General features: G+C 55.4%; 52 protein-coding genes (2 of these 52 cut by a window edge). 33 read left to right on the forward strand and 19 right to left on the reverse strand.

The features are described from left to right. Both USG84_RS10225 and USG84_RS10230 read right to left on the reverse strand, forming a co-directional pair. Window positions 1-448, reverse strand: partial view of a fimbrial chaperone gene (locus USG84_RS10225; protein ID WP_253540746.1) — the 5' portion only. It extends 272 nt beyond the left edge of the window; the window shows 448 of its 720 coding nt (coding positions 1-448); it begins with the start codon at window positions 446-448; the stop codon falls past the left edge of the window. A 68-nt stretch (window positions 449-516) separates the two neighbouring features. Further along, the gene (locus USG84_RS10230) at window positions 517-1,101 is read right to left on the reverse strand and encodes a fimbrial protein (RefSeq protein WP_151413537.1); all 585 of its coding nucleotides are present in this window, start codon (window positions 1,099-1,101) and stop codon (window positions 517-519) included. 209 nt (window positions 1,102-1,310) lie between these two features. Here USG84_RS10230 and USG84_RS10235 point away from each other — a divergent pair, with 209 nt between their 5' ends. After that, window positions 1,311-1,493 carry a hypothetical protein gene (locus USG84_RS10235; protein WP_151413511.1) on the forward strand — a complete coding sequence of 61 codons (183 nt, stop codon included), beginning with the start codon at window positions 1,311-1,313 and terminating at the stop codon, window positions 1,491-1,493. 100 nt (window positions 1,494-1,593) lie between these two features. Here USG84_RS10235 and panD read toward each other — a convergent pair whose 3' ends face one another. The 9 genes from panD to thpR all read right to left on the reverse strand — a co-directional run bounded on the left by panD (window position 1,594) and on the right by thpR (window position 8,531). Then, the gene (gene panD / locus USG84_RS10240) at window positions 1,594-1,974 is read right to left on the reverse strand and encodes an aspartate 1-decarboxylase (RefSeq protein WP_006810068.1); all 381 of its coding nucleotides are present in this window, start codon (window positions 1,972-1,974) and stop codon (window positions 1,594-1,596) included. Between the two features lie 32 nt (window positions 1,975-2,006). Continuing rightward, entirely contained in the window at window positions 2,007-2,858 is an 852-nt protein-coding gene (panC, locus tag USG84_RS10245) for a pantoate--beta-alanine ligase (protein WP_061099193.1), read from the reverse strand. An 11-nt stretch (window positions 2,859-2,869) separates the two neighbouring features. After that, window positions 2,870-3,661, reverse strand: coding sequence for a 3-methyl-2-oxobutanoate hydroxymethyltransferase (gene panB / locus USG84_RS10250; RefSeq protein WP_151413512.1), 792 nt, complete (start codon window positions 3,659-3,661; stop codon window positions 2,870-2,872). A gap of 123 nt (window positions 3,662-3,784) precedes the next feature. Further along, window positions 3,785-4,264 carry a 2-amino-4-hydroxy-6-hydroxymethyldihydropteridine diphosphokinase gene (folK, locus tag USG84_RS10255; RefSeq protein ID WP_151413513.1) on the reverse strand — a complete coding sequence of 160 codons (480 nt, stop codon included), beginning with the start codon at window positions 4,262-4,264 and terminating at the stop codon, window positions 3,785-3,787. After that, on the reverse strand, window positions 4,261-5,658 hold the full coding sequence (gene pcnB, locus USG84_RS10260; RefSeq protein ID WP_320727175.1) for a polynucleotide adenylyltransferase PcnB: 1,398 nt from the start codon (window positions 5,656-5,658) through the stop codon (window positions 4,261-4,263). Before pcnB ends, folK begins: the two co-directional genes overlap by 4 nt. Window positions 5,659-5,700: 42 nt before the next feature. Beyond that, window positions 5,701-6,591 (reverse strand): tRNA glutamyl-Q(34) synthetase GluQRS, encoded by an 891-nt coding sequence (gene gluQRS / locus USG84_RS10265; protein WP_253540749.1) that lies wholly within the window; start codon window positions 6,589-6,591, stop codon window positions 5,701-5,703. 59 nt (window positions 6,592-6,650) lie between these two features. After that, the gene (gene dksA / locus USG84_RS10270; protein ID WP_013095632.1) at window positions 6,651-7,106 is read right to left on the reverse strand and encodes an RNA polymerase-binding protein DksA; all 456 of its coding nucleotides are present in this window, start codon (window positions 7,104-7,106) and stop codon (window positions 6,651-6,653) included. Between the two features lie 176 nt (window positions 7,107-7,282). Beyond that, a complete protein-coding gene (sfsA, locus tag USG84_RS10275) occupies window positions 7,283-7,987 on the reverse strand; it encodes a DNA/RNA nuclease SfsA (RefSeq protein ID WP_151413515.1) in 705 nt (234 codons plus the stop codon). Beyond that, the gene (thpR, locus tag USG84_RS10280; protein ID WP_253540752.1) at window positions 7,977-8,531 is read right to left on the reverse strand and encodes an RNA 2',3'-cyclic phosphodiesterase; all 555 of its coding nucleotides are present in this window, start codon (window positions 8,529-8,531) and stop codon (window positions 7,977-7,979) included. Before thpR ends, sfsA begins: the two co-directional genes overlap by 11 nt. Before the next feature lie 73 nt (window positions 8,532-8,604). Between thpR and hrpB the strand changes: the two genes are divergently transcribed. From hrpB to fhuB, 10 genes are all read left to right on the forward strand, one after another. Further along, window positions 8,605-11,034: an ATP-dependent helicase HrpB gene (hrpB, locus tag USG84_RS10285; RefSeq protein WP_253540755.1), complete on the forward strand. Its 2,430-nt coding sequence runs from the start codon at window positions 8,605-8,607 to the stop codon at window positions 11,032-11,034. 158 nt (window positions 11,035-11,192) lie between these two features. After that, window positions 11,193-13,718 carry a bifunctional glycosyl transferase/transpeptidase gene (gene mrcB, locus USG84_RS10290; RefSeq protein WP_061099185.1) on the forward strand — a complete coding sequence of 842 codons (2,526 nt, stop codon included), beginning with the start codon at window positions 11,193-11,195 and terminating at the stop codon, window positions 13,716-13,718. Between the two features lie 298 nt (window positions 13,719-14,016). Continuing rightward, window positions 14,017-14,625 carry a fimbrial protein gene (locus USG84_RS10295; protein WP_151413516.1) on the forward strand — a complete coding sequence of 203 codons (609 nt, stop codon included), beginning with the start codon at window positions 14,017-14,019 and terminating at the stop codon, window positions 14,623-14,625. Between the two features lie 43 nt (window positions 14,626-14,668). Further along, the gene (locus tag USG84_RS10300) at window positions 14,669-15,382 is read left to right on the forward strand and encodes a molecular chaperone (protein WP_151413517.1); all 714 of its coding nucleotides are present in this window, start codon (window positions 14,669-14,671) and stop codon (window positions 15,380-15,382) included. A gap of 19 nt (window positions 15,383-15,401) precedes the next feature. Then, complete coding sequence (locus USG84_RS10305) at window positions 15,402-17,879, forward strand: fimbria/pilus outer membrane usher protein (RefSeq protein ID WP_253540761.1); 2,478 nt, start codon at window positions 15,402-15,404, stop codon at window positions 17,877-17,879. Between the two features lie 12 nt (window positions 17,880-17,891). Beyond that, on the forward strand, window positions 17,892-18,896 hold the full coding sequence (locus USG84_RS10310; protein WP_151413518.1) for a fimbrial protein: 1,005 nt from the start codon (window positions 17,892-17,894) through the stop codon (window positions 18,894-18,896). A gap of 203 nt (window positions 18,897-19,099) precedes the next feature. Continuing rightward, the gene (gene fhuA / locus USG84_RS10315) at window positions 19,100-21,349 is read left to right on the forward strand and encodes a ferrichrome porin FhuA (protein ID WP_151413519.1); all 2,250 of its coding nucleotides are present in this window, start codon (window positions 19,100-19,102) and stop codon (window positions 21,347-21,349) included. 50 nt (window positions 21,350-21,399) lie between these two features. Further along, window positions 21,400-22,197: a Fe3+-hydroxamate ABC transporter ATP-binding protein FhuC gene (fhuC, locus tag USG84_RS10320; protein ID WP_061099180.1), complete on the forward strand. Its 798-nt coding sequence runs from the start codon at window positions 21,400-21,402 to the stop codon at window positions 22,195-22,197. After that, window positions 22,197-23,087: a Fe(3+)-hydroxamate ABC transporter substrate-binding protein FhuD gene (fhuD, locus tag USG84_RS10325; RefSeq protein WP_151413520.1), complete on the forward strand. Its 891-nt coding sequence runs from the start codon at window positions 22,197-22,199 to the stop codon at window positions 23,085-23,087. Before fhuC ends, fhuD begins: the two co-directional genes overlap by 1 nt. Continuing rightward, window positions 23,084-25,066 carry a Fe(3+)-hydroxamate ABC transporter permease FhuB gene (fhuB, locus tag USG84_RS10330; protein ID WP_253540767.1) on the forward strand — a complete coding sequence of 661 codons (1,983 nt, stop codon included), beginning with the start codon at window positions 23,084-23,086 and terminating at the stop codon, window positions 25,064-25,066. Before fhuD ends, fhuB begins: the two co-directional genes overlap by 4 nt. 88 nt (window positions 25,067-25,154) lie before the next feature. Here the strand turns inward: fhuB and hemL are convergent, their stop codons facing one another. After that, window positions 25,155-26,435 (reverse strand): glutamate-1-semialdehyde 2,1-aminomutase, encoded by a 1,281-nt coding sequence (gene hemL / locus USG84_RS10335; RefSeq protein WP_151413521.1) that lies wholly within the window; start codon window positions 26,433-26,435, stop codon window positions 25,155-25,157. A 177-nt stretch (window positions 26,436-26,612) separates the two neighbouring features. Here hemL and clcA point away from each other — a divergent pair, with 177 nt between their 5' ends. Continuing rightward, on the forward strand, window positions 26,613-28,013 hold the full coding sequence (gene clcA, locus USG84_RS10340; RefSeq protein ID WP_061099176.1) for a H(+)/Cl(-) exchange transporter ClcA: 1,401 nt from the start codon (window positions 26,613-26,615) through the stop codon (window positions 28,011-28,013). A 79-nt stretch (window positions 28,014-28,092) separates the two neighbouring features. Then, a complete protein-coding gene (gene erpA / locus USG84_RS10345) occupies window positions 28,093-28,437 on the forward strand; it encodes an iron-sulfur cluster insertion protein ErpA (RefSeq protein WP_008501923.1) in 345 nt (114 codons plus the stop codon). A 93-nt stretch (window positions 28,438-28,530) separates the two neighbouring features. Here erpA and USG84_RS10350 read toward each other — a convergent pair whose 3' ends face one another. The 3 genes from USG84_RS10350 to mtnN are packed head-to-tail and all read right to left on the reverse strand — an operon-like array spanning window position 28,531 to window position 30,667. Further along, window positions 28,531-29,154: a TRIC cation channel family protein gene (locus USG84_RS10350; protein WP_061099175.1), complete on the reverse strand. Its 624-nt coding sequence runs from the start codon at window positions 29,152-29,154 to the stop codon at window positions 28,531-28,533. 21 nt (window positions 29,155-29,175) lie between these two features. Beyond that, window positions 29,176-29,976 (reverse strand): vitamin B12 ABC transporter substrate-binding protein BtuF, encoded by an 801-nt coding sequence (btuF, locus tag USG84_RS10355; RefSeq protein WP_151413522.1) that lies wholly within the window; start codon window positions 29,974-29,976, stop codon window positions 29,176-29,178. Next, window positions 29,969-30,667 carry a 5'-methylthioadenosine/S-adenosylhomocysteine nucleosidase gene (gene mtnN / locus USG84_RS10360; RefSeq protein WP_253540770.1) on the reverse strand — a complete coding sequence of 233 codons (699 nt, stop codon included), beginning with the start codon at window positions 30,665-30,667 and terminating at the stop codon, window positions 29,969-29,971. Before mtnN ends, btuF begins: the two co-directional genes overlap by 8 nt. A gap of 82 nt (window positions 30,668-30,749) precedes the next feature. Here mtnN and dgt point away from each other — a divergent pair, with 82 nt between their 5' ends. The 3 genes from dgt to USG84_RS10375 all read left to right on the forward strand — a co-directional run bounded on the left by dgt (window position 30,750) and on the right by USG84_RS10375 (window position 35,136). After that, window positions 30,750-32,264, forward strand: coding sequence for a dGTPase (gene dgt / locus USG84_RS10365; RefSeq protein ID WP_253540772.1), 1,515 nt, complete (start codon window positions 30,750-30,752; stop codon window positions 32,262-32,264). Window positions 32,265-32,395: 131 nt separating this feature from the next. After that, window positions 32,396-33,832: a serine endoprotease DegP gene (degP, locus tag USG84_RS10370; protein ID WP_151413523.1), complete on the forward strand. Its 1,437-nt coding sequence runs from the start codon at window positions 32,396-32,398 to the stop codon at window positions 33,830-33,832. Between the two features lie 146 nt (window positions 33,833-33,978). Further along, window positions 33,979-35,136 (forward strand): CdaR family transcriptional regulator, encoded by a 1,158-nt coding sequence (locus USG84_RS10375; RefSeq protein WP_151413524.1) that lies wholly within the window; start codon window positions 33,979-33,981, stop codon window positions 35,134-35,136. A 69-nt stretch (window positions 35,137-35,205) separates the two neighbouring features. Here the strand turns inward: USG84_RS10375 and USG84_RS10380 are convergent, their stop codons facing one another. Then, window positions 35,206-35,595: a DUF3461 family protein gene (locus USG84_RS10380; RefSeq protein ID WP_008501916.1), complete on the reverse strand. Its 390-nt coding sequence runs from the start codon at window positions 35,593-35,595 to the stop codon at window positions 35,206-35,208. Window positions 35,596-35,916: 321 nt separating this feature from the next. Between USG84_RS10380 and USG84_RS10385 the strand changes: the two genes are divergently transcribed. Continuing rightward, window positions 35,917-36,549 carry a DNA-binding protein gene (locus tag USG84_RS10385; RefSeq protein WP_041911197.1) on the forward strand — a complete coding sequence of 211 codons (633 nt, stop codon included), beginning with the start codon at window positions 35,917-35,919 and terminating at the stop codon, window positions 36,547-36,549. Here USG84_RS10385 and dapD read toward each other — a convergent pair. From dapD to map, 3 genes are all read right to left on the reverse strand, one after another. Beyond that, window positions 36,546-37,370, reverse strand: coding sequence for a 2,3,4,5-tetrahydropyridine-2,6-dicarboxylate N-succinyltransferase (gene dapD / locus USG84_RS10390; protein WP_253540775.1), 825 nt, complete (start codon window positions 37,368-37,370; stop codon window positions 36,546-36,548). The two genes, USG84_RS10385 and dapD, sit on opposite strands and share 4 nt — an antisense overlap. A gap of 32 nt (window positions 37,371-37,402) precedes the next feature. Continuing rightward, the gene (glnD, locus tag USG84_RS10395) at window positions 37,403-40,078 is read right to left on the reverse strand and encodes a bifunctional uridylyltransferase/uridylyl-removing protein GlnD (RefSeq protein WP_049137805.1); all 2,676 of its coding nucleotides are present in this window, start codon (window positions 40,076-40,078) and stop codon (window positions 37,403-37,405) included. A gap of 62 nt (window positions 40,079-40,140) precedes the next feature. Beyond that, window positions 40,141-40,935 (reverse strand): type I methionyl aminopeptidase, encoded by a 795-nt coding sequence (map, locus tag USG84_RS10400; protein WP_151413525.1) that lies wholly within the window; start codon window positions 40,933-40,935, stop codon window positions 40,141-40,143. Between the two features lie 322 nt (window positions 40,936-41,257). On the opposite strand from map, the gene rpsB reads away from it, so the two are divergent. From rpsB to dnaE, 16 genes are all read left to right on the forward strand, one after another. Continuing rightward, complete coding sequence (gene rpsB, locus USG84_RS10405; protein ID WP_003856207.1) at window positions 41,258-41,983, forward strand: 30S ribosomal protein S2; 726 nt, start codon at window positions 41,258-41,260, stop codon at window positions 41,981-41,983. Between the two features lie 117 nt (window positions 41,984-42,100). Next, the gene (gene tsf, locus USG84_RS10410; protein ID WP_028015579.1) at window positions 42,101-42,952 is read left to right on the forward strand and encodes a translation elongation factor Ts; all 852 of its coding nucleotides are present in this window, start codon (window positions 42,101-42,103) and stop codon (window positions 42,950-42,952) included. A 150-nt stretch (window positions 42,953-43,102) separates the two neighbouring features. Next, entirely contained in the window at window positions 43,103-43,828 is a 726-nt protein-coding gene (gene pyrH / locus USG84_RS10415; protein ID WP_008501910.1) for a UMP kinase, read from the forward strand. Between the two features lie 167 nt (window positions 43,829-43,995). Continuing rightward, window positions 43,996-44,553, forward strand: coding sequence for a ribosome recycling factor (gene frr / locus USG84_RS10420; RefSeq protein WP_151413526.1), 558 nt, complete (start codon window positions 43,996-43,998; stop codon window positions 44,551-44,553). A gap of 94 nt (window positions 44,554-44,647) precedes the next feature. Beyond that, window positions 44,648-45,847 carry a 1-deoxy-D-xylulose-5-phosphate reductoisomerase gene (ispC, locus tag USG84_RS10425; protein ID WP_061099169.1) on the forward strand — a complete coding sequence of 400 codons (1,200 nt, stop codon included), beginning with the start codon at window positions 44,648-44,650 and terminating at the stop codon, window positions 45,845-45,847. Window positions 45,848-46,032: 185 nt separating this feature from the next. Continuing rightward, on the forward strand, window positions 46,033-46,791 hold the full coding sequence (gene ispU / locus USG84_RS10430) for a (2E,6E)-farnesyl-diphosphate-specific ditrans,polycis-undecaprenyl-diphosphate synthase (protein WP_028015581.1): 759 nt from the start codon (window positions 46,033-46,035) through the stop codon (window positions 46,789-46,791). Window positions 46,792-46,803: 12 nt separating this feature from the next. Next, window positions 46,804-47,661, forward strand: a complete 858-nt coding sequence (gene cdsA / locus USG84_RS10435) for a phosphatidate cytidylyltransferase (RefSeq protein WP_061099168.1) — start codon at window positions 46,804-46,806, stop codon at window positions 47,659-47,661. A gap of 11 nt (window positions 47,662-47,672) precedes the next feature. Then, window positions 47,673-49,025: a sigma E protease regulator RseP gene (rseP, locus tag USG84_RS10440; protein WP_253540778.1), complete on the forward strand. Its 1,353-nt coding sequence runs from the start codon at window positions 47,673-47,675 to the stop codon at window positions 49,023-49,025. A gap of 31 nt (window positions 49,026-49,056) precedes the next feature. Beyond that, the gene (bamA, locus tag USG84_RS10445; RefSeq protein WP_262803428.1) at window positions 49,057-51,489 is read left to right on the forward strand and encodes an outer membrane protein assembly factor BamA; all 2,433 of its coding nucleotides are present in this window, start codon (window positions 49,057-49,059) and stop codon (window positions 51,487-51,489) included. Window positions 51,490-51,611: 122 nt separating this feature from the next. Next, window positions 51,612-52,106, forward strand: coding sequence for a molecular chaperone Skp (gene skp, locus USG84_RS10450; protein WP_014882635.1), 495 nt, complete (start codon window positions 51,612-51,614; stop codon window positions 52,104-52,106). A gap of 3 nt (window positions 52,107-52,109) precedes the next feature. After that, the gene (lpxD, locus tag USG84_RS10455; protein ID WP_041911190.1) at window positions 52,110-53,135 is read left to right on the forward strand and encodes a UDP-3-O-(3-hydroxymyristoyl)glucosamine N-acyltransferase; all 1,026 of its coding nucleotides are present in this window, start codon (window positions 52,110-52,112) and stop codon (window positions 53,133-53,135) included. A 102-nt stretch (window positions 53,136-53,237) separates the two neighbouring features. Next, window positions 53,238-53,693 (forward strand): 3-hydroxyacyl-ACP dehydratase FabZ, encoded by a 456-nt coding sequence (gene fabZ / locus USG84_RS10460; protein WP_010426706.1) that lies wholly within the window; start codon window positions 53,238-53,240, stop codon window positions 53,691-53,693. A 3-nt stretch (window positions 53,694-53,696) separates the two neighbouring features. Beyond that, complete coding sequence (gene lpxA / locus USG84_RS10465) at window positions 53,697-54,485, forward strand: acyl-ACP--UDP-N-acetylglucosamine O-acyltransferase (RefSeq protein WP_023310462.1); 789 nt, start codon at window positions 53,697-53,699, stop codon at window positions 54,483-54,485. Further along, on the forward strand, window positions 54,485-55,633 hold the full coding sequence (gene lpxB / locus USG84_RS10470) for a lipid-A-disaccharide synthase (protein ID WP_253540784.1): 1,149 nt from the start codon (window positions 54,485-54,487) through the stop codon (window positions 55,631-55,633). The genes lpxA and lpxB overlap by 1 nt, the downstream gene beginning before the upstream one ends. Further along, window positions 55,630-56,226, forward strand: coding sequence for a ribonuclease HII (rnhB, locus tag USG84_RS10475; RefSeq protein ID WP_061099164.1), 597 nt, complete (start codon window positions 55,630-55,632; stop codon window positions 56,224-56,226). Before lpxB ends, rnhB begins: the two co-directional genes overlap by 4 nt. Window positions 56,227-56,264: 38 nt before the next feature. Continuing rightward, window positions 56,265-57,671 carry the start of a DNA polymerase III subunit alpha gene (gene dnaE / locus USG84_RS10480; protein ID WP_061099163.1) on the forward strand. Its footprint extends 2,076 nt past the window's final position, so 1,407 of the gene's 3,483 nt are visible here — the first part of the coding sequence; it begins with the start codon at window positions 56,265-56,267; its stop codon lies beyond the right edge, outside the window.

Raw genomic sequence — 57,671 nt, forward strand, 5'->3', positions numbered from 1 at the left:
CGGTCAGACCTTTAGGACGGAAGAACATTTTTATGCGGGTACGGAATGCCAGCTGCAATAAGTTTTGCGCATCACCGCCTTTCGCTTTTGGTGGAATTTCAAGCACGTTGAACCAGTAAAGGGATTCTCTGTCTTTCGGCATAGGTTGGCCCAGCCAGGTAATACGAACCGTCTGGCCTTTTGCCGCGTCAACGCGTGAAACAGGTGGTGTTACAATAAAAGGAAGTTTTAATTCTTGCGGGTTAACTTCGTCACGGCCATCATCAAGCCAGGTCTGTACCAGCAGGGGTTTGTTACCCCTGTTTTCCATTTTTACCGTCACATCTTTTGCGGTCTCAGGGTAAATAACCCGAGTGCCAGAAATAACGATATCCGCTAACGCGGAATAAGAAAAACAGCAAGTGGTGCTCAATAACAGAGCAGCAAGAGTTTTTTTAAACGGGCGCATAATATTCATCCTTAAACAAAAAATGCGCCCACCTCATCCGTGAGCGCATGTATTAATTAATCAATTGATTATTTGTAGCTCATGGTGAAGGTAACGTTGCTGCTGACCTTACCAGAAGAAACATCATTGGTGCCTTTTACCCAGTCGGCGCTTGGAACGTAAGCAACGCGGTAAGCCAGGGTACCTTCGCCAGCAGTCAGAGTAGCTTCCTGAGTGTCGTTACCTGGCTGGCCGATCAGAACGCGATCGGAGCTTGCAGAAGTGTTGTTATAGAGCGCCAGGCTAACGTTGTCAGCGTGACCCGCTACAGTTGGGTCAGCTTTCAGAGTACCGTTGGTCAGTTCAGCGAACTGCTGAGAGGAGAAGGTCGCCGTCGCTTTGGTCAGGGTATCCGGGCACTCGCTCAGGTGAAGTTCGAACTCTTTAGATCCAACACCTTTGTCAACTGTGGTGCCTTCAACATCAGATACTTTTACAACTGGCAGGGTAACGGTAACGTTGTTTGCTTCTACGCCATTATTGGTAGTAACAACGCAGGTGGTATCCGTTACTGCGCCATCAAAGGTGATCAGGCCAACATCCGCAGCCATTACTGATACAGAACCCATTGCCATTACAGCTACAGCAGTAGCCAGAATAGTTTTCTTAAACATATCTATAACATCCATTTATTCGTTATTAGAAAAAAGCTTAATTTTTCGCGCTTAGAGATAAAGCGAGGTGAATATAATATTGTTTTTAGGCAAAATATATTAAGAAGTGCTTGAATGATTTTGTAGTTTAACTGAAGTTATTTTTGATTATGTTGAGGATAATTAGTCTTGCGGAAAATCTCTTTAATATCAGCTGGTAATTTCGTGCGATGTTCGATTTGTCTGAAGGAAGTGTGGTTTTGTTAGTAAATATTACGCAAGAAATAATTGTGAGTGAAGCGATATTTGCTCATGAATTTTTATGCGTATTTTATTTTGATGTATTTGGTGAGGATATGATTCACGTTGGAAAAAAGCAAGGTAAGGGGGTATTTAATACGGGAAGCGAATGATTAATAGAGGTATGTTTCTGAATGTAAGTTAAATTAATGTGGGAGGGGTATAATTCATGTGAATTGTTGGGCTGAATAAATTATCCAGCCCAATAGAGATTCAGGCTACCTGAACCGGAATCGCCTTCGCAGTGCGTTTCATGTCGTTGTCGCCTTCAAAATAGGCTACTTTTGGCTGCCAGCGACGCGCTTCTTCGTCAGACATCATCACGAAGCTGGCGATGATCACGATATCACCCACGTCCGCACAGTGCGCCGCCGCGCCGTTAACGGAGATGATTTTGGACCCGCGCTCGGCGGCGATGGCGTAGGTAGAGAAGCGTTTGCCGTTGTTCACGTTCCAGATATCAATCGCTTCGTTTTCAAGAATACCCGCCGCGTCGAGGAAGTCCTGGTCAATGGCGCAGGAGCCTTCATAGTGCAGGTCGGCCTGGGTGACTTTCACTCGGTGAAGCTTACCTTGCAGCATTTTGCGAATCATTACGTTTACCTTTAATTATCCAGGGTGAAGAACTACGCCAGCTCAACCACTTTATTGTCGATAAGGCGTGCCTGGCCGAGCCATGCCGCCACCAGAATCACCGCGCGTTTGCTGGTCTGCGTCAGTTCAAGCAGGGTATCAGCGTCGCGGATTTGAATATCGTCAGCGCGGAAGCCTTTGTCGTTCAGCGCCTGCTCTGCAAGGGAGACGATCTCTTCTGCCGCCAGCTCTTTCGCCAGCAGCTGTTCCGCCATGGCGTTCATGACCTTGCTTAAGCCCGGCGCGATCTTGCGCTGGTCAGCGGTCAGGTAGCCGTTGCGGGAGCTGAGCGCCAGACCGTCTTTCGCACGCACAATCGGTACGCCGACGATCTCAATATCGTAACCCATGTCAGCAACCATCTTGCGAATCAACGCCAGCTGCTGGAAATCTTTCTCACCGAAGCAGGCAACGTCCGGCTGCACCAGGTTAAACAGCTTGCTGACGATGGTGGAGACGCCGCGGAAGTGGCCCGGACGGCTTGCTCCTTCCAGCATGGTAGAAATGCCGGGGACATCAACGTACGTCGCTTCGTCGGTGCCCTGCGGGTAGATATCCGCCGGGGCCGGTGAGAAGACGATGTCTGCGTGGCGCTTTTTAAGCTTCTCGCAATCTTCCTGCAGGGTGCGCGGATAGCGTGCCAGGTCATCGGCGCGGTCAAACTGCATTGGGTTAACGAAGATACTGACCACCACGATATCTGCGCGGGCTTTTGCTTCGTCCACCAGCTTCATATGGCCGTCATGCAGGTTACCCATGGTCGGGACCAGTGCGATACGTTTACCTTCCTGACGCGCGCGACGAATATGCTGGCGAAGCAGCGGCAGGGTTTCAATGATTAGCACAACGAGACTCCTTAATGGAAACTGTGTTCTTCACCCGGGTAAACACCGGATTCAACGTCGGCAATATACTGCCTGACCGCAGCGCGCATGTCGCCCGCTTCAGTGAGGAAATTTTTGGCAAATTTCGGGATATGCCCGCCGGTAATACCAAAGGCGTCGTGCATCACCAGAATCTGACCGTCAGTGACATTGCCGGCGCCAATACCAATCACCGGAATGGAGATCGCGTCGGTGATGCGTTTCGCCAGCTCAACCGGCACGCACTCCAGTACCAGCAGCTGTGCGCCGGCGGCTTCCAGCGCCAGGGCATCCTCAAACAGCGTCTGCGCTGCGTCGCCGCGGCCCTGCACCTTATACCCGCCAAAGATGTTGACGGACTGCGGGGTCAGGCCCAAATGACCGCACACCGGCACGGCGCGCTCGGTGAGCATTTTCACCGTCTCCACCAGCCAGGCGCCGCCTTCAATTTTGACCATGTTAGCGCCAGCGCGCATCACCGCCGCCGCGTTTTCAAATGCCTGCTCTGGCGTGGCATAGGCCATAAACGGCAGGTCGGAAAGCAGAAGGCACGTCGGCGCACCGCGGCGTACCGCACGGGTGTGATATGCAATATCTTCAACCGTGACCGGCAGGGTGGAATCATGTCCTTGTACCGTCATCCCTAACGAATCTCCGACCAGCATGACGTTGATACCCTCTTCAGCAAACAGTTTTGCGAAGCTGTAGTCATACGCGGTGATGGTGGCGAAGCGTTTTTTTTCCTGTTTGCATTTCTGCAGTAAGGAGATGGTGGTTGGTTTCATACTGTTTCCTGATAGCCCAAAAGCGAATCTTTGCGCATTCTAACAGTAACATTCGAGGGAACAATGATTTTAGGCAACCGATTAACCACAATTATTCTGAGGTCAACCGGTGAGGGAAGAGGCTCACCAGCGAGCAGGTCTTTCCGCGCTGAGGTTGTCCAGAACGGCCTTGAGCGGGATGCCTTCCGGGAAAGTAAGATCGGGTGCCACTTCAAAGAGCGGCCAGAGCATAAAACCACGGTTTTTCATGTCGTAATGCGGTACGGTGAGGCGTTCAGTGTTAATCACCTCATGGCCGAACAGCATAATATCAAGATCAAGCGTGCGCGGCCCCCAGCGTTCGGCTTTGCGTACGCGCCCCTGCTGCAGTTCGATGCGCTGAGTGTTGTCCAGCAGCGTGTCGGCATCGAGGGACGTTTCCAGCACCACGGCGGCGTTCAGATAATCAGGCTGATCCTGCGGGCCGAGCGGCGGCGTGCGGTAAAACGAGGATACCGCCACGATCCGGCTTTGCGGGATCTCGCCCAGCGCCTGTACGGCAGCGTTAACCTGCTCCAGCGGAGAGGCTAAATTGCTGCCGATGGCGATATACGCGAGTGTCATGCCGTACCTTCACGACGCGGCGCGCGTTTGCGCGGACGACGATGACGGCGACGCGGGGCTGGCTCTTCATCCAGCCCGGTCAGCATATCTTTTTGCTCCGGCGGGGCGGAAACCTGGAATTCAGCCCACCACTGCGCCAGGCGCTGCAGCTCCTGATTGCGTTCAGTTTCCGCACGCAGCGACAGCAGGTCGAAGGCGGCGCGGAACTTTGGATGCTCCATCAGCTTCCAGGCACGCTTCCCCTGGCGGCGGGACATGCGCAGCTGAAGCTGCCAGATGTCACGCACCAGCGTGGTAATACGTTTCGGGATTGCCAGCGTGCGGCACCCTTCGTCCAGTACGTCGTTCGCGGCCAGCGCGAAGGCATCGTAATAGGCGAGGCCGCTCTCCTGGGTGATTCTCTGAGCCGTTTCCAGCAGGGGATACCAGAACATTGCCGCAAACAGGAACGCCGGGTTCACGCGCATATCGTTATGGATGCGGTTGTCGGTATTTTTCAGCACCTGCGCAATCATGCGCTCCATTGGGCTGTCACCATTTTCGGTGAAGTACCGGGTAATGGTCGGGAACAGCGGCTGGAACAGATTGTATTCGCGCAGCAGATTGTAGGTTTCAAACCCGTAGCCGGCCTGCAAAAGCTTCAGCGCCTCTTCAAACAGGCGGGCAGGCGGCACGTCGTTAATCAGCGTCGCCAGACGCGGGATCGGCTCTGCGGTTTCCGGGCTGATGCGCATGTTCAGCTTGGCGGCAAAACGAACGGCGCGCAGCATGCGCACCGGATCTTCACGATAGCGCGTTTCCGGCGTGCCGATCAGGCGGATCAGACCCTCTTTCAGGTCCTGCATGCCGCCGACGTAATCGCGCACGGTGAAATCCGCCACGCTGTAATAAAGACTGTTGATGGTGAAGTCGCGGCGTTGGGCATCTTCTTCGATAGAGCCGAAGATATTGTCGCGCAGCAACATGCCGTTCTGGCCGCGCTGTGACGTGGTGCGATCGGATGCGCCCGCTTCGTGGTGGCCGCGGAAGGTCGCCACTTCGATGATTTCCGGCCCAAACATCACGTGAGCCAGACGGAAACGGCGGCCAACGAGACGGCAGTTACGGAATAATTTACGCACCTGCTCGGGCGTGGCGCTGGTCGTCACGTCGAAATCTTTCGGTTTTTTGCCCAGCAGTAAATCACGCACCCCACCGCCAACGAGATAGGCCTCGTAGCCCGCTTTATTCAGACGATAGAGCACCTTGAGGGCATTTTCACTGATATCTTTGCGGGAAATATTGTGCTGCTCACGCGGAATAACCGACATGTGTGGCTGTGCAATAGCGTCGTTCGCCATGCTCTCTTCGCGGCTTAGCACTTTACGGCAAAAATTAGCGACTCGGGTAAAAATGGTACACCTCGTAGTGTGTTTTGTTATGAAAAAAGCGGCTAATCATAGCTCAGCGCAACGCATTTGAGAATGCTGGATTTTTGGCACTGCCGCGAGCGTCCAGTTGGCAACGGCCATTTTCAGCAGTTCGTCAACGCGCAGATCCTGCCATTCGTTGGTTACATTCTGGTTGAGAAATCGCAGCGCGTCGATCAAAACAGGACGCGGATCGCCGTCTGGCAGGGCCGGGGCGTGGTTCTGCTTGGAGAGCTTAACGCCCTGCGCATTGACCGCCAGCGGCAGATGAATGTAATCCGGCGCCGTCCAGCCAAACTGATGATAAAGCGAGATTTGCCGTACGGTCGGCTCGACCAGGTCCGCCCCGCGCACAATTTCCGTGACGCCCTGGAAACGATCGTCGACGACCACCGCCAGGTTATACGCAAACAGACCATCACGACGATGAATAATAAAATCTTCACATGCCAGACGTTCTTCCGCCCTAATCTCACCGGAGAGCCGATCGTGGAAGCGGGTGACGGGCGCACGCTGTAGCAAGCGTACGGCGGCATTTTCCGGGGGAAGATTCAGCGTGCGGCAGTGACCGTCATAAACCCCTCCCACGCCCTGAATACGCGCGCGGGTACAGGTGCAGTTATAAGAGAGCCCCTGAGCGCTGAGCCAGGCCAGGCGTTCCCGATAGGCTTCATGACGCTGTGACTGCCACAGAACGTCGCCGTCCCAGTGAAGGCCGTAATGTTCCAGCTGACGCAGAATGGTGTCTGCAGCACCGGGAACTTCACGCGGAGGGTCAATATCTTCGATGCGGACGAGCCATTTGCCCTGACTGGCGCGAGCCTGCAGGTAGCTGCCGAGCGCGGCAATTAATGAGCCGAAGTGTAATTCACCGGAAGGAGATGGCGCGAAGCGCCCAATATAGTGTGATTCAGACATATCAACAGTAACAAGGCGGGAGAGACTCCCGCCTTTGGAGTGTATAAACAGCGCTGGCGTTAGCCGGCCATCTGTTTTTCGCGGATTTCTGCCAGCGTTTTACAGTCGATGCACAGATCGGCGGTTGGACGCGCTTCCAGGCGACGAATACCGATTTCAACACCGCAGGATTCGCAGTAGCCAAAATCTTCGTCTTCGACTTTTTTCAGCGTTTTCTCGATCTTTTTGATCAGTTTGCGTTCGCGGTCACGGTTACGCAGTTCGAGGCTGAACTCTTCTTCCTGAGCGGCACGGTCTACCGGATCCGGGAAGTTAGCAGCTTCATCCTGCATATGCGAAACGGTGCGATCCACTTCATCCCTGAGTTGATTACGCCATGCTTCAAGAATACGCTTGAAGTGCGACAGCTGGGCTTCGTTCATATACTCTTCGCCCGGCTTCTCTTGATACGGCTCCACCCCAGCGATGGCGAGAATACTCAGGGACGATGTTTTACGGTTTTGCCCTTCTTGCATGTTGCTTCTCCTTAACACGCACTATCGATCCCCGTGTTGGGGGAAAAATCAGGTCGCTATAAATAGCAGATGCTTTTCCGTATGGCAATTATCTAAACGTAACACTTGACAAGCCTGTGAGGAAAAGCGTATTTGCGCACGCGGCCAGAACACTTATTCATCAATCGTCTAATCCCTTATAAGACAATGGGAAGAGACGATCTCAGAGTCATATTATCGGCAGAAAGTTCCGCTTTATAAGCTAAAACCTCTACCCCCTGCTTTTGTGCCTCATTCAACAGTTGTGCGTATTTAGGATCGATATGGCGGGCAGGGGAAAACCGTTCAATCGCTGTATGCAACACCGCAAACAGCAATACGGCGCGTTTGCCCGCCGCCGCAACACTCATTAGCTCTCGCAGATGCTTCTGCCCGCGTAGCGTTACCGCATCCGGAAAGAAGCCATTTTCCTGTTCCGCTAACGTCACTGATTTTACTTCAATATAGCACTCAGGCCGGTCTTCCGCCTGTAACATGAAGTCAATTCTGCTGCCTTCATCGCCATATTTCACTTCTGTTTTATGCGTACCGTAACCCACCAGTTCGGGAATGGTGCCATTAGTCAGCGCTTCCTTAACCAGCTGATTTGCACGCAGGGTATTAACACAAATAAACGCCCCGTTTTGCGTTTCGGTTATTTCCCAGGTATGGGGATATTTGCGTTTAGTATTTTCTGAAGTGGAATACCAGACCGTGTCACCCGGCGCGGCGCATCCGGTCATGGCGCCGGTGTTGGGGCAGTGCAGGGTAAGCTCTTCGCCTTCTGGCGTCACCACGTCCGCGAGGAAGCGTTTGTAGCGTTGGATCAGCGTGGCGGACTGGAGTGCAGGACTAAACTTCATCAGAATTCCTTGTGGTGTCGCCCAGCGTCCAGCGCTGTAGCGGCTTGTAGCGGGTGCGTCCCTGTGCAAAGACGGATTCATAAAGCGTGAATTCATTAACCGGAAAAGCCCAGCGAAAGCCCGGCGGCGGAATGGCAGCGGCCTGACCGGCATTGCGCAGCAGCGTGATGTGCGGATGAAACGGCTGCGGGCTCTGGTAACAGCCGCTGCGCGCTGCCTGCGCGCGCAGCATATTGGCGAGCTGTAACAACCCGCGCGGCGGCTGGCGCGTGCCCAGCCAGACCACGCGCGAACGCAGCCACTGACCCGCGTCGTCGAGATGCAGCGTGAACGGTGGCTGAGAAATTCGCCCGGCCATGGCGGCTAACGCCCGCTGTTTTTCGGCGCTCACGTCACCCAAAAAGGCCAGCGTCAGGTGCAGGTTAGCCGCCGCAACGGGCCGGCCCGCTTCCGGCGGAAAATGTTCCGCGCGCCAGCGAACGATTTGCCGCTGTAGGGTGGTGGGCAATTCAATGGCAAAAAACAGCCGTTTCGACTCAGACATACGGGGGACTCGGTAATGATATGCGCCGATGCTACAATGTACGCCGACTAATGTTAACCCTCTGGAGCTGTTAGTGTCCTCATTGCCGGTCGCCGTCGTCCTTCCTGAGCTTCTCGCTGCCTTACAACATGCCCCGCAGGTTTTGCTTAACGCGCCTACGGGGGCGGGTAAATCTACCTGGCTGCCGTTGCAGATCCTCAAAGAGGGGAAGATTGCCGGAAAAATCATCCTGCTGGAGCCGCGCAGGCTGGCCGCGCGCAACGTAGCGCAGCGCCTGGCGGAACTGCTGAATGAAAAACCGGGCGAAACGGTAGGCTACCGGATGCGCGCCGAAACCTGCGTCGGCCCGTCCACGCGTCTTGAGGTGGTCACCGAGGGCATTCTCACCCGCATGCTGCAAAACGATCCGGAGCTGAACGGCGTCGGGCTGGTGATCCTGGATGAATTCCACGAGCGCAGCCTGCAGGCCGATCTGGCCCTCGCGCTGTTGCTCGACGTTCAGCAGGGGCTGCGCGACGAGCTGCGGCTGCTGATTATGTCGGCGACGCTGGATAACGAGCGGCTACGACAGGCATTACCCGATGCGCCGGTCATCAGCTCAGAAGGGCGGGCATTTCCTGTTGAGCGGCGCTATCAGCCGCTTCCTGCTCATCAGCGCTTTGACGAAGCGGTGGCTGTTGCCACTGCTGACCTTCTTCGCCAGGAGCCCGGTTCGCTGCTGCTGTTTTTGCCCGGCGTGGGGGAGATTCAGCGCGTGCAGGAGCGGCTGGCCTCCAGGGTGGATAGTGACGTACTGCTTTGCCCGCTCTATGGCGCCCTGCCGTTGACCGAGCAGCGTAAAGCCATCCTTCCCGCACCGGCGGGGCAGCGTAAAGTGGTGCTGGCAACCAACATTGCCGAAACCAGTTTGACCATCGAAGGCATTCGCCTGGTGGTGGATAGCGCGCAGGAGAGGGTGGCGAGCTTTGATCCGCGCACCGGGCTGACGAAACTGCTGACGCAGCGCATCAGCCAGGCGTCAATGGTGCAGCGCGCGGGCCGTGCGGGGCGTCTTGAGCCGGGTATTTGCCTGCACTTGACCAGCGCGGAGCAGGCTGAACGCGCGGCACAGCAAAGCACGCCGGAGATTTTACAAAGCGATCTCTCCGGGCTGGTGATGGATCTCCTGCAGTGGGGCTGCCCGAACCCTGAACAGCTCACCTGGCTTAATCCGCCGCCTGTCGTGAATCTCGCCGCCGCGCGCAGCCTGCTAACCCAGCTTGGCGCGCTGGAAGATGAACGTCTGACGGCGCGCGGTCAGAAAATGGCGGCGCTGGGCAACGATCCGCGTCTGGCGGCGATGCTGGTGGCCGCGCAGGGGGAAGATGAAACTGCCACGGCGGCGAAACTGGCGGCTATTCTTGAGGAGCCGCCGCGCGGAGGCAGCAGCGATCTGGGGCAGGCGTTTTCGCGCAATCAGGGAAACTGGCAGCAGCGGGCGCAGCAGCTGTGCAAACGCCTGAACTGCCGGGGCGGTTCACCCGACGGCGATAAGATTGCCTCCCTGCTGGCGCTGGCCTTCCCGGACAGGATTGCGCGCCGCCGCGGGCTGGATGGTCGCTACCAGCTGGCAAACGGCATGGGGGCGATGCTGGACAGCGATGATGCCCTGACGCGACATGAATGGCTGATCGCGCCGCTCCTGCTGCAGGGCAGCCAGTCTCCTGATGCCCGTATTTTGCAGGCGATTGCCGTGGACATAGATGCCCTGACGCGTACCTGCCCGCAGCTGCTCCAGCAATCGGACATCGTGGAATGGGATGACGCTCAGGGTACGCTAAAGGCGTTTCGCCGTAGCCAGATTGGCAAAATGATCCTCGGGACGAAACCGCTGGCGAAGCCGTCGGAAGAAGAGTTACACCAGGCAATGCTGAACGGCATTCGGGAAAAAGGGCTGGGCGTGCTGAACTGGACGACGGAAGCCGAACAGTATCGCATTCGTCTGCACTGCGCCGCGAAGTGGCTACCGGAATATAGCTGGCCAGCGGTGGATGATGAGACGCTGCTGGCCACGCTGGAGCACTGGTTACTGCCACAAATGAGCGGCGTGCACTCTCTGCGGGCCCTTAAGGCGCTTGATGTTAAGACCGCGTTACAGAATTTACTGGACTGGTCATTACGTCAACGTCTGGATAGTGAGCTTCCTGGGCATTACACTGTGCCCACCGGGAGTCGGATTGCCATTCGTTATCATGAGGATAATCCTCCGGCGCTGGCGGTTCGGATGCAGGAGATGTTTGGTGAGGCAACCACGCCGTCTATTGCGGAAGGGCGGGTGCCGTTGGTGCTTGAGCTGCTCTCGCCTGCGCATCGTCCGTTGCAGATCACCCGCGATCTGGGGGCGTTCTGGGCGGGAAGCTACCGTGAAGTGCAGAAAGAGATGAAAGGGCGCTACCCCAAACACGTCTGGCCGGACGATCCGGCGAATACGGCGCCAACGCGGCGCACGAAGAAGTATTCGTGAAAGGGGAGTGCGGCTAGATGAGTGCGGTCTGATGCCCTCACCCCGGCCCTCTCCCACAGGGAGAGGGAGAAAACCAATTTTGAGAGATTTCTTCTTTCACAGGCCTGTGGAAGAAAAGAAAATCTGGCCTTTGCGCCTGAAAGTTGCGGAGAAAAAGCATGGCGGGGAATGACCGCGAGCCAATAGGACGTAAGGGAAAACCCGCGCGTCCGGCGAAAGAAAAAGTAAGCCGTCGTCGCCTCAGAGATGAGGACTATGACGATGACTATGAAGACGATTATGAGGATGAAGAACCCATGCCGCGTAAAGGGAAAGGCAAAGGGCGTAAGCCTCGGGGCAAGCGCGGCTGGTTCTGGCTGCTGCTGAAGCTGTTCATTGTTTTTGTGGTGCTGATCGCGATTTACGGCGTCTATCTGGATCAGAAGATTCGCAGCCGTATCGACGGTAAAGTCTGGCAGCTGCCTGCGGCAGTGTATGGCCGCATGGTGAACCTTGAGCCGGATATGTCCATCAGCAAGAACGAGATGGTGAAACTGCTGCAGGCCACACAGTATCGTCAGGTCACGAAGATGACGCGCCCGGGCGAGTTTACGGTGCAGGCGAAGAGCATTGAGATGATCCGCCGCCCGTTCGACTTCCCGGACAGCAAAGAGGGGCAGGTGCGCGCGCGTCTGACCTTTGACGGCGATCGGCTGGAAACCATCGAGAACATGGACAATAACCGCCAGTTCGGTTTCTTCCGTCTCGATCCGCGCCTGATCACCATGCTCTCGTCCGCCAATGGCGAACAGCGCCTGTTCGTGGCGCGTAACGGCTTCCCGGACCTGCTGGTGGATACCCTGCTGGCGACCGAAGACCGCCATTTCTACGAGCACGACGGTATTAGCCTTTACTCCATCGGCCGTGCAGTGCTGGCTAACCTGACTGCGGGCCGTACCGTGCAGGGGGCAAGTACGCTGACCCAGCAGCTGGTGAAGAACCTGTTCCTCTCCAGCGAGCGTTCTTACTGGCGTAAAGCCAACGAAGCGTACATGGCCGTGCTGATGGACGCGCGCTACAGCAAGGATCGTATTCTTGAGCTGTACATGAACGAGGTGTACCTCGGCCAGAGCGGCGATAACGAGATCCGCGGATTCCCGCTGGCGAGCCTGTACTACTTTGGCCGTCCGGTGGAAGAGCTCAGCCTTGACCAGCAGGCGCTGCTGGTGGGCATGGTCAAAGGGGCTTCCATTTACAACCCGTGGCGCAACCCGAAACTGGCGCTGGAACGTCGTAACTTAGTACTGCGTCTGCTGCAACAGCAGCAGGTGATTGACCAGGAATTATACGACATGCTGAGCGCACGTCCGCTGGGCGTGCAGCCGCGCGGTGGGGTGATCTCTCCGCAGCCTGCCTTCATGCAGATGGTGCGTCAGGAGCTGCAAAGCAAGCTCGGGGATAAGGTCAAAGATCTCTCCGGCGTGAAGATCTTCACAACCTTTGACTCGGTAGCCCAGGACGCGGCAGAAAAAGCGGCGGTTGAAGGGATCCCGGCGCTGAAGAAACAGCGCAAGCTGAGCGATCTGGAAACCGCGATGGTGGTGGTTGACCGTAACACCGGCGAAGTGCGCGCGATGGTGGGCGGAGCCGAGCCGCAGTATGCGGGCTACAACCGTGCAATGCAGGCGCGTCGTTCGATTGGTTCTCTGGCAAAACCGGCGACCTATCTCACCGCGCTGAGCCAGCCGAATCTGTATCGCCTGAACACCTGGATTGCCGATGCGCCAATCTCCCTGCGTCAGCCTAACGGCCAGGTCTGGTCACCGCAGAACGATGATAAACAGTTCAGCGGTCAGGTGATGCTGGTGGATGCGTTAACCCGCTCCATGAACGTACCCACGGTTAACCTCGGTATGGCGCTGGGTCTGCCGGCCATTGTCGACACCTGGCAGAAGCTGGGCGTACCGAAAGATCAGCTGCACCCTGTTCCGGCGATGATTCTGGGGGCGCTTAACCTGACGCCGATCGAAGTTGCGCAGGCATTCCAGACCATTGCCAGCGGCGGGAACCGCGCACCGCTCTCTGCCCTGCGTTCGGTGATTGCCGAAGATGGCTCCGTGCTGTATCAGAGTTTCCCGCAGGCTGAACGTGCCGTTCCTGCGCAGGCGGCCTATATGACGCTGTGGACGATGCAGCAGGTTGTGCAGCGCGGCACCGGTCGCCAGCTGGGGGCGAAGTATCCAGGTCTGCATCTGGCGGGTAAAACCGGGACCACCAACAACAACGTCGATACCTGGTTTGCCGGTATTGATGGCCGTGAAGTGGTAATCACCTGGGTAGGCCGTGACAACAACCAGCCGACCAAACTGTACGGGGCGAGCGGGGCGATGTCGATTTACCAGCGCTACCTGGCGAACCAGTCTCCTGTGCCGCTGAATCTGGTCGCGCCGGAAGATATCGTCGATATGGGCGTGGATGGTTCCGGTAACTTTGTCTGCGGCGGCGGGATGCGTACCCTGCCGGTCTGGACGACCAACCCGGACTCACTGTGCCAGCAGAGCCAGCCTGAACAGCCAACGGGTAACCCGTTTGATCAATCTTCTCAGCCGCAGCAGCCGCAGCAACAACCGGCCCAGCAGCAGAACGAGAAGAAAGACAGCGATGGCGTCGCCGGCTGGATCAAGGACATGTTTGGCGGGAACTAATTAATTTCCTGAATAAAAAAGCCGCTTTATATTTAAGCGGCTTTTTTTTGCCTTTTACACTTTGTAATTTATTAAAAAAATTAAATCTCAAATTAAGAATTTTTAAGTTTATCTATTTTTCATTTAAAACATGCGCTTGGAATGAATAGTGTATCACGAGTCATTGCCCTCTCTGGACATAATGAAGAAAAATCTGATGTAATCTCCTCAAGAAATTCACGGGTTCAAAGAATATTTCTTTCGAGCCAATGGCGTAACATGTTGGATAACATTCTGACGCAAAATATTTGTAGCGAGAATGGATGCCTCTATCATCAAATATAAGGATATTATTATGAATAAGTACGTTGTTTCTTCGTTATTAGCCGGAAGCATTATGGCCGCGCTGTCTCTGCCTGTATTTGCATCCAATGATTCCGGTACGGTGAATTTCGCCGGGAAAATTGTTGCCGATACCTGCGAAATTAACGTTGATGGCACAGGGACTAACTCTTCTACCGTCACTTTCGCAGATACCTATCCTTCGGATTTTGGCGCTGACGGTACGGTTGGCACCTCAAAAGCCTTTAAGATCGAAGTGAAAAAATGTGACCCGCTGGTCGCTAAACTCAACCTCAAGTTCAGCGGCACGACAACAGACGCCGCGAACAAGCGCTTGAAGAACGATCTGACTGGCGCAGGCAATGCGACCAACGTGGGTATTATCGTCAGCAATGATAACGGCTCAAAAGGCGATGTTGTTTTCGACGGTTCAGTACCGGATGCGGGTACCGATGTGAATAACGACGCGACCGGGGCAACGGCTTCTGTCTTTAACTACACCGCGAAAGTGATTCAGGTAGGTGATACCGCGCCAACCGCGGGCCATTACTCCTCCTCTGCAACATTCGAGGTTGTCTATCGCTAAGCAATGACTGGCAGCCTGAACGGCTGCCTTTTTGGAACATTGTATGAAGACTTTATTTAAATTGTTATGTGGTTGTTTAATTATTTCCTGCTGCTCAGTACAGGCAAGCGTTGTTCTCGGTGGTACGCGAATTATTTATCCATCGAATAAATCAGAAGTTCAGATAGCACTTAAAAATAAAGATCCGCATACACGTTATCTGGTGCAAAGCTGGGTCAGTTATCCCAACGATGCAAAAGCGCCATTCATTATTACGCCTCCTGTTTACAAATTGCAGGAAAATCGTCAAACCCTTTTGCACGTTATTTTTACCGGCGATAAAAAAAGTCTGCCAGCGGACCGCGAATCTCTATTTTTAGCAAACGTTAAATCCGTTTCGGCACTTTCGCCTGAGCTGAAAGAGAAAAATACGCTGCAGTTTGCGATGAAAACGCGCCTCAAACTTTTCTGGCGTCCCGCTCAGCTGAAAGAAACCGATGCGCTGAGCGCTTACGAAAAAATCACCTTCCATCGCCAGGGTGACACGCTGATCGCAAACAACCCGACGCCGTTTTATGTCTCGTTTGGCGAGCTGGCCGTTGGAGGGAAAAGTGTGCCGGTGAAAGAGACCAAAACCACGCCAGGCGCCATTTCAATGATGGTGGCACCGTTCAGCGAGCAGCGTTTCGCGTTATCTGCATCAGCTAAGGGCGCGGTGACCTGGACGGCAATCAATGATTTCGGTGGACAAACCCCGCAGCGCAAGCAGGCTCTTTAAATAATCATGTTGGTATTTTATGTCGTCATCTCTGCTTCACAAACAGGTACTGTCCGGGATCGCGCTGGCGCTGCTCGCCGCGATCCAGCCTGCAAGTGCCGATGACGAATTTAACCTGCGGATCCTTGAACTGGATACGCCGCTCGAAAATACCTCTACGCTAAAAAACTTCATCAATGATAACGGGTTACTCGCTGGAAGCTACCTCACGACAGTCATGTGGGATCGGGATGTTGTGGATAAACGTCCCATTGCTTTCGTGCTGTCTGACGATAAACAGCGCCTGCTGCCGGAGTTGACGAAAGCGGATCTGCGTGATTACGGCGTGAAAGTCGACACGATCCCGGACTTAAAAGATCTGGATGACGGCGCTTACGTCCGCGATATCTCCCATTTTATTGAAAATGCCCGTTATGAATACAATCAGGATGACCAGACCCTGAAGCTGGTCATCCCGCAGGCGTATCGCGATCGCGCTGCCGCGGGCGCGATACTTCCAAAATTCTGGGATGACGGCGCGCCTGCCGCCTGGACAAGCTATCAACTCAGCGGTTCTCAGCAGCACTACAGTTCGGGCAAAACCTCTTCGACCTGGCTTGGCCTGGAGTCCGGGATTAACCTTGGGGCGTGGCGGCTGCGGAATAACAGCACCTGGAGCGACGCGTCCGGATGGGAGGCCATTGCCAGCACGTTACAACGCGACATCAAAACGCTGAAAAGCCAGCTTGAGATTGGCCAGACGTATACCAACGGTGAGCTTTTTGACAGCGTCCAGATGACCGGCGTGAAGCTGGAAACGGACTCCTCTATGCTGCCTGTCAGCCAGCAGGGCTTTGCACCTGTCGTGCGCGGTATTGCTAATAGCGATGCGAAAGTCACTATCAAGCAAAACGGCTACACCATCTATCAAACAAACGTCTCGCCGGGGCCGTTTGAGATCCGCGATTTAAGCCAGGTAACATCCGGAGCCGATCTGGAAGTGACCGTCGAAGAGGCGGACGGCAGCGAGCATAGCTTCATCCAGGCCAGCGCGTCGGTGCCGGTGTTGCAGCGGGAAGGCGGTTTTAAGTATTCACTGGCAGCAGGGCGCTATCGCGGTAATGAAGGTGAAGATGAACCCACCTTTACGCAAGGCACGGCCATCTATGGTCTGCCTTACGGCGTCACGGCGTATACCGGCGCGCTGGGTGCAACCCTTTATCATGCGCTGCTGCTGGGGCTCGGCGCTGACCTGGGGCATTTCGGCTCGGCATCTGTCGATCTCACCGCCGCGCGAACCGCGTTTGATGACGGACGTGACGATGCCAGCGGTTTATCCTGGCGGGCTCAGTATTCAAAAGATATTCCCGACACGGATACGACCGTGACGCTTGCCAGCTATCGCTACTCCACGTCGGGCTTTTATACCTTTCAGGAAGCTATCGATCGGCGTGACAGCGAGATCGATGACGGCATTTATACCTACCGCAGAACCAACAACCGCCGTAGCCGCATGCAGCTCAACCTTTCCCAGCGTATTTCAGACTGGGGTTCGGCCTATCTCAACGGCTATCAGCAGGATTACTGGGATATGGACGGCCACGAACGTAGCGTCAGCGCGGGGCTGAGCTCCAGCTGGCGCAATATCACCTTGTCGATAAGCTACAACCTGACCCGCACGCCAGATGCCGATACCGACCGGCAAATGGCGTTAACCGTTAACATTCCCTTATCCAGGTGGCTGCCTGATGCCTGGGCAACCTACAGTGCTAACACCGCCAGCGGTGGGTTTGTCTCGCATCAGGTCGGGATAGGCGGTACTGCTCTTGAAGACAATAAGCTGAGCTATAACCTCCAGCAGACCTACGCCAGCCAGGATACGGGCTACGGTGGCAGCCTGTCCGGGCGTTACCGCGGCGCTTCCGGTGAAGTGGGGATGGGGTACAGCTACGGTGGTAACAATCGGCAGTGGAACTACAGCGCTCAGGGGTCAATCGTTGCTCACGAGCATGGCGTGACGCTGGGGCAACCCGTGCGCGACGCCTTCGCCATTGTGCACATTAAAGATGGCGATAACGTCAAAGTGCAAAACGGACGCGGCATTTCAACCGATCGGTTTGGTAATGCGATCGTTCCCTCTCTGACGGCCTACCGGCACAACGTCATTACGGTCAACACTCAGGATCGGGAAGATATTGATATCGACGCGGCAACGAAGGATCTCGTCCCGACGAAAGGCGCCGCGCTGCACGCCACCTTCGATGCGCGCGTTGGACGACGCGCGCTGGTGACTTTGCTCTACGCTGGCAAACCCGTGCCGTTTGGTGCCGTCGTAGCGCTGGATAACACCACGGCAATCGTGGGTGATGACGGTGAGGTTTACCTGACGGGGCTGTCCGGCAACACCACGTTTAGCGTGCAGTGGGGGGAAGCGCGCGATCGGCAGTGTCAGGGGACGCTGGATATTCCTTCACAGAGCGCTCCCGGGATCGTCAAAGCAACGGTCAACTGCCATTAACAGAGGTATTTCATGAAGCTACGCCGTTCATTCAACACGTTCCTTTCACCCGTGCTGCTTCTGCTGGCGGGCGTCTTTTTCCATTCAGCCCGTGCAGAATGTACCTTTAACGGCAGTTCTGACGTGGATGCCGTGGTGACGTTTCAACTTCCTCCGGTGATTGTTGTTCAGCCCGACACGCCCGTCGGCACCGTGGTTTATGATGCCAGCGTCGAGAGTAATGAGGTGAGGGTGGACTGTAGCGGTGAAGCGCAAATCCGGCGTGGATATCTGCACCTCACGGATGCCGATGCGCGCGAAGATGTTATGGTCGGCGTTTATCAAACCAACGTGCCGGGAATTGGCATCCGCGCGGCTTCGTCGAACGAGCGCTTACCCAGCTACAATGAGGAGAATATTATTCGGCCTATCCGCTATCTGGGATCGACCCACGGCTCTTCGCAGAGTACGTCCGTATTTCGTGCTGCCGCACAGCTGGTGGTGACGGGTGATATCCAGGAGGGATATCTCGATACCTCGCGTTTAACCTCAATGGATATTCTGGGCAACGCGGTAATCGGTGAAATGCGGTTTTCCCCCACCAGCGTTCACATTACGACCAACACCTGTAATCTGGTTGACCGGAACATTTATGTGCCGCTGAAAACGGTCAATACGCAGGACTTTAACGGGCAATACTCGGATATTCTTACCGACGACAGTTTCAGGATTGAAATCACCGACTGTGCGGCGGGAACAAAGGTCGATTATCAGTTCACCAGCGCGGGCTCGACGGGGGTCACGAACGGCACTATTTTAGGTATTGCTGCCGGAGACTCTGCCGCCGATGGCGTCGGCATACAGATCCTTGACCAGAATAATACGGTACTGCAGTTCGATCAGAACTACACGGCGATAACCAGCACGCAGGACAAAGTCCCTGTCGACATTCCGCTCAAGGCCCGCTACATCAAAACGGGGGAGGTTAAAGCCGGCAAAGTCGACTCTGTCGCGACGTTCGAAGTCTTTTACCGCTAATCCATCCTGCCCGCTCTGGCGGGCTTTAACGATCATTTCGCTAAAATTATTAACCCCCTGTTTTCATCTGGTTAATTCTTAAACCCTTAAATCTTGTAGGGCCGCTTACTGCTTGCTATGCAACCAGCGTTTCGCATATTATTCTGCGGTCATAATAATAATTCTCGTTTACGTTATCATTCACTTTTCCATCAGAGATAAACATGGCGCTTTCCAATACTGCTCAGCCAATTAACACGTCGCTGCGTAAAGTCGCGGTTGTCGTAGCCACAGCGGTTGCCGGCATGTCTGCTTACGCACATGCTGCTGAAACCCCGAAAAAAGAAGAAACCATTACGGTAACCGCAGCACCTGCTGCCCAGGAGAGTGCCTGGGGGCCAGCTGCGACTATCGCTGCGAGACAGTCCGCCACCGGTACGAAAACAGACACGCCAATCCAGAAGGTTCCGCAGTCTATTTCTGTGGTGACGGCCGAAGAGATGGCGCTGCACCAGCCGCGCTCGGTGAAAGAAGCCCTGAGCTACACGCCGGGCGTTGCGGTAGGCACGCGCGGCGCGTCCAACACCTATGATTATTTGGTTATTCGCGGCTTCGCGGCCGATGGGCAGTCGCAGAATAACTACCTCGACGGCATGAAAATGCAGGGGAACTTCTACAACGACGCGGTAATTGACCCGTACATGCTGGAGCGCGCCGAGATCATGCGCGGCCCGGTTTCCGTTCTGTACGGCAAAAGCAGCCCAGGCGGTTTGCTGAACATGGTCAGCAAGCGCCCAACGACCGAGCCGCTGAAGGAGATCCAGTTCAAAGCGGGTACGGACAGCCTGTTCCAGACAGGCTTTGACTTTAGCGATGAGATCGATGATGACGGCGTTTACTCATACCGTCTGACGGGCGTTGCGCGCTCGAACAATTCGCAGCAGGATGGTAAAGGCGAACAGCGTTACGCCATCGCGCCATCGTTCTCCTGGCGTCCGGATGACAAAACCACCTTCACGTTCCTCTCCTACTTCCAGAACGAGCCTGAAACCGGCTACTACGGCTGGCTGCCAAAAGAGGGGACGGTCGATCCGCTGCCAAACGGCGATCGTCTGCCGACTGACTTCAACGAAGGTGCGAAGAACAACACCTATTCCCGTAACCAGAAGATGGTGGGATACAGCTTCGACCACGAATTTAACGATACTTTCACCGTACGTCAGAACCTGCGTTTTGCCGAGAATAAAACCTCGCAAAACAGCGTTTACGGCTATGGCGTATGTACCGACCCGGCAAACAGCGGGAACAAGCAGTGTGCCGCGTTAGCCCCGGCAGACAAAGGCCATTATCTGGCGCGTAAATACGTCGTCGATAACGAAAAACTGCAAAACTTCACCGTTGATACCCAGCTGCAGAGCAAATTTTCTACCGGTGAGGTGGACCACGTCCTGCTGACCGGCGTTGACTTTATGCGTATGCGTAACGACATCAACTCCTGGTTCGGCTACGACGATTCTGTTCCGCTGCTGGATCTCTATAACCCGGTAAACAGCGATTTTGATTTCGGTTCGAAAGATCCTGCTACCTCCGGCCCGTATCAGATCCTCAACCGTCAGAAACAGACGGGGCTCTACGTACAGGACCAGGCGCAGTGGGATAAAGTGCTGGTGACGCTTGGCGGTCGCTATGACTGGGCCGATCAGGAATCATATAACCGCGTGTTGAACACCACCTCCAAACGTGATGATACCCAGTTCACCTGGCGCGGTGGCGTTAACTATCTGTTTGATAATGGCGTAACCCCGTACTTCAGCTACAGCGAATCGTTTGAACCGGCTTCGCAGACCGATGCACAGGGTAAACTGTTCTCGCCGTCTAAAGGCAAACAGTACGAAGCGGGCGTGAAATACGTGCCGAACGATCGTCCGATCGTTATCACCGGTGCGGTATATCAGCTGACTAAAACCAACAACCTGATGGCCGACCCTGCGGGCTCCTTCTTCTCCGTTGAAGGCGGCGAGATCCGCGCCCGTGGCGTAGAGCTGGAAGCCAAAGCGGCGTTATCTGCCAGCGTGAACGTTGTGGGTTCCTATACCTATACCGATGCCGAGTACACCACGGACACCAACTACAAAGGCAACACGCCAGCTCAGGTACCGAAACACATGGCATCCCTGTGGGGCGATTACACCCTGTATGATGGTGCGCTGTCTGGTCTGACGCTGGGTACCGGCGTGCGTTACACCGGCTCCAGCAAAGGCGATCCGGCGAACTCCTTCACGGTGGGCAGCTACACCGTGGTGGATGCGCTGGTCAGATACGATCTTGCTCGCGTTGGCATGGCAGGCTCTAACGTCGCGCTGCACGTGAACAACCTGTTCGATCGCGAGTACGTCGCCAGCTGCTTCAATACCTACGGTTGCTTCTGGGGTGCTGAACGTCAGGTTGTTGCCACCGCGACCTTCCGCTTCTAATCGCTTTTTGGGCACGGTTCGCCGTGCCCTTTTTATTTAAGTTGGCTGACATGCAGGATAATAAAACGCAATCCGACACCACCTTTACGCTCAATCATCTCTCCTTTCGCGTACCCGGGCGCACCCTGCTGCATCCGCTCTCTCTGACGTTCCCTGCCGGTAAAGTGACGGGCCTGATTGGCCACAACGGCTCCGGTAAATCCACGCTGCTCAAGATGCTGGGACGCCACCAGCCGCCTTCGGAAGGGGATATTCTGCTGGACGATCGGCCGCTGGAGAGCTGGAGCAGTAAAGCTTTCGCGCGCAAAGTGGCCTATCTGCCGCAGCAGCTGCCGCAGGCGGAAGGGATGACGGTGCGCGAGCTGGTGGCGATTGGCCGTTATCCGTGGCACGGGGCGCTTGGCCGCTTCGGCGTTGCTGACCGGGAGAAAGTGGAAGAGGCGATAGCGCTGGTAGGGCTAAAACCGCTGGCGCATCGTCTGGTGGATAGCCTGTCCGGCGGTGAACGTCAGCGGGCGTGGATTGCGATGCTGGTGGCGCAGGACAGCCGCTGCCTGCTGCTGGATGAACCGACCTCTGCGCTGGATATCGCCCATCAGGTGGACGTGCTGGCGCTGGTGCATCGCTTAAGCCAGCAGCGTGGCCTGACGGTGATCGCGGTCCTGCACGATATCAACATGGCGGCGCGCTACTGTGACTACCTCGTCGCGCTGCGCGGCGGCGAAATGATTGCCCAGGGCACGCCGTCTGAGCTGATGCGCAGCGAAACGCTGGAACATATTTACGGTATTCCGATGGGTATTTTGCCTCACCCGGCCGGGGCTGCACCGGTGAGCTTCGTGTACTGATGCTGGATAACATTTTCCTTAGCCGCCGTCGTCTGCTGACGGCAATGGCGCTCTCACCGCTGCTGTTTAAAATGAATGCGGCGCGCGCTGCCGCCGTCGATCCTCACCGCATTGTGGCGCTGGAATGGCTGCCGGTCGAGCTGATGATGGCGCTGGGCGTTACGCCGTATGGCGTGGCGGACATTCCTAACTATAACCTCTGGGTGAACGAGCCGAAGCTGCCGGACTCGGTGATCGACATCGGCCTGCGCACGGAGCCAAACCTCGAACTGCTGACCCAGATGAAACCGTCGTTCCTGTTCTGGTCTGCGGGCTACGGTCCGTCAGAAGAGACCATGGCGCGGATTGCGCCCGGGCGCGGTTTTTCCTTCAGCGACGGTAAAAAACCGCTCACCGTGGCGAAAAACTCCATTAAGGAGATGGCGCATTTCCTCGATCGCGAGGCGGAGGCCAAAAAGCACCTCGATGAATTCGATGCCCTGATTGACGCCCTGAAGCCGCGCTTTGCCCAACGGGGCGATCGCCCGCTGCTGATGGTGACGCTGCTGGATGCCCGCCATATGCTGGTCTTCGGTAAAAACTGTCTGTTCCAGGAGGTGCTGGACAGCTTCGGCATTCGCAATGCCTGGGAAGGGGAGATGACCTTCTGGGGCAGTACCGCCGTCGGTATCGATCGTCTGGCGGCGTTTCGCGATGTGGACGTGCTGTGCTTCGACCACGGCAACGAGCGTGAAATGCAAACCCTGATGGCGACGCCGCTCTGGCAGGCGATGCCGTTTGTACGCGAGAAGCGCTTCCAGCGCGCTCCCGCAGTGTGGTTCTACGGCGCGACGCTCTCGGCCATGCATTTTGCCCGCGTGCTGGATAACGCGCTGGGAGGCAAGGCATGAGTACGCGTATCGCTCGTTTCCCGGTGCTGCTGTTGTCCCTGCTTTTTCTGGTCGCGCTGGCGTTCACCGGGTTCAATCTCTCGACAGCGTTACCGCGCGCGCAGTGGGGCGCCGCGCTGGCCTCGCCGGATATCGACAATATTCAGCAGATGCTTTTCCACTACAGCCTGCTGCCGCGTCTGGCGATTTCACTGCTGGTCGGGGCGGGTTTAGGGCTGGTGGGCGTGTTGTTCCAGCAGGTGTTGCGTAACCCGCTGGCAGAGCCGACCACGCTTGGCGTCGCGACCGGCGCGCAGCTTGGGATCACGATAACCACGCTCTGGGCGTTACCCGGGGCGTTAACCGCGCAGTTTGCGGCTCTTGCAGGGGCATGCGTGGTGGGGGCGCTGGTCTTTGGCGTGGCCTGGGGTAAACGCCTTTCCCCGGTAACGCTTATCCTGGCCGGGCTGGTCGTCAGTCTCTACTGCGGCGCGATTAACCAGCTGCTGGTGCTGTTCCATCACGATCAGCTGCAAAGCATGTTCCTGTGGAGTACCGGTACGCTCACCCAGACCGACTGGAGCATTGTGCAGCGCCTGTGGCCGCAGCTGGCGGGCGGCGTGGTGCTGACGCTGCTGCTCCTGCGTCCTCTGACGCTCATGGGGCTGGATGATGGCGTGGCGCGCAACCTGGGGCTGGCGCTGTCGCTGGCTCGCCTGGCGGCGCTCACGCTGGCGATTGTGCTCAGTGCTCTGCTGGTCAACGCGGTCGGCATCATCGGGTTTATTGGCCTCTTTGCGCCGCTGCTGGCGAAAATGCTCGGGGCGCGTCGTCTTCTGGCACGCCTCCTGCTGGCGCCGCTGATCGGGGCGCTGATCCTCTGGCTTTCCGATCAGATCATTCTCTGGCTGGCGCGCGTCTGGATGGAAGTGTCTACCGGGTCGGCAACGGCGCTTATCGGTGCGCCGCTGCTGCTGTGGCTGCTCCCGCGTCTGCGCAGCATCAGCGCTCCAGCGATGGACGCGGGCGATAAGGTCTACGCTGAACGTCAGTCGGTGCTGAGGTTCAGCCTCGCCGGTCTGGCGGTGTTGCTTATCGCCTCGTTTGCCGCCCTCGCGTTTGGGCGCGATGCCGCAGGCTGGCACTGGGCAACGGGTGACTTACTCAACGAACTATTACAGTGGCGCTGGCCGCGTATTCTCTCCGCGCTGATTGCCGGGGTGATGCTGGCGGTGGCGGGCTGTATTATTCAGCGTCTGACCGGCAACCCGATGGCAAGCCCAGAAGTGCTGGGGATCAGCTCCGGCGCGGCCTTTGGCGTGGTGCTGATGCTCTTCCTTGTACCGGGCAATGCGTTTGGCTGGCTGATGCCTGCCGGGAGTATCGGTGCGGCGGTCACGCTGATGATTATTCTGATTGCCTCTGGCCGCGGCGGATTTTCTCCGCACCGCATGCTGCTGGCCGGTATGGCGCTCAGCACCGCATTTACTATGCTGCTGATGATGCTGCAGGCGAGCGGCGATCCGCGCATGGCGAAGATCCTCACCTGGATTTCCGGTTCAACCTACAACGCCACCGACAGCCAGGTTGTCTGGTCAGGGAGCGTTATGCTCGTGCTGCTGGCGATTGTGCCGCTGTGCCGTCGCTGGATGACCATTCTGCCGCTGGGGGGCGAAACCGCGCGTGCGGTTGGCTTAGCGCTAACGCCAACGCGCGTCGCGCTTCTTCTGCTGGCGGCGTGTCTGACGGCAACCGCCACCATGACCATCGGCCCGCTAAGCTTTGTTGGGTTGATGGCGCCGCATATCGCCAGAATGATGGGTTTCCGACGGACGATGCCGCATATTGTGATGTCGGCCCTGACGGGCGGGGTCATTCTGGTGTTTGCCGACTGGTGTGGAAGGATGGTGCTGTTCCCGTATCAGATCCCGGCGGGCCTGCTGTCGACCTTTATCGGTGCGCCGTACTTTATCTATCTGTTGAGAAAGCAGAGTCGGTAATAAAAGTAAACGGCAATCCTTGGATTGCCGTTTTCGTGTTTGCTCCCTCTCCTCGTGGGAGAGGGCCGAGGGCACCAGGCCGCACATCTTAGAGCTTCGCAAACACCTTACGCGCCGCGTCGATGGTGTTATTGATATCTTCTTCGCTGTGCGCCACGGACATAAAGCCCGCTTCGAACGCGGACGGTGCCAGGTAAACGCCTTCTTCCAGCATCAGGTGGAAGAAGCGCTTGAAGCGTTCAACGTCGCACTTCACCACGTCCTGATAGCGGGTTACGGTTTTCGCATCGGTGAAGAAAATCCCGAACATGCCGCCCACGTGGTTAACAACCAGCGGAATTCCCGCTTCTTCTGCGGCTTCCAGCAGACCGTTTGCCAGCTGCGTGGTGCGGTCCGTCAGGGTTTCGTGAATACCCGGCTGCGCCACTTCGGTCAGACAGGCGAAGCCCGCAGCCATGGCAATTGGGTTACCGGAGAGCGTGCCCGCCTGATAAACCGGCCCGGTTGGCGCCAGGGCTTCCATCACGTCCTTACGACCGCCGAAAGCACCGACCGGCATGCCGCCGCCGATGATTTTGCCGAGGCAGGTCAGGTCCGGCTCAACGTCATAGTAAGACTGAGCACCCGCCAGCGCCACGCGGAAGCCGGTCATCACTTCGTCGATGATCAGCAGCGCGCCGAACTCATCGCACAGCGCGCGCAGGCCCGGCAGGAAGTCAGGCTGCGGCGGGATGCAGTTCATATTGCCCGCAACCGGTTCAACGATAATGCAGGCGATCTCCTGCGGATACTGCTCGAACGCCGCGCGAACGGTATTCAGATCGTTGTAGGTGCAGGTCAGGGTGTGCTTCGCGAAATCCGCAGGTACGCCAGGCGAGTTCGGCTGGCCGAGGGTCAGCGCGCCGGAGCCCGCTTTCACCAGCAGGCAGTCCGCATGGCCGTGGTAGCAGCCTTCAAATTTGATGATTTTGTCGCGACCGGTAAAGCCGCGCGCCAGGCGGATGGCGCTCATGGTGGCTTCGGTACCGGAGTTCACCATTCGCACCATGTCCATGGTCGGCACCAGTTCGGTAACCAGCTCCGCCATTTTCACTTCCATCTCGGTTGGCGCACCGAAGCTCAGACCGCGCTGCGCGGCTTCGATGACCGCGTTACGAATAGCGGGGTGGTTATGTCCGAGAACCATCGGCCCCCAGGAACCGACGTAATCGATATAGGCTTTGCCATCGACATCATACAGATACGCGCCGTCAGCACGTTCAATAAACAGCGGCGTGCCGCCCACGCCGGTAAAGGCGCGTACTGGCGAGTTCACGCCACCGGGGATTAGCTCGCGGGCTGCACTGTAGAGGTTTTCAGACTTGCTCATGGCGTCGTTCCTGGTTCGTATAAAATGATTAAGCACACTATTCTAAGTGATCCGCAGAAGGTTATGAAATTTTTAGCCGGGTAATGCTTTAAGATTTGTTAAGTATTTTTCAGGCGACGCAGGGAAGGTCTCTGGTAAAATCTTCGCGGCTTTTTGTATGACGAATAAGAACAGGACATGAAATCAGATTCTCCGTCTTTTGAAGAACAACAGTTTACGCGCGCCCAGCACCGAATCAGTATTCGGCGGCTGCTCAATCGCGATAAAACGCCGCTGGCGATCCTGCTGGCCGCTGCGGTGGTGGGTACACTTGCAGGCCTGGTTGGCGTGGCGTTTGAAAAAGCGGTTAATGCCGTACTCAACTGGCGAGTGGGGACCGTAGCCGGTTTTGCCGAGCGCGAATGGCTGGTCTGGGTAGCGGCATTCGGCCTGTCTGCGCTGTTTGCCATGGTGGGGTATTTTCTGGTGCGTAAATTCGCCCCGGAGGCGGGCGGGTCTGGTATCCCTGAAATTGAAGGCGCGCTGGAGGAGCTCCGTCCGGTGCGCTGGTGGCGGGTGATCCCGGTTAAGTTTATCGGCGGCATGGGGACGCTGGGCGCGGGGATGGTGCTCGGTCGTGAAGGGCCAACGGTGCAGCTGGGGGGGAACGTCGGCCGCATGGTGGGCGATCTGTTCCGCATGCGCAGCGCCGAGGCGCGTCATACGCTGCTGGCCACCGGTGCAGCGGCGGGGCTTTCTGCGGCGTTTAACGCGCCGCTGGCGGGTATTTTGTTCATCATCGAAGAGATGCGCGCGCAGTTCCGCTACAACCTGATCTCCATTAAAGCGGTGTTTACCGGCGTCATTATGTCGAGCATCGTCTTTCGCATCTTTAATGGCGAAGGGGCAGTGATTGAAGTCGGTAAACTGACCAACGCACCGGTTAATACCCTGTGGCTATACCTGATCCTCGGCATGATTTTTGGCGTGGTGGGGCCGCTGTTTAACACCTTTATCTTACGCGCGCAGGATATGTTCCAGCGCGTTCACGGCGGCAATACCACGAAATGGGTGCTGATGGGCGGCCTGCTGGGCGGCATTTGCGGCGTGCTCGGCTTTATTGAACCGAATGCCGCGGGCGGCGGTTTCGGGCTGATCCCGATTGCCGCAGCCGGGAACTTCAGCGTGGGTTTGCTGCTGTTTATGTTTATCTCCCGGGTTATTACCACGGTACTGTGCTTCTCCTCCGGCGCGCCCGGCGGGATTTTTGCCCCGATGCTGGCGCTGGGCACGCTGCTCGGCACCGCGTTTGGTATGGCGGCTGAGGCGGGGTTCCCCGCTTACCACCTGGACGCCGGCACCTTCGCAGTGGCCGGGATGGGGGCGCTGCTGGCCGCGTCCCTGCGCGCGCCGTTAACCGGCATCGTGCTGGTGCTGGAGATGACGGATAATTACCAGCTCATTTTGCCAATGATCATTACCTGCCTCGGGGCGACACTATTAGCCCAATTCCTGGGTGGAAAACCGCTATACTCCACCATCCTCGCGCGTACCCTGGCAAAACAAGAGGCGGAGCGGGCCGCCGCGCAGAATACTTGAATGAATTACCAGGGTATTAGATAATGACGAAAAGAATTGGGTGAATTTTACCCAATAGCAGTATTCATGGGAGCATAAGATGAGTGATGACGTAGCTGTGCCGCTGGAGTTTACCGAAGCAGCAGCCAACAAAGTGAAAACCCTGATTGCCGACGAAGACAATCCGGATCTGAAACTGCGTGTTTATATTACCGGTGGCGGCTGCAGCGGCTTCCAGTACGGTTTTACCTTTGACGATCAGGTGAACGACGGCGATATGACCATTGAGAAGCAGGGCGTCGCGCTGGTAGTTGACCCGATGAGCCTGCAGTATCTGGTGGGCGGCTCGGTGGATTACACCGAAGGTCTGGAAGGTTCGCGTTTTGTGGTGACCAACCCGAACGCCACAAGCACCTGCGGGTGTGGTTCTTCATTCAGCATCTAAGCGCGTGCGGGCTGATGCCCTCACGCCGACCCTCTCTCACAGGGAGAGGGAGAAAAGACTAAAAACGGTAACCTGAGGGTTACCGTTTTGCTTTTACCTTCCATTATCATCCAGCGCAAAAGTCGGCAGCTTCAGGTGCCAGCGTATCGCCGCTAAACGTATCACCAGCGTAACGACCATCCCCAGCATCGCCGCATTTTCCAGCGGTACCGCGAAGGTGTAGTACGCCGTGGCGTGCACAATCCCGCCAATGATGCAGGCTGTGGCATAGATTTCGGTACGCAGGATCATCGGTACTTCGCGCGCCAGGATGTCTCGAATGATCCCGCCGCCCACGCCGGTTAAGACCCCCATGCAGATCGCCACCATTGGCCCTGTTCCGGCATTGAAGGCTTTATTCACCCCGATCCCCACAAACACGGCCAGACCCACGGCATCCAGCACCGGCAATATCCACTTTGGCAGCCTGCGAGGCTGGCGAACCAGCATGATAGTCAACAGGCAGGTGACCATTGCGACCACAAGATCGGTAGGATCTTTCACCCAAAACACCGGGCCATTTGCCAGCGCCATATCGCGGATCGTCCCGCCGCCAACGGCGGTCACCACGCCCAGCACCAGCACGCCAAACGGATCCATGCGTAGTTTTCCGGCGAGCAGGACGCCGGAGATAGCAAAAACGGCTGTACCAAGAATATCCAGCCAATAAACGAGCATCGTTAAATCCTCGAACGTATGTTAATGACCCTCTGCCAGGGCGGCACAGAGCTGTTTTGCGGCGAGGATAATACGCGGGCTGGCGCGTTCAAACCAGTCACCGTTGAGTGCGATCACCGGAATTTTTAGCTGGTTCTGCCAGAATTGTTTAATTTTAGGAATCTCGCTCGCATTTCCGACCACGACGATGGCCTGCGGCTGGCGCGCCAGAACCTGCTCACGGCTCACCTGAGGCCACGGTACCCGGCTGGCAGCAAAGATATTTTCCCCGCCGCAGACTTCCAGCACCTGGTTCTGTATTGAGCCTTTTCCGGTGGTAAACAGCGGCTGGCTGCCAAACTGCAGGAAAATGCGCTTTTTGGCTGGCGTATCGTATTGGGCTTTCAGCGCGGCATAGTCGCTGAGCATCTGGTTCGCCGCACTCTCGGCTTTTTGAGGCGCAGGGCTATAAGGGGCCAGGGCGCGCAGCGCCTGGGCGACCTGCTCAATACTTACCGCGTCAACCCACATGACCTTGATGCCAAGCGAGGTGAGCTGGTTGACCTGCCGCTCGGCGTTTCCGCCGCGCCAGGCCAGCACGAGATCCGGCTTAAGCGCCACGATGCGCTCAAGGTTCATCCCTTGCCAGGTTGCCACTTGCTCAATATCGGCCGCCTGCGGGGGGTAATCCGAAAAGCTGCTGACGCCAACGGGAGTGATCCCGGCGGCAAACGCCAGTTCGGTATTAGCGGGGGAAAGGGTAATCACACGCGGCGCGGCGAACAGCCACGCCGGTGCGAGCAGCAGCAGGGCGGCCAGCGCCCTGATAGACCGTTTAGCCACGTGCCAGGTTCTGCACCAGGCGTTCCACCATCACGGTGGACTGTTTTGCCGCAACGGCCAGGAACTCGTCGAAGCTGATGTGAGACTGCTGGTCTGCCACGTCAGAAATGGCGCGAACTACCACGAACGGTACGTTGAAATTGTGGCAAACGTGCGCAATCGCGGTCGCTTCCATCTCAACGGCAACCGCCTGCGGGAAGTTATGACGGATTTTCGCCAGACCAACGGAGCCATTGATGAACGCATCACCGCTGACAATCAGGCCGCGTACCGCGTTGAGATCGAGCTCAGCAATGCAGGCTTCAGCCGCCGCAATCAGTTTATCGTCAGCTTTAAACCCTGCCGGGCAGCCCGGAAGCTGGCCGTATTCGTAGCCGAACGCGGTGACGTCGGCATCGTGGTAACGCGCTTCGTCGGAGACAACGATATCGCCCACTTTCAGCGTCGGCGCCAGACCGCCTGCCGAGCCCGTGTTAATGATGACGTCCGGCTTGCAGCGCTCAAGCAGCAGGGTCGCACCCAGCGCAGCAGCCACTTTACCGATGCCTGATTTCAGCAGAGCCACCTCAACACCGTTCAGCTGGCCGGTGTAGATCTCACAACCCCCGAGAGAGAGGGTCTGACGGTTCTCAATTTTGTCACGCAGGAGCGTAACTTCTTCTTCCATTGCACCAATAATGCCGATTTTCATAGATTTACTCGCGATGTGCCTTGTTAAGAGGCATAGTCTATCATGCGGTTAAGGGGAAACGCATTCTCACGCGGGGGAGCACATGTCACCAATCGATTTTCGTACCAAAATTAACTGGCACCGTCGTTTCCGTTCGCCACAGGGCGAAAAGAGCGAACATGAGATCCTGCGTATCTTCGAAAGCGATCGCGGCAGGATTATTAACTCGCCCGCCATCCGGCGTTTACAGCAAAAGACCCAGGTATTCCCGCTGGAGCGTAACGCCGCGGTGCGCACGCGCTTAACCCACTCAATGGAAGTGCAGCAGGTCGGACGTTATATTGCCAAAGAGATTTTAAGCCGCCTCAAAGAGCAGCGTTTACTGGAAACCTATGGTCTGGATGAGCTGACGGGGCCTTTCGAGAGCATCGTTGAGATGGCCTGCCTGATGCACGATATCGGCAACCCGCCTTTTGGCCACTTTGGCGAGGCGGCTATTAATGACTGGTTTAAACAACGGCTTTATCCGTCGGATGCGGCAAGTCAGCCACTCAGCGATGACCGCTGCATCGTGCGCGATTTACGCCTGCGTGAGGGCGAAGAAGGGCTGAACGATCTGCGCCGTAAAGTTCGCCAGGATCTCTGTCACTTTGAGGGCAACGCGCAGGGGATCCGGCTGGTGCACTCCCTGATGCGCATGAACCTGACCTGGGCGCAGGTTGGCTGCATTCTGAAATATACGCGTCCCGCATGGTGGATGGGGGAGACGCCCGCGTCCCACAGCTATTTAATGAAAAAGCCGGGCTATTACCTTTCCGAAGAGGCCTATATAGAACGGCTGCGTAAAGAACTTTCCCTGACGCCAAACGGCCGCTTCCCATTGACGTGGATTATGGAAGCCGCCGATGATATTTCCTATTGCGTGGCCGACCTGGAAGATGCCGTTGAGAAAAGAATATTCAGCGTCGAGGAACTTTATCAGCATCTTTATGCGGCATGGGGAACCCATGAAAAAGGATCGCTGTTTGCGCAGGTTGTCGAAAATGCCTGGGAAAAATCGCGCTCAAATACGTTAAGCCGCAGTACGGAAGATCAGTTCTTTATGTATTTGCGGGTCAACACGTTAAATAAACTGGTGCCGTATGCCGCCTCGCGCTTTATTGATAATTTGCCGCAAATCTTCAGCGGGGAATTCAACCATGCGCTGCTGGAAGATGACAGCAGTTTCAGCCAACTCCTTGAGCTTTATAAGCATGTGGCGATGCGGCATGTGTTCAGCCATCCTGATGTCGAGCAGCTGGAACTGCAGGGATACCGGGTAATCAGGGGATTACTGGAAATTTATTCCCCGTTGCTTCAGCTCTCCGTCGAGGAGTTTAGCGAGCTGGTGGAAAAAGAACGCGTGCGGCGAATTCCTATCGAATCCCGGCTTTATCAGAAACTCTCTACCCGTCATCGGCTGGCGTATGTCGAAGCGATAGGTAAGCTGGATCGCCACGCTCCGGAATGGCCGGTGATGGAATATTATTATCGCTGCCGTCTCATCCAGGACTATATCAGCGGCATGACCGATTTGTATGCCTGGGATGAATACCGCAAGCTCATGGCCGTGGAATAATTCCGGAGTTTTGTAAAGAAGGCCAATAAATTTTTACCTTTTCCATAAACTTATGGCCGGAACTAAGCGGTATAAAATGAATCTGAGTTACACAGCAATTTTGCGTTACCTGTAAATCGAGATTGAGAAACATGAAAAAAACCACATTAGCAATGAGTGCACTGGCTCTGAGTTTAGGTTTAGCGCTGTCTCCTCTGACTGCTACTGCAGCCGAGACCGCGTCGTCGGCAGCAACCGCGCAGCAGATGCCAAGCCTGGCACCGATGCTCGAAAAAGTGATGCCATCGGTGGTGAGTATTAACGTTGAGGGCAGCACGACCGTCAATACGCCGCGCATGCCGCGTAACTTCCAGCAGTTCTTCGGTGACAATTCACCGTTCTGCCAGGACGGTTCGCCATTCCAGAGTTCTCCGTTCTGTCAGGGCGGTGGCGCAGGGGATGACGGCCAGGGCGGCGGCCAGCAGCAGAAATTCATGGCGCTTGGCTCGGGGGTGATTATTGATGCGGCGAAAGGCTACGTCGTGACCAACAACCACGTTGTGAATAACGCTAACAGCATTAAGGTTCAGCTGAGTGATGGTCGTAAGTTCGATGCCAAGATGGTCGGTAAAGACCCGCGCTCTGACATCGCGCTGATCCAGATTCAGGATCCAAAAAACCTGACGGCGATTAAAATTGCCGACTCCGATTCGCTGCGCGTGGGCGATTACACCGTCGCTATCGGTAACCCGTTCGGTCTGGGTGAAACCGTGACCTCCGGTATCGTCTCTGCGCTGGGCCGTAGCGGCCTGAATGCGGAAAACTATGAAAACTTCATCCAGACGGATGCGGCCATTAACCGCGGTAACTCCGGCGGTGCGCTGGTGAACCTGAACGGCGAGCTGATCGGTATCAACACCGCTATTCTGGCACCGGACGGCGGCAACATCGGGATTGGCTTTGCTATCCCGAGCAACATGGTAAAAAACCTGACTGCTCAGATGGTGCAGTACGGCCAGGTGAAACGCGGTGAGCTGGGTATTATGGGTACCGAACTGAACTCCGAGCTGGCGAAAGCGATGAAGGTGGATGCGCAGCGCGGCGCGTTCGTGAGCCAGGTTATGCCGAACTCCTCGGCAGCGAAGGCGGGTATTAAAGCGGGTGATGTGATCACCTCCCTGAACGGTAAACCGATCAGCAGCTTTGCCGCCCTGCGTGCGGAAGTGGGCTCGATGCCGATTGGCAGCAAAGTGACCCTTGGCCTGCTGCGTGACGGCAAACCGGTTAACGTGAGCCTGGAGCTGCAGCAGAGCAGCCAGAATCAGGTGGATTCCAGCACTATCTTCAGCGGTATTGAAGGTGCCGAGATGAGCAATAAAGGCGCAGATAAAGGCGTGGTGGTGAACAACGTGAAGGCGAATTCACCAGCTGCCCGTATCGGCCTGAAAAAAGGCGATGTGATCATGGGGGCTAACCAGCAGCCGGTGAAAAACATTGCTGAATTGCGCAAAATTCTCGACAGCAAACCGTCCGTGCTGGCGCTGAATATCCAGCGCGGTGACACCTCAATCTATCTGCTGATGCAGTAATCCTTTTAAGCCCCTGTACGCAGGGGCTTTCTCGTTTCTGTGACGCCTACCGCAACGCCATACTTCCCCCTCTCACTTTGTGCATTCGCACAATGCAGCCGTCGCTGAACTTCCCTATGCTTGAGCTCTGCTCACAGGAGGGTTACATGGCTGGCTGGCATCTCGATACCAAAATGGCGCAGGATATCGTGGCGCGCACCATGCGCATCATTGATACCAATATCAACGTAATGGATGCCCGCGGGCGCATTATTGGCAGCGGCGATCGCGAGCGTATTGGGGAATTGCACGAAGGTGCCCTGCTGGTGCTCTCTCAGGGCCGCGTGGTTGATATCGACGATGCGGTAGCGAAACACCTGCACGGCGTGCGTCAGGGGATTAACCTGCCGCTGCGTCTGGAAGGGGAAATTGTTGGCGTTATTGGCCTGACGGGCGAACCGGAATCCCTGCGTAAATACGGCGAGCTGGTTTGTATGACGGCGGAAATGATGCTTGAGCAGTCGCGCCTGATGCACCTGCTTGCCCAGGACAGCCGTTTACGCGAGGAGCTGGTAATGAACCTGATTCAGGCGGAAGAGCATACGCCTGCACTCAGCGAATGGGCGCAGCGTCTGGGGATCGATCTGAACCAGCCGCGCGTGGTGGCGGTGATTGAGGTCGATAGCGGACAGCTTGGCGTAGACAGCGCGATGGCCGAGCTGCAGCAGCTGCAAAATGCGCTGGCGACGCCGGAGCGCGACAACCTGGTGGCGATAGTCTCGCTGACGGAAATGGTGGTACTCAAACCCGCGCTCAATCCATTCGGCCGCTGGGATGCTGAGGATCATCGTCGTCGCGTGGAACTGCTGATTTCCCGTATGGAGGAGAACGGCCAGCTGCGTTTTCGCGTTGCTCTGGGCAATTACTTTACCGGGCCGGGCAGCATCGCCCGATCCTGGCGTACCGCGCGCACAACCATGATGGTGGGCAAGCAGCGGATGCCGGAGAGCCGCAGTTATTTTTATCAGGATCTGATGCTGCCGGTGCTGCTCGACAGCCTGCGCGGCGGCTGGCAGGCGAACGAGCTTGCGCGGCCATTAGCGCGCCTGAAGGCGATGGACAATAACGGTTTGCTGCGCCGGACCCTGCAGGCGTGGTTCCGCCATAACGTGCAGCCGCTGGCGACGTCTAAAGCGCTGTTTATTCACCGCAACACCCTGGAGTATCGGCTTAACCGAATTTCGGAGCTGACGGGGCTGGATTTGGGAAACTTTGACGACAGGCTGCTGCTCTATATAGCGTTGCAGCTGGACGAGCAGAGATGATGCAGCGTGCGTTTTTCACCCTCTCCCTGTGGGAGAGGGTCGGGGTGAGGGGATCAGACCGCACCTGACTTATTTATTGCGCGTTAATTTCTCAAGATCCGCTTCAATCTCGCTGATCTTGTTGGTGACAACGCTTTCAAGGTGACGCAGATCGTCGAGGATCTTGCGCTTGAGATCGACTTCGGTGCGATCGCGCTGGCAAATCTGATCGAGTTCATCGATCACATAGCGCAGGTTAGGGCTAATTTCCTGCACCTCTTTATACCCTTGTCCTACGCCGTCAGCGACGACGGTCTTACGCTGGCGTGGATATTTAAACTTCACGCTCTTGGCGAAAAACTCTCCTTTATCCTTGTGAAAATAGATTTTTAAAATGTCGTTGTTGGCTTCCTGGCGAAGGCTGTAACGATCGATTTCATCAGGATTGGTAATGCCCAGACTTTTCAGATTATCGTACATAGCGGTACCCTTATCTCAACATAACCTTTGAATAATTAACGAAAAAATTCCTTTTTGCCACCCTCACATACCAAAAAAGCGGGGTCGATCCTGATTACATGTCACTGAAATTACCGGGCAGGGAAGGTGCATTGCCCCCACTCGTTTATTGTTGTTTTTAACGACTACGTCAAGTGGAAATCAATTTTATACCTTAATCGGCATTCTCATCGCTGACGCAGCATAGCGATAGCCGTGAGAAAAGAAGAGCGAGACGGTATTCAAAACCGGGGAAATGAGGCAAAGTTATCGCACGAAAGCGTAGCCCGCGGGGATAATGACATGTCAGGACGCATTGATTATCAAATCGAAAAATACAGCTTTGGCGCCGCCGATGAGAGCCCAAGGCTCACGCACCAGTGGGCAGAAGTTGCCGCAGAGTGCCGCCAGCTAAAGGCAGGTGCGGAAGAGCGTCTACGCATTGCCTTGCTGAACGTGGATTATGTCACCAGCTTCGAACTGCCATTCCGACTGGTGCTGACCCGCGCCCCGCAGCTTATCGCCGGGCTGCGCGATGAGTTTCAGCTAAGCCAGAAGAACGTCATCTTTAACGGCAAGCGCTTTGGCTGCGTCTACAGCCTGAAGGCCGATCTCAATGCGATTCCCGAGGCTTTTCAGTACCGCATGAGTACCCGCATTCGACGGATCGATCCCACAGGGCTTACTGCAGAGCCTTTCCGGCAGATTGCCAAAGAGGTAAAAGCGCCGCGTGAGCGACTGAAGCTGGCGCTGGAGTCGGGTCTGGCCGTGACGGCTCTCGACGGGCTTTTCTGGCTGGGGAGCCAGCGTATGGCGGCGGATATCGCAGGGTTGAGAAAAAAGGGAATGGCAATCGCGACGGCGGAAACAGACGTTTTTGATGATTATACCGGGACGCACAGGCGGGTCCCGGTATATCAACGCGTCGGGGATTAGTCGATGGTGCGCAGCAGTTCGTTGATGCCCACTTTACCGCGGGTTTTCGCATCTACTTTCTTCACGATAACCGCACAGTACAGGCTGTATTTACCGTCTTTTGACGGCAGGTTACCGGAAACGACCACGGAGCCCGCAGGAACGCGACCGTAGTGCACTTCGCCAGTTTCGCGGTCGTAAATACGGGTGCTCTGGCCGATGTAAACGCCCATGGAGATCACGGAGCCTTCTTCCACGATCACGCCTTCCACCACTTCTGAACGTGCGCCGATGAAGCAGTTGTCTTCGATGATGGTCGGGTTAGCCTGCAGTGGCTCCAGTACGCCACCGATGCCGACGCCGCCGGACAGGTGAACGTTTTTACCGATCTGCGCGCAGGAACCGACGGTTGCCCAGGTATCAACCATGGTACCTTCGTCAACGTACGCACCGATGTTCACATAGGATGGCATCAGCACGGTGTTACGTGCGATGAATGCGCCCTGACGTACAGCCGCCGGTGGTACCACGCGGAAGCCTTCTTTCTGGAAACGCGCTTCGTCGTAATCCGTGAATTTCATTGGCACTTTATCGAAGTAGCGGCTTTCTGCTCCGTCGATAACCTGGTTATCGTTGATGCGGAAAGAGAGCAGCACGGCCTTCTTCAGCCATTGATGAGTGACCCACTGACCGTCGATTTTTTCTGCCACGCGCAGCGCGCCGGAATCCAGCAGGGAAATAACCTGGTTTACCGCTTCACGGGTCACGGTATCCACATTTGCCGGAGTGATCTCGGCGCGACGCTCAAAAGCGGACTCAATAACGTTCTGTAACTGCTGCATTGTTTACTCTTTCCATTTCACTAAAAAACACGTCACCCTTTATCGTTTGGATTGAGGGCTGCTGTCAACCGTTGTTGCACTTCAAGCTGCAGGTCATTATTAAGGGCACGCCGGTCTGCGGTGGCGATTATAAATAAATCTTCTACTCGCTCGCCAATGGTTGTAATTCGGGCGCCATGAAGCGAAATTCCCAGATCGGCAAAAACCTGGCCGACGCGGGCAAGCAGCCCTGGCTGGTCGAGCGCGATCAGCTCCAGGAACGATTTACGGTCGGTGTGGGTCGGCAGGAAATTAACCTCGGTATCGACGGTAAAGTGGCGTAATTTAGCCGGCTGGCGACGCGGCTGCGGCGGCTGCCAGCTGCGCTGGGTAATCGCCTGCTCCAGACCGAAACGTATCCCTTCATGCCTGTCCGACGACAGTGGGCTGCCGTCCGGCTCCAGCACGATAAAAGTATCCATCGCCATGCCGTCGCGGGTGGTAAAAATCTGCGCGTCGTGAACGCTCAGGTTACGCCTGTCCAGCTCGGCGCAGACGGCAGCAAACAGATAAGGCCGGTCCGGGCTCCAGATGAATATCTCCGTTCCGCCGCGCGTGGCCTGCGGGCTCAGCAGGATCATCGGTTGAGACAGATCGTGCTTCAGCAGGTGCCGCGCGTGCCAGGCAAGCTGGTTTGGGCTGTGGCGTACAAAGTAGTTGGCACGACAGCGGGCCCAAATCTGATGCAGCGCCTCTTCATTAATGTTATCCATCCGCAGCAGCGCCAGCGCCTGCAACTGGTGATGACGCACGCGCTCGCGCATGTCCGGGGTGTTTTGCATCCCGCGACGCAGCTGTTTTTCGGTGGCGAAGTACAGCTCGCGCAGCAGGCTCTGCTTCCAGCTGTTCCACAGGGTCTCGTTGGTGGCGCAAATATCGGCCACCGTCAGGCAGACCAGATAGCGCAGACGGTTTTCCGTTTGCACCTCTTCGGCGAACTGCTTAATCACCTCAGGGTCCTGAATATCGCGACGCTGGGCGGTGACCGACATCAGCAGGTGATGGCGCACCAGCCAGGCGACCAGCTGCGTTTCACGTGAGTTGAGACCGTGCAGTTCGGCAAATTTCAGCACGTCCTGCGCGCCCAGCACCGAGTGATCGCCGCCGCGGCCCTTGGCGATGTCGTGGAACAGGGCGGCAATCAGGATCAGTTCCGGGTGGGTCAGGCGCGGCCACAGCTCCACGCACAGGGGATGGCGGGAGCGCGTCTCTTCTTTCGCAAAGCTTTCCAGCTTGAGCATCACGCGGATGGTGTGTTCATCCACCGTGTAGGCGTGGAACAGATCGAACTGCATCTGCCCGACGATGTGCGACCACTGCGGCATATAGGCCCACAGCACGCTGTGGCGGTGCATCGGCAGCAGCCCGCGGCTGACGGCGCCCGGGTGGCGAAGCATGCTCAGAAACAGCGAGCGTGCTTCCGGGATGTAACACAAAGGCTGCGTCAGATGGCGGCGCGCGTGGCGCAGATGGCGCAGGGTAGTGGAGTAGATCCCGGTGATCGTGCTGTTGCGCACCATGGTGTAGAACATCCGCAGGATCGCTTCCGGCTCGCGGATAAACAGCGTTTCGTCGCGCAAATCGATCAGCGTGCCGCGCAGCTGGAATTCGTCATCAATCGGGCGCGGCTTTTCGTCCGCCGTCAGAGCAAGGATCGCTTCATCAAACAGCTGCAACAGCATCTGGTTCAGCTCGGTGACCCGGCGGGTGACGCGGAAGAAATCCTTCATCATCTGCTCAACCGGCTCGTTGCCTTCGCCCTGATAGTTCAGCCGCTGCGCTACGCTGAGCTGACGGTCAAACAGCAGGCGGTTATCGTAGCGGGTAACTTCCAGATGCAGAGCAAAACGGATGCGCCACAGCAGGTGCAGGCATTCGTTCAGCTCGTTACGCTCGGCCTCGGTCAGGAAGCCGAAGCCGACCATCTCGTCCATCGAGGTGGCGCCAAAGTGGCGACGGGCGACCCACTGTAACGTGTGGATGTCGCGTAGGCCACCGGGGCTGCTTTTAATATCGGGTTCAAGATTATAGCTGGTGCCGTGGTAGCGCTGGTGGCGCTGGTTTTGCTCCTCGACCTTGGCGGCGAAGAATTTCTCAGATGGCCAGAAGCCGTCGCTGAAAATATGTTTTTGCAGCTCCAGAAACAGCGCGACGTCGCCAATCAGCAGGCGGGTTTCAATCAGGTTGGTGGCGACGGTCAGGTCAGATAACCCCTCCAGCAGGCACTCTTCCAGGGTGCGCACGCTGTGGCCCACTTCAAGCTTGACGTCCCAGAGCAGGGTCAGCAGCTCGCCTATTTTCTGCGCCTGTTCGTCCGGCAGCTTTTTGCGGCTTAAGATCAGGAGATCGATATCGGAAAGCGGATGCAGCTCACCGCGGCCATAGCCCCCGACGGCAACCAGCGCGACGTCGCTAACCTGCCCGAAACCGTAGTCGATCCACAGACGCTGCAGGAGCTGGTCGATAAATTCGGTGCGCGCTTCAATGAGCTGCTCGGCAGATACGCCCGCGTCGAACGCGCTGCCCAGCCAGCGGTGGAAAACATCCATATGGGCTTTTATGTGCGCGCAGGTCAGCTCGTGCGGCGGCCAGACGCCCGGGTTATCGGGTTGGTCGGGGAGGGTGGGAAGTGCTGTGTTAGCATACTGTTCGGGTAATAGATTACTCATCGTGCGCCACCCATAAGAAAAAGCTATCGCCATTAAAAAAGCCGGCATTTGCCGGCTTCTTATCACTCAATGTTCGTCAGTATCGCCGGGATGGTGTCATCCTTGCGCAACGTCATAATTTCGCAGCCGTTGTCCGTTACCACAATAGTATGCTCGTACTGGGCAGACAAGCTTCTGTCTTTGGTTTTCACCGTCCAGCCGTCTTTCATGGTGCGAATGCGGTAGTCACCGGCGTTGACCATCGGCTCGATGGTGAAGGTCATCCCTTTTTGCAGCAGCACGCCGCCGTCATCGGCATCATAGTGCAGCACCTGCGGCTCTTCATGGAAGACGCGGCCAATGCCGTGACCGCAGTACTCGCGCACCACGGAGAAACCTTCCGCTTCCACGAATTTCTGAATTGCGGCACCGAGGGTGCGCAGGCGAATGCCCGGCTTAACCATTTTCAGCGCCAGGTACAGGCTCTCTTGCGTCACTTTGCACAGACGCTCGCCCAGAATCGTTGGTTTGCCAACGATGAACATCTTAGAGGTGTCACCGTGGTACTCGTCTTTAATGACGGTCACGTCGATGTTGACGATGTCCCCATCTTTCAGCAGTTTTTCGTCGTCCGGAATACCGTGGCAAACCACTTCATTAATAGAGATGCAGACGGATTTCGGGAAGCCGTGGTAGCCGAGACAGGCGGAAACCGCGTGCTGCTCGTTAACGATATAGTCATTACAGATGCGATCCAGTTCGCCGGTGCTGACGCCCGGCTTCACGAACGGCTCGATCATTTCCAGCACTTCCGCGGCCAGACGACCGGCGACGCGCATCTTTTCAATTTCTTCAGGTGTCTTAATAGAGATAGCCATGTAATCTGTCCATCGGTGTCGATTTTTTCGACAATACTAGTCTAAGTGTCGTCAATGGTATCAGTCAGGCACGTCCCGTGCCAAATTGAGAATCATTAACAGCACACTCCGCCAACAACTGTTGGTTTCTGGTCGTGTTTTGTGGTATAAAGCGCGCCGGACTTCCGATCCATCTCAGATACACAGGCTGGACGGAAGCGACAAATCTCACTTTGTGTAACAACACACACGTATCGGCACATATTCCGGGGTGCCCTTCGGGGTCGGTAATATGGGATACGTGGAGGCATAACCCCAACTTTCAATATAGAGGTTTTAAAACATGGCAACTGTTTCCATGCGCGACATGCTCAAGGCTGGTGTTCACTTTGGTCACCAGACCCGTTACTGGAACCCGAAAATGAAGCCTTTCATCTTCGGCGCGCGTAACAAAGTTCACATCATCAACCTTGAGAAAACTGTACCAATGTTCAACGAAGCCCTGGCTGAGCTGAACAAGATCTCTTCCCGTAAAGGTAAGATTCTGTTCGTTGGTACTAAGCGCGCTGCAAGCGAAGCTGTGAAAGATGCTGCTAACAGCTGCGACCAGTTCTTCGTGAACCATCGCTGGTTGGGCGGCATGCTGACCAACTGGAAAACTGTTCGTCAGTCCATCAAGCGCCTGAAAGATCTGGAAACCCAGTCTCAGGACGGTACTTTCGACAAGCTGACTAAGAAAGAAGCGCTGATGCGCACTCGTGAACTGGACAAGCTGGAAAACAGCCTGGGCGGTATCAAAGATATGGGCGGCCTGCCAGACGCGCTGTTCGTAATCGATGCAGACCACGAGCACATCGCTATCAAAGAAGCTAACAACCTGGGTATCCCGGTATTCGCTATCGTTGATACCAACTCCGATCCGGACGGTGTTGACTTCGTTATCCCGGGTAACGACGACGCAATCCGTGCTGTTAGCCTGTACCTGAGCGCTGTAGCTGCTACCGTTCGTGAAGGCCGTTCCCAGGATCTGGCTTCTCAGGCGGAAGAAAGCTTCGTAGAAGCTGAATAATAAGGTTTTACCCCTTATTAGTACCGTGTATGAATAGGGGCCCATTATCGGCCCCTTTTTTCAATTTACACTGTTTGGCCTCCGGCCGGGCAGTTCACATCTCCCGAGGATTTAAGAATGGCTGAAATTACCGCATCCCTGGTAAAAGAGCTGCGCGAGCGTACTGGCGCAGGCATGATGGATTGCAAAAAAGCGCTGACTGAAGCGAACGGCGACATCGAGCTGGCAATCGAAAACATGCGTAAATCCGGTGCGATCAAAGCAGCTAAGAAAGCAGGCAACGTTGCTGCTGACGGCGTGATCATCACTAAAATCGACGGCACCTACGGCATCATTCTGGAAGTTAACTGCCAGACTGACTTCGTTGCTAAAGATGGCGGTTTCCAGGCATTTGCGAACAAAGTTCTGGACGCAGCTGTTGCTGGCAAAATCACTGACGTTGAAGTTCTGAAAGCACAGTTCGAAGAAGAACGTGTTGCGCTGGTTGCTAAAATCGGTGAGAACATCAACATCCGTCGTGTATCTTCTCTGGAAGGTGAAGTACTGGGTTCTTACCAGCACGGCGCACGTATCGGTGTTCTGGTTGCGGCTAAAGGCGCTGATGAAGAGCTGGTTAAACAGCTGGCAATGCACATCGCTGCAAGCAAGCCAGAATTCGTTAAGCCAGAAGACGTGTCTGCTGAAGTGGTAGAGAAAGAGTACCAGGTTCAGCTGGACATCGCGATGCAGTCTGGTAAGCCAAAAGAAATCGCAGAGAAAATGGTTGAAGGCCGCATGAAGAAATTCACCGGCGAAGTTTCTCTGACTGGCCAGCCTTTCGTTATGGATCCAAGCAAGTCTGTTGCTCAGCTGCTGAAAGAGCACAACGCTGACGTAACTGGCTTCATCCGCTTCGAAGTGGGCGAAGGCATCGAGAAAGTTGAGACTGACTTCGCAGCAGAAGTTGCTGCAATGTCCAAGCAGTCTTAATGATTGAAAAGGAGCCGCCTGAGGGCGGCTTCTTTTTGTCACCCGTCACAGGAAATCAGACAGGCTCCAGTATCGCCGTGCTGATTTGCGGCATATTATGTCGCCAGAATTAACTCCCATCTTAATCGTTGACAGTCTCAGGAAAGAAACATGGCTACCAATGCAAAACCCGTGTACAAACGCATTCTGCTTAAGCTGAGTGGCGAAGCGCTGCAGGGATCGGAAGGCTTCGGTATTGACGCAAGCATCCTTGATCGCATGGCACAGGAAATCAAAGAACTGGTCGAACTGGGTATCCAGGTTGGCGTGGTCATTGGCGGTGGCAACCTTTTCCGTGGTGCTGGTCTGGCGAAAGCGGGGATGAACCGCGTTGTGGGCGACCACATGGGTATGCTGGCAACCGTGATGAATGGCCTGGCAATGCGTGACGCTCTGCATCGCGCTTATGTGAACGCCCGCCTGATGTCCGCGATTCCCCTGAATGGCGTATGCGATAATTACAGCTGGGCAGAGGCTATCAGCCTGCTGCGCAACAACCGCGTGGTGATCCTCTCCGCCGGTACGGGTAACCCGTTCTTTACCACCGATTCCGCTGCCTGCCTGCGCGGTATCGAAATTGAAGCCGATGTGGTGCTGAAAGCGACCAAAGTAGACGGCGTGTTTACTGCCGACCCGGCAAAAGATCCGTCTGCGACCATGTACGATCAGCTGAGCTACAGCGAAGTGCTGGATAAAGAGCTGAAAGTGATGGATCTTGCCGCCTTTACGCTGGCTCGCGACCACAAACTGCCGATCCGTGTCTTCAACATGAACAAGCCTGGAGCACTGCGTCGCGTGGTCATGGGCGAAAAAGAAGGCACTTTGATCACGGAATAATTTCCGTCGACGATAAATACAGGTAAGATTCCGCTTTACTTTGTAGTGGTATCTTACCTGGACGCGCCTTTGGCGTTGTCATGAATTAAACGCGACTATACTTAGCACACCTGTAGCACTGTGCTGGCGGATAGTCTGCCTGAGACAAGTTTTCAAGGATTCGTAACGTGATTAACGACATCAGAAAAGATGCTGAAGTACGCATGGACAAATGCGTAGAAGCGTTCAAAAACCAAATCAGCAAAATCCGTACTGGCCGTGCTTCCCCAAGCCTGCTGGATGGCATCATCGTAGAATACTACGGTACGCCAACCCCTTTGCGTCAGCTGGCGAGCGTGACGGTTGAAGATACCCGTACGCTGAAAATCAACGTCTTCGATCGCTCTATGAGCCCGGCCGTTGAGAAAGCGATCATGACCTCTGACCTGGGTCTGAACCCAAGCTCTGCGGGCGCTGACATCCGCGTTCCGCTGCCTCCGCTGACGGAAGAGCGTCGTAAAGACCTGATTAAAGTGGTTCGCGGTGAAGCTGAGCAGGGTCGTGTTTCCGTACGTAACGTGCGCCGCGACGCGAACGATAAAGTGAAAGCACTGCTGAAAGAAAAAGAGATCAGCGAAGATGACGATCGTCGTTCTCAGGACGACATTCAGAAAATGACCGACGCTGCCATCAAGAAAATTGATGCGGCGCTGGCAGAAAAAGAAGCGGAACTGATGCAGTTCTGATTTCTGTCGTACACTGATAAACGCCGTTCAGAGGGACTTCGGGTCTTGCTGGCGGCGTTTTGCTTTTATCTGGTCTAACTTTTTCGGGCATCTCATGAAGCATTTAACACTCCTCGGCTCAACCGGCTCCATTGGTTGCAGTACTCTCGACGTCGTCCGCCATAATCCTGAACTTTACACCGTGACAGCGCTGGTGGCCGGTAAGAATGTGCAGCGTATGGTCGAGCAGTGTCTGGAGTTTATGCCCCGCTATGCGGTGATGGATGACGAAGAGAGCGCGCGCCTGCTGAAAGCCCAGCTGCGTGAGAAGGGCAGCCGAACCGAGGTGCTGAGTGGCCAGCAGGCGGCCTGCGAGATGGCGGCGCTGGATGAGGTTGACCAGGTTATGGCGGCCATCGTCGGCGCGGCCGGGCTGCTGCCGACACTTGCTGCGATCGATGCCGGTAAAGATGTTTTGCTCGCCAATAAAGAGTCGCTGGTGACCTGCGGACGTCTGTTTATGGACGCGGTAAAACAGCGCGGGGCACGTCTTTTACCGGTCGACAGCGAGCACAACGCCATTTTTCAGAGTTTACCGCAACCTTTTCAACAGAACCTGGGGTACGCTGACCTGGAGCAGAATGGCGTTGTGTCGATTCTGCTTACCGGGTCTGGTGGCCCGTTCCGTGAAACGCCACTGTCTGAACTGCGCGCAATGACGCCGGATCAGGCGTGCCGTCATCCGAACTGGTCAATGGGGCGTAAAATCTCCGTGGATTCTGCCACCATGATGAACAAAGGTCTGGAATACATTGAAGCGCGCTGGCTGTTTAATGCGTCGGCGAAACAGATGGAAGTACTGATCCACCCGCAGTCGGTGATTCACTCGATGGTGCGCTATCAGGATGGCAGCGTGCTGGCACAGCTCGGCGAGCCGGATATGCGTACGCCTATTGCCCATTCAATGGCATGGCCGAACCGGGTGAAATCCGGCGTGAAGCCGCTTGATTTCTGTAAGCTCAGTTCTCTGACGTTCAGTGAACCAGACTACGATCGTTATCCTTGTCTGAAGCTTGCAATGAACGCCTTTGACCAGGGGCAGGCGGCGACGACGGCACTGAATGCAGCCAATGAAATTACCGTTGACGCATTTCTGAATCAGCAGATCCGTTTTACCGATATCGCGACCTTAAATTTATCGGTACTGGAAATGATGGATTTGCGCGAGCCACAAAGCGTGGAAGAGGTGCTGGCGGTGGATACAGCTGCTCGTGATATTGCGCGTAAACAGGTGACACGTCTCGCAAGCTGGTGATAAAGCAAGCACTAGTGGTCGTGCTATTTGTTAGCGTTGGGCTTCAGTGATATAGTCTGCGCCACCTGATCGCAGGAATTTGACTTTATGTGGTCAGGTAAGCCGTGGTTTGACACGGCTTTTTTATGTACAGGCTTAAGTATTCCTGAGTACCGTTAAATCCTTTCAGGGACAAAAAACGCGTTATGTTGTCTGCGAATCAACCAATAAGCGAAAACTTGCCAGCTCATGGCTGCCGTCATGTAGCAATCATTATGGATGGCAACGGGCGCTGGGCGAAAAGACAAGGGAAAATACGAGCCTTTGGGCATAAAGCGGGAGCGAAATCTGTTCGCCGCGCCGTCTCTTTTGCCGCCAATAACGGCATTGATGCGTTAACGCTCTATGCTTTTAGCAGTGAAAACTGGAATCGACCTCCGCAGGAAGTGACTGCGTTGATGGAATTGTTCGTGTGGGCGCTAGACAGCGAAGTAAAAAGCCTGCACCGCCACAACGTTCGCCTGCGCATTATTGGCGATACCAGTCGTTTTAACTCACGTTTGCAGGAGCGGATTCGTAAAGCAGAAGCGCTGACGGAAAATAATACCGGTCTGACGCTCAACGTTGCGGCGAATTACGGTGGACGCTGGGATATTATCCAGGGCGTTCGGCATCTGGCCGAACAGGTTCAGGAAGGGCTGTTGAGACCCGACCAGATTGATGAAGAGGCGCTGAGCAAGCAAATCTGCATGAATGAACTGGCACCTGTGGATTTGGTAATTAGGACAGGGGGGGAACATCGCATAAGTAACTTTCTGATATGGCAAATTGCCTATGCTGAACTTTACTTTACGGATGTTCTCTGGCCCGATTTTGATGAACAAGACTTTGAAGGTGCGCTGCATGCCTTTGCCAATCGAGAGCGTCGTTTCGGCGGCACCGAGCCAGGTGGCGACAAAGCCTGATGGGGGTAGCTTTTGCTGAAGTATCGCCTGATTTCCGCTTTTGTTTTAATACCCATTGTCATTGCGGCGCTGTTTTTACTGCCCCCGGTGGGATTCGCCATTGTCACGCTGGTAGTGTGCATGCTCGCCGCCTGGGAATGGGGGCAGTTTAGCGGCTTTACCTCGCGCAGCCAGCGGGTATGGCTTGCGGTACTCTGTGGCTTTATCCTGGCCATAATGCTGTTTACGTTGCCTGAATATCACCATGATATTCATCAACCGCTGGTTGCCGGCTCCCTGTGGGTGTCGTTGGCCTGGTGGGTTGCCGCGCTGTTGCTGGTGCTTTTTTATCCAGGTTCAGCCGCAATATGGCGGCATTCAAAAGTGCTGCGACTGATTTTTGGTTTGCTCACCATTGTTCCGTTTTTCTGGGGCATGGTCGCGCTGCGCGCCTGGCACTATGACGAAAACCACTACAGCGGTGCGATCTGGCTGCTTTATGTGATGATTCTCGTCTGGGGGGCTGACTCCGGGGCCTATATGTTTGGTAAACTGTTTGGCAAACATAAGCTGGCACCAAAAGTTTCTCCGGGGAAAACCTGGCAAGGCTTCATCGGCGGCTTGTTTACGGCAGCGATCATCTCCTGGGGCTATGGCGTCTGGGCAGATCTGGCCGTGGCACCGTCAATACTGCTGGTGTGCTCGATTTTTGCTGCACTTGCCTCAGTGCTCGGTGATTTAACCGAAAGTATGTTTAAGCGTGAAGCAGGGATTAAGGACAGCGGACATCTTATTCCAGGGCATGGCGGTATACTGGATCGCATTGACAGCCTGACAGCGGCTGTTCCAGTATTTGCTTGCCTGCTTTTACTGGTATTCGGGACGATTTAACGGAAGGTTTTATGCTGAGCATTCTCTGGAATCTGGCGGCGTTCATTGTTGCACTGGGTGTACTGATTACCGTGCATGAATTTGGCCATTTCTGGGTTGCTCGCCGTTGTGGTGTGCGGGTAGAGCGATTCTCCATCGGTTTTGGCAAATCACTCTGGACGCGCACCGACCGTCACGGCACGGAATTTGTCATTGCCCTTATCCCGCTTGGCGGCTACGTCAAAATGCTCGACGAACGCGTTGAGCCAGTCGCTCCCGAACTGCGACACAGTGCGTTTAACAACAAAACCGTTGGACAACGCGCCGCCATCATTGCTGCCGGACCGGTAGCCAACTTCATTTTTGCGATTTTCGCTTACTGGCTGGTGTTTATCATCGGCGTCCCTGGCGTGCGTCCGGTAGTGGGGGAGATTGCCCCTGACTCCATCGCGGCGTGTGCGCAAATTACATCCGGGATGGAACTTAAAGCGATTGATGGTATCGAAACCCCTGATTGGGATGCCGTGCGACTGCAGCTGGTAGCCAAAATTGGCGATCCGCAGACAACTATCAGCGTATCGCCGTTTGGGTCAGACGCGCGTCAGGACAAAGTACTGGATTTACGCCACTGGCGTGTCGAGCCAGACAAAGAGGATCCCGTCGCTGCGCTGGGCATTCGTCCCCGCGGCGCGCAGATTGAGCCGGTATTAGCCGAAGTACAGGCTAATTCGGCGGCGAGCAAAGCGGGTTTGCAAGCTGGCGACAGGATCGTTAAAGTCGATGGTCAACCATTAACAGAGTGGATGACCTTTGTTACTCTGGTGCGCGATAATCCGGGGACGTCCCTCGCGCTGGAAGTTGAAAGGCAAGGCAGTCCGCTTTCGCTGACGCTGATCCCGGATACGAAGTCGGTCGGCAAAAAGGCAGAAGGGTTTGCAGGCGTTGTGCCAAAAGTGATCCCGCTGCCAGATGAGTACAAGACAATACGCCAGTATGGGCCGTTCAGCGCCATTCTTGAAGCCACGGATAAAACATGGCAACTGATGAAGCTGACGGTCAACATGTTGGGGAAATTGATAACCGGTGATGTGAAACTGAACAACCTCAGTGGGCCAATCTCGATTGCTCAGGGGGCTGGGATGTCAGCGGAGTTCGGGGTGATTTACTATCTCATGTTCCTCGCGCTTATTAGCGTGAACCTTGGGATTATCAACCTGTTCCCGCTTCCCGTTTTAGACGGGGGTCATCTGCTGTTTTTAGCGATTGAAAAGCTAAAAGGCGGGCCGGTATCCGAGCGAGTTCAAGACTTTAGTTATCGCATTGGCTCGATTTTGCTGGTGCTGTTAATGGGGCTTGCACTTTTCAATGATTTCTCTCGGTTGTAAGAGAGTTAGTTAGGAAGAACGCATAATAACGATGGCGATGAAAAAGTTGCTCATAGCGTCGCTGCTGTTTAGCAGCGCCACCGTATACGGTGCTGACGGGTTCGTAGTGAAAGATATTCATTTCGAAGGCCTTCAGCGTGTCGCCGTTGGTGCGGCCCTCCTCAGTATGCCTGTGCGCCCCGGCGATACGGTTAATGATGAAGATATCAGTAACACCATCCGTGCTCTGTTTGCCACCGGCAACTTTGAGGACGTCCGCGTCCTGCGCGATGGTGATACGCTGCTGGTACAGGTAAAAGAACGTCCAACGATCGCCAGTATCACTTTCTCCGGCAACAAGTCGGTGAAAGATGACATGCTCAAGCAAAACCTTGAAGCATCGGGCGTTCGTGTGGGTGAATCTCTGGACCGCACAACCCTTTCAGACATTGAAAAAGGTCTGGAAGACTTCTACTACAGCGTCGGTAAATACAGCGCCAGCGTGAAAGCGGTTGTCACTCCGCTCCCGCGTAACCGTGTTGACCTGAAGCTGGTCTTCCAGGAAGGTGTTTCTGCGAAGATCCAGCAGATCAACATCGTGGGTAACCACGCGTTCAGCACCGACGAACTGATCTCGACCTTCCAGCTGCGCGATGAAGTGCCGTGGTGGAACGTAGTTGGCGATCGTAAATACCAGAAGCAGAAACTGGCGGGCGACCTTGAAACCCTGCGCAGCTACTATCTGGATCGCGGTTATGCCCGCTTCAACATCGACTCGACTCAGGTCAGTCTGACTCCGGACAAGAAAGGTATCTACATTACGGTTAACATCACTGAAGGCGATCAGTACAAGCTTTCCGGTGTTGAAGTGAGTGGTAACCTGGCGGGGCATTCTGCTGAGATCGAATCGCTGACCAAAATTCAGCCGGGCGATCTGTATAGCGGGTCCAAAGTCACCAAAATGGAAGACAGCATTAAGAAGCTGCTCGGCCGCTATGGTTATGCCTATCCGCGCGTACAGACTCAGCCGGAAATCAACGACGCGGATAAAACCGTTAAGCTGCACGTTAACGTTGATGCGGGTAACCGTTTCTACGTGCGTAAGATCCGCTTCGTCGGTAACGACACCTCCAAAGACTCCGTTCTGCGCCGTGAAATGCGCCAGATGGAAGGTGCTTGGCTGGGCAGCGACCTGGTCGACCAGGGTAAAGAGCGTCTGAACCGTCTGGGCTATTTTGAAACCGTAGACACTGAAACTCAGCGTGTACCGGGCAGCCCGGATCAGGTTGATGTCGTTTATAAAGTAAAAGAGCGTAACACCGGTAGCTTTAACTTCGGCGTGGGCTACGGCACGGAAAGCGGCGTGAGTTTCCAGGTAGGCGTCCAGCAGGATAACTGGCTGGGTACGGGTTACTCTGTTGGTATTAACGGTACCAAAAACGACTACCAGACCTACTCTGAGTTCTCCGTTACCAACCCATACTTCACCGTTGACGGTGTGAGCCTGGGCGGTCGTATCTTCTATAACGACTTTAAAGCGGATGATGCAGATCTGTCTTCCTACACCAACAAAAGTTACGGTGTGGACGGAACGCTTGGCTTCCCGGTTAACGAATACAACACCCTGCGAGCGGGCTTAGGTTACGTGCATAACGACCTGTCCAACATGCAGCCGCAGGTGGCGATGTGGCGTTATCTGGACTCTATCGGCCAGTCTGCAAGCACGTCCAGCGATGACAACGGTTTTGCTGCAGATGACTTCACCTTCAACTACGGCTGGACTTATAACCGTCTTGACCGCGGTTACTTCCCAACGGAAGGCTCTCGCGTCAACCTGAACGGTAAGGTGACCATTCCTGGTTCCGACAACGAGTTCTATAAGGTGACGCTGGATACCGCGTCCTACTTCCCGATTGATGACGATCACAAGTGGGTGGTTCTGGGTCGTACCCGTTGGGGCTATGGTGACGGTATCGGCAGTAAAGAGTTGCCGTTCTATGAGAACTTCTACGCGGGTGGTTCAAGCACCGTGCGTGGCTTCCAGTCCAATAACATTGGTCCGAAAGCGGTTTATTACGGCGGTAATGATAAAGATAATTGTGATAAGCCAGCTACTGATGGCTCGGGTAACAAAAACGTCTGTGGATCTGATGATGCGGTGGGCGGTAACGCCATGGCCGTGGCCAGCCTCGAGTTCATCACCCCAACGCCATTTATCAGTGATAAATACGCAAACTCCGTACGTACGTCCTTCTTCTTAGACGCGGGTACGGTGTGGGATACCAACTGGGAGAATACTGAGCAGATGCGTCTGGCTGGCGTCCCGGACTACAGCGATCCGGGCAATATTCGCATGTCTGCCGGTATCGCATTACAATGGATGTCACCGCTGGGGCCGTTAGTCTTCTCCTACGCCCAGCCGTTTAAGAAATACGATGGAGACAAAGCGGAGCAATTCCAGTTTAACATTGGTAAAACCTGGTAATAATCCGCTGCAATGGAATGCGTTGGCAGTGTAGCGCTGACAACCGGCGATCGGTAAAACGGTCGCCTTGCCACGCAAAGAACGGTACCTTCTGGTGCCAATGGGATGGTAAGGAGTTAATTGTGAAAAAGTGGTTATTAGCTGCAGGTCTCGGTTTAGCGATGGCAACTTCTGCTCAGGCAGCAGACAAAATCGCAATCGTCAACATGGGTAATTTGTTCCAGCAAGTCGCTCAGAAAACCGGTGTTTCTGCGACTCTGGAAAACGAATTCAAAGGCCGTGCGAGCGAACTGCAGCGTATGGAAGGCGATCTTCAGTCCAAAATGCAGCGTCTGCAGCGTGATGGTTCTACCATGAAAGCAAGCGATCGCAGCAAACTGGAAAAAGACGTTATGGCTCAGCGCCAGACCTTCTCCCAGAAAGCTCAGGCTTTCGAGCAGGATCGTCAGCGTCGTTCTAACGAAGAGCGCGGCAAGCTGGTGACTCGCATTCAGACTGCTGTTAAAGCAGTTGCTGCCGATCAGAGCATCGATCTGGTTGTTGATGCGAACGCCGTTGCTTTCAACAGCAGCGATGTTAAAGACATCACCGCTGATGTTCTGAAACAGGTTAAATAAGTAATGCCTTCAATTCGACTGGCTGATTTAGCTCAGCAGTTGGATGCAGAATTACACGGTGATGGCGATATCGTCATCACCGCTGTTGCGTCCATGCAATCTGCTAAAGCTGGCACGATTACCTTCATGGTAAGCCCTAAGTACCGTGAACAACTGGCTCAATGCCAGGCGTCAGCTGTTGTTCTGACGCAGGACGATCTTCCCTTTGCCACTGGAAGCGCGCTGGTAGTGAAAAATCCCTACCTGACGTATGCACGCATGGCTCAAATTCTTGATACCACGCCGCAGCCGGCGCAGAACATTGCTGCCAGTGCAGCGATTGATCCGACGGCTAAGCTGGGTAACAACGTGGCCGTTGGCGCGAATGCGGTTATTGAATCTGGCGTTGAGCTGGGCGATAACGTCGTCATTGGCCCTGGATGCTTCGTTGGGAAAAATACGAAAATCGGCGCTGGAACCCGTTTATGGGCCAACGTGTCCGTTTATCATGAAGTTGAAATCGGCGAAAATTGCCTCGTCCAGTCCAGTACCGTGATTGGTTCTGATGGCTTTGGTTACGCGAACGATCGCGGTAACTGGGTTAAGATCCCACAGCTTGGTCGCGTTATTATTGGCGATCGCGTGGAGATCGGGGCCTGTACCACGATCGATCGTGGTGCACTCGACGACACGATCATTGGCAATGGTGTTATCATCGATAACCAGTGCCAGATTGCGCATAACGTTGTGATTGGCGACAATACCGCGGTTGCGGGGGGAGTCATCATGGCGGGCAGCCTGAAAATTGGTCGTTACTGCATGATTGGCGGCGCGAGCGTGATTAATGGCCATATGGAAATATGCGACAAGGTGACGGTGACGGGTATGGGCATGGTAATGCGTCCTATCACTGAACCTGGCGTCTATTCCTCCGGTATTCCGCTGCAACCCAACAAGGTATGGCGTAAAACAGCAGCGCTGGTGATGAACATTGATGATATGAGCAAGCGACTCAAGTCTCTTGAGCGTAAGATCGATCAACAAGACTAAACGTCACCCGTTTAACGCTATCTTTCCCGGCCTGTCGGCTTTCTAATAAACCGGCAGGCCGTGTTATTATTGTTATCAGTACATTTTGACAGGAAGAGTATTTTGACTACTGACACTCATACTCTGCATATTGAAGAGATTTTAGAACTTCTGCCGCACCGCTACCCGTTTTTGCTGGTAGACCGCGTGCTGGATTTTGAAGAAGGTCGTTTTCTGCGCGCAGTGAAAAATGTTTCCGTGAACGAGCCGTTCTTCCAGGGACACTTCCCGGGTAAGCCTATCTTCCCGGGTGTGTTGATTCTGGAAGCGATGGCTCAGGCTACCGGTATTCTGGCGTTTAAAAGCGTCGGTAAGCTGGAGCCGGGTGAACTGTATTACTTCGCAGGTATTGATGAAGCGCGCTTCAAGCGTCCTGTCGTGCCTGGTGATCAGATGATCATGGAAGTCACTTTTGAAAAAACGCGTCGTGGCCTGACTCGCTTCAAAGGCGTAGCGCTGGTTGACGGCAAAGTTGTTTGCGAAGCGACGATGATGTGTGCTCGTAGCCGGGAGTCCTGATACGTGATTGATAAATCCGCCTTTATTCACCCTACCGCTATTGTGGAAACCGGTGCCATCATTGGTGCTAACGTCCACATTGGCCCGTTCTGTATTGTTGGACCCCATGTCGAAATTGGTGAGGGTACAGTACTGAAATCTCACGTTGTCGTGAATGGTCACACGACCATTGGCTGCAATAACGAGATCTATCAGTTCGCTTCCATCGGCGAAGTTAACCAGGATCTGAAATATGCTGGTGAGTCGACCCGTCTGGAAATTGGCGATCGTAACCGTATTCGCGAAAGCGTCACCATTCATCGTGGAACAGTGCAGGGTGGTGGGTTGACGAAGGTGGGCAGCGACAACCTGTTTATGGTAAATGCGCATATTGCGCACGACTGTACCGTGGGCGATCGCTGTATTCTTGCCAACAACGCAACGCTGGCAGGACACGTATCGGTTGATGACTTCGCAATTATTGGCGGCATGACCGCAGTCCATCAGTTCTGCATCATTGGTGCACACGTGATGGTCGGCGGATGCTCCGGTGTGGCGCAGGACGTTCCACCGTATGTGATTGCGCAGGGCAACCATGCCACGCCGTTTGGCGTGAACATTGAAGGCCTCAAGCGTCGTGGTTTTAGCCGCGAAGCGATTACCGCCATCCGCAACGCCTACAAGCTGCTGTACCGTAGCGGTAAAACGCTGGAAGAGGCGAAGCCGGAAATTGCCGAACTGGCGAATAAGCATCCTGAAGTGAACGCGTTCATGGAGTTCTTTGACCGTTCAACAAGGGGCCTGATTCGTTAATGGTCGACAGTCGTCCGCTTACGATAGCCCTGGTCGCCGGAGAAACCTCCGGCGATATTCTTGGTGCAGGTCTCATCCGTGCGCTTAAGGCGCGTGTACCCAATGCTCGCTTTGTGGGCGTAGCGGGCCCGCTGATGCAGGCAGAAGGCTGTGAAGCCTGGTATGAAATGGAAGAGCTGGCCGTTATGGGCATTGTTGAGGTGCTGGGGCGCCTGCGACGCCTGCTGCATATTCGTGCCGATCTCACCCGCCGCTTTACCGAACTCAAACCCGATGTGTTTGTCGGTATCGATGCACCCGATTTCAACATTACCCTCGAAGGTAATCTGAAAAAGCAGGGCATCAAAACCATTCACTATGTCAGTCCGTCCGTGTGGGCGTGGCGACAGAAACGCGTTTTCAAAATCGGACGGTCCACCAATCTGGTGCTGGCTTTCCTGCCTTTCGAAAAAGCGTTTTACGACAGATTTAATGTTCCGTGCCGTTTTATCGGCCATACCATGGCGGATGCGATGCCGCTGGATCCGGATAAAAACGCGGCGCGTGACGTGCTTGGTATCCCGCATGATGTGCACTGTCTGGCGCTGCTGCCGGGCAGCCGGGGCGCGGAAGTGGAAATGCTCAGCGCTGATTTCCTGAAAACGGCGCAAATTCTTCGCAAGACTTACCCCGATCTTGAAGTGGTGGTGCCGCTGGTGAATGCCAAACGCCGCGAGCAGTTTGAGCGCATCAAAGCCGACGTTGCCCCGGATCTTCATGTCCGTCTTCTCGACGGGAAAGGGCGAGAAGCCATGTATGCGAGCGATGCCGCACTGCTGGCTTCCGGCACGGCAGCGCTGGAGTGTATGCTGGCGAAATGCCCGATGGTGGTCGGTTATCGTATGAAGCCGTTTACCTTCTGGCTGGCAAAACGTCTGGTGAAAACGGATTATGTCTCCCTGCCAAACCTGCTTGCCGGGCGCGAGCTGGTTAAAGAGCTTTTGCAGGATGAGTGCCAGCCGCAGGCGCTGGCGGATGCCCTGCTGCCGCTGCTGGCAAACGGCAAGACCAGCCACCAGATGCACGATACCTTCCGTGAACTGCATCAGCTGATCCGCTGTAATGCTGATGAGCAAGCGGCTGATGCAGTGCTGGAGTTAGCAAAATGATGGAATTTATTTATCCCCACACGCACCTCGTTGCCGGAGTGGATGAAGTCGGGCGCGGCCCGTTGGTCGGTGCCGTGGTGACCGCCGCGGTGATCCTCGATCCAACGCGCCCGATTATTGGTCTGAACGACTCAAAAAAACTCAGTGAGAAGCGCCGCCTGGCGCTGTTCGATGAAATTAAAGAGAAGGCGCTGGCCTGGAGCGTTGGGCGCGCAGAGCCGAATGAAATCGACGATCTGAATATTCTGCACGCCACGATGCTGGCAATGCAGCGAGCTGTTGCTGGCCTGAAGGTTGTGCCTGAATATGTGCTGATCGACGGAAACCGTTGCCCGGCGCTGCCGATGCCTTCTATGGCCGTTGTTAAAGGCGACAGCCGCGTCGCAGAGATCAGTGCAGCTTCTATTATTGCCAAAGTGACGCGCGACGCCGAAATGGCCGCGCTGGACCTCACTTATCCTCAGTATGGTTTCGGCCAGCATAAGGGGTATCCAACGGCTTTCCATCTGGAAAAGCTGGCTGAACATGGCGCAACCGAACATCACCGGCGCAGCTTTGGCCCGGTGAAGCGCGCGCTGGGACTGGTGTCCTGAATCAATACGCAAGCAATTAAGTAACGCGGAATCTGAAGATGGCTGAACCACGTTTCGTACACCTGCGGGTGCATAGCGACTACTCCATGATCGATGGGCTGGCGAAGACCGGGCCGCTGGTAAAAAAGGCGGCCTCTCTGGGCATGCCTGCGCTGGCGATCACCGATTTTACCAACCTGTGTGGCTTGGTGAAGTTCTACGGGACGGCGCATGGCGCGGGAATGAAGCCTATCGTCGGTGCGGATTTTCATGTGCAGAGCGATCTCATCGGCGATGAGCTGACGCAAATCTCCGTGTTGGCCATGAACAATACGGGCTACCAAAACCTCACCCTGCTTATCTCAAAAGCCTATCAGCGCGGTTACGGCGCGCTGGGCCCGTGGATTGACAGGGACTGGCTGGCTGAGCTGAACGAAGGGCTGCTGCTGATCTCCGGCGGCCGCATGGGCGATGTCGGTAAATCACTGCTGCGCGGTAATAGCGCGCTGGTGGATCAGTGCGTCTCGTTCTATGAAGAGTACTTCCCGAATCGTTACTACCTGGAGCTGATTCGAACCGGTCGCCAGGATGAAGAGAACTATCTGCACGCTGCTGTCGCGCTGGCTGAAGAGCGCGGCTTGCCCGTGGTGGCAACGAACGACGTGCGTTTCCTGGAGTCCGGCGATTTTGACGCGCACGAAATTCGCGTCGCTATCCACGATGGCTTCACACTCGACGATCCAAAGCGCCCGCGCAACTACTCATCGCAGCAGTATATGCGCAGCGAAGAGGAGATGTGCGAGCTCTTCTCCGACATTCCGGAAGCGCTGGAAAACAGCGTAGAGATTGCCAAGCGCTGTAACGTGACCGTGCGCCTCGGCGAATACTTCCTGCCGCAGTTCCCGACGGGGGACATGACTACGGAAGATTTCCTGGTCATGAAATCGAAAGAGGGTCTGGAAGAGCGTCTCGAATTCCTTTTCCCGGATGAAGAAGAGCGTAAAAAACGTCGTCCGGAGTATGACGAACGCCTGGATATTGAACTCCAGGTGATTAACCAGATGGGCTTCCCCGGCTACTTCCTGATCGTAATGGAGTTTATCCAGTGGTCGAAGGATAACGGCGTTCCGGTTGGACCGGGCCGTGGCTCGGGTGCGGGCTCGCTGGTGGCGTATGCGCTGAAAATCACCGACCTCGACCCGCTGGAATTTGACCTGCTGTTCGAACGTTTCCTTAACCCGGAACGTGTTTCCATGCCCGACTTCGACGTTGACTTCTGCATGGAAAAACGCGACCAGGTCATCGAGCACGTGGCCGATATGTACGGCCGTGACGCGGTTTCGCAGATCATTACCTTTGGAACCATGGCGGCGAAAGCGGTTATCCGCGACGTGGGACGCGTGCTGGGTCACCCGTACGGCTTTGTCGATCGTATTTCTAAGCTGGTACCGCCCGATCCGGGCATG

This window comes from Enterobacter sp. 168J2, assembly GCF_034107265.1.
Lineage (GTDB): Bacteria > Pseudomonadota > Gammaproteobacteria > Enterobacterales > Enterobacteriaceae > Enterobacter > Enterobacter nematophilus.

Excerpts from the sequence above, each read along its gene's own strand:
- USG84_RS10235 (WP_151413511.1), top strand. The coding sequence starts at position 1,311 with ATGTTCGATTTGTCTGAAGGAAGTGTGGTTTTGTTAGTAAATATTACG.
- USG84_RS10305 (WP_253540761.1), top strand. The coding sequence starts at position 15,402 with ATGTCGTCATCTCTGCTTCACAAACAGGTACTGTCCGGGATCGCGCTG.
- tsf (WP_028015579.1), top strand. The coding sequence starts at position 42,101 with ATGGCTGAAATTACCGCATCCCTGGTAAAAGAGCTGCGCGAGCGTACT.
- bamA (WP_262803428.1), top strand. The coding sequence starts at position 49,057 with ATGGCGATGAAAAAGTTGCTCATAGCGTCGCTGCTGTTTAGCAGCGCC.
- degP (WP_151413523.1), top strand. The coding sequence starts at position 32,396 with ATGAAAAAAACCACATTAGCAATGAGTGCACTGGCTCTGAGTTTAGGT.
- clcA (WP_061099176.1), top strand. The coding sequence starts at position 26,613 with ATGAAATCAGATTCTCCGTCTTTTGAAGAACAACAGTTTACGCGCGCC.
- USG84_RS10295 (WP_151413516.1), top strand. The coding sequence starts at position 14,017 with ATGGATGCCTCTATCATCAAATATAAGGATATTATTATGAATAAGTAC.
- fhuA (WP_151413519.1), top strand. The coding sequence starts at position 19,100 with ATGGCGCTTTCCAATACTGCTCAGCCAATTAACACGTCGCTGCGTAAA.
- USG84_RS10380 (WP_008501916.1), bottom strand. The coding sequence starts at position 35,595 with ATGTACGATAATCTGAAAAGTCTGGGCATTACCAATCCTGATGAAATC.
- gluQRS (WP_253540749.1), bottom strand. The coding sequence starts at position 6,591 with ATGTCTGAATCACACTATATTGGGCGCTTCGCGCCATCTCCTTCCGGT.
- rseP (WP_253540778.1), top strand. The coding sequence starts at position 47,673 with ATGCTGAGCATTCTCTGGAATCTGGCGGCGTTCATTGTTGCACTGGGT.
- hemL (WP_151413521.1), bottom strand. The coding sequence starts at position 26,435 with ATGAGCAAGTCTGAAAACCTCTACAGTGCAGCCCGCGAGCTAATCCCC.
- rnhB (WP_061099164.1), top strand. The coding sequence starts at position 55,630 with ATGATGGAATTTATTTATCCCCACACGCACCTCGTTGCCGGAGTGGAT.
- dgt (WP_253540772.1), top strand. The coding sequence starts at position 30,750 with ATGTCACCAATCGATTTTCGTACCAAAATTAACTGGCACCGTCGTTTC.
- USG84_RS10300 (WP_151413517.1), top strand. The coding sequence starts at position 14,669 with ATGAAGACTTTATTTAAATTGTTATGTGGTTGTTTAATTATTTCCTGC.
- USG84_RS10350 (WP_061099175.1), bottom strand. The coding sequence starts at position 29,154 with ATGCTCGTTTATTGGCTGGATATTCTTGGTACAGCCGTTTTTGCTATC.
- panB (WP_151413512.1), bottom strand. The coding sequence starts at position 3,661 with ATGAAACCAACCACCATCTCCTTACTGCAGAAATGCAAACAGGAAAAA.
- sfsA (WP_151413515.1), bottom strand. The coding sequence starts at position 7,987 with ATGAAGTTTAGTCCTGCACTCCAGTCCGCCACGCTGATCCAACGCTAC.
- dapD (WP_253540775.1), bottom strand. The coding sequence starts at position 37,370 with ATGCAGCAGTTACAGAACGTTATTGAGTCCGCTTTTGAGCGTCGCGCC.
- ispC (WP_061099169.1), top strand. The coding sequence starts at position 44,648 with ATGAAGCATTTAACACTCCTCGGCTCAACCGGCTCCATTGGTTGCAGT.
- panD (WP_006810068.1), bottom strand. The coding sequence starts at position 1,974 with ATGATTCGCAAAATGCTGCAAGGTAAGCTTCACCGAGTGAAAGTCACC.
- fhuB (WP_253540767.1), top strand. The coding sequence starts at position 23,084 with ATGAGTACGCGTATCGCTCGTTTCCCGGTGCTGCTGTTGTCCCTGCTT.
- dksA (WP_013095632.1), bottom strand. The coding sequence starts at position 7,106 with ATGCAAGAAGGGCAAAACCGTAAAACATCGTCCCTGAGTATTCTCGCC.
- mtnN (WP_253540770.1), bottom strand. The coding sequence starts at position 30,667 with ATGAAAATCGGCATTATTGGTGCAATGGAAGAAGAAGTTACGCTCCTG.
- USG84_RS10385 (WP_041911197.1), top strand. The coding sequence starts at position 35,917 with ATGTCAGGACGCATTGATTATCAAATCGAAAAATACAGCTTTGGCGCC.
- lpxB (WP_253540784.1), top strand. The coding sequence starts at position 54,485 with ATGGTCGACAGTCGTCCGCTTACGATAGCCCTGGTCGCCGGAGAAACC.
- pyrH (WP_008501910.1), top strand. The coding sequence starts at position 43,103 with ATGGCTACCAATGCAAAACCCGTGTACAAACGCATTCTGCTTAAGCTG.
- rpsB (WP_003856207.1), top strand. The coding sequence starts at position 41,258 with ATGGCAACTGTTTCCATGCGCGACATGCTCAAGGCTGGTGTTCACTTT.
- lpxD (WP_041911190.1), top strand. The coding sequence starts at position 52,110 with ATGCCTTCAATTCGACTGGCTGATTTAGCTCAGCAGTTGGATGCAGAA.
- USG84_RS10310 (WP_151413518.1), top strand. The coding sequence starts at position 17,892 with ATGAAGCTACGCCGTTCATTCAACACGTTCCTTTCACCCGTGCTGCTT.
- USG84_RS10230 (WP_151413537.1), bottom strand. The coding sequence starts at position 1,101 with ATGTTTAAGAAAACTATTCTGGCTACTGCTGTAGCTGTAATGGCAATG.
- USG84_RS10375 (WP_151413524.1), top strand. The coding sequence starts at position 33,979 with ATGGCTGGCTGGCATCTCGATACCAAAATGGCGCAGGATATCGTGGCG.
- map (WP_151413525.1), bottom strand. The coding sequence starts at position 40,935 with ATGGCTATCTCTATTAAGACACCTGAAGAAATTGAAAAGATGCGCGTC.
- fhuD (WP_151413520.1), top strand. The coding sequence starts at position 22,197 with ATGCTGGATAACATTTTCCTTAGCCGCCGTCGTCTGCTGACGGCAATG.
- ispU (WP_028015581.1), top strand. The coding sequence starts at position 46,033 with ATGTTGTCTGCGAATCAACCAATAAGCGAAAACTTGCCAGCTCATGGC.
- fhuC (WP_061099180.1), top strand. The coding sequence starts at position 21,400 with ATGCAGGATAATAAAACGCAATCCGACACCACCTTTACGCTCAATCAT.
- thpR (WP_253540752.1), bottom strand. The coding sequence starts at position 8,531 with ATGTCTGAGTCGAAACGGCTGTTTTTTGCCATTGAATTGCCCACCACC.
- folK (WP_151413513.1), bottom strand. The coding sequence starts at position 4,264 with ATGACACTCGCGTATATCGCCATCGGCAGCAATTTAGCCTCTCCGCTG.
- glnD (WP_049137805.1), bottom strand. The coding sequence starts at position 40,078 with ATGAGTAATCTATTACCCGAACAGTATGCTAACACAGCACTTCCCACC.
- mrcB (WP_061099185.1), top strand. The coding sequence starts at position 11,193 with ATGGCGGGGAATGACCGCGAGCCAATAGGACGTAAGGGAAAACCCGCG.
- erpA (WP_008501923.1), top strand. The coding sequence starts at position 28,093 with ATGAGTGATGACGTAGCTGTGCCGCTGGAGTTTACCGAAGCAGCAGCC.